Source organism: Bacillus mycoides (assembly GCF_018742245.1).
GTDB classification, from domain to species: Bacteria; Bacillota; Bacilli; order Bacillales; family Bacillaceae_G; genus Bacillus_A; species Bacillus_A cereus_U.
In genome coordinates, this window is record NZ_CP036132.1 from 3,128,627 (window position 1) to 3,186,297 (window position 57,671).

Here is a 57,671-nt window from a genome sequence, read left to right on the forward strand (position 1 = left end):
AATGTATAATCAATATATAGAACTTATTTACAATACAAAAACGGGGTGAAGTTATGGGTTGGTTTACTAAAAAAATTGGTAAGTTTAAGAACAATATTCAGACTGACTATGATACTTTAGGGGTTATTATACATTTCACACCTATCGCTATATATTTATACACCTGCGATGAGTATATAGAAACATTTGACGGTGCGCTCACTTTTGAGACTGAAAACGGAAATCAAGTAGAAATCGGGGGTACTTTCATTTCTCTTGAAGTTGATACGAATTTTCGCATGGACGATATAATATTTGATTACAAACTAAAGGAAAGCAATCTACCTATTGTTGAATTAAAAGCCTACGTATGATGTTTATTGATGGATCAGTCATGGCACAGCTTGGTACTCCTAATATGCAAATCAATTATTAATAAAAAAGAGCTAAAACAGATAAAACTGTTTTAGCTCTTTTTTACGTATTCAACTTAACAAATCTATAACTATGCGTAACTAACACTTTTAATATCGCATATCCTGGAATTGCTAAAATAACCCCCATAATTCCAAATAAATTTCCGGCAGTTAAAATAATAAAAATGATAGTAATTGGATGAATGTCTAACTTTTTCCCCATTACTTGTGGTGAAATAAATTTCCCCTCTGCTAATTGTACAACCATCATGACAATAATTACTTTTAAAATCATTGCTGGTGAGTCAATAAAAGCAATAATTAACGCTGGCGTTATCGCAATAACAGGACCTACATATGGAACGACGTTTACAATCATCGCCAAAATAGCAAGTAATACCGCGTATTTAATGCCGATTATAAGATAACCAATGAATAGCATAATACCGATAAATAAACTAACAATAATTTGTCCTCTAATGTACGAACTAATCGCATAATGCATATCATCTAATATTCTCTTCGCAGCTGGTTGTCTTTGCTCAGATATAAACTTTAAAAAATGATTTGGTAATTGCTCACCATCTTTTAAAAGATAGAACAATATAAACGGAACCATTACAAATGTTAAAACAACTTCAGTAAGTGTACTTAAAAATCCAGTTACATTTCCTGTTACTGATGATAATGATTTTGTAAAATTCATTGTAGAATCTTTTACGATATTAGCAACATCAATATTTAAACTTTCCTGCATTCTACCAATTACATTACTTTCTCCAAATTTACGTGCTGCCCTTTCGATTTCATGCCCGAAATATGGCAAGTTGTCTATTAAAGCATTTACTTGATCTTTAATAATCGGAATAACCGTCACCGCAAGAAAAACAAATAATCCAAGAACAAGTATATATATCGAGGCAATTGACACAATTCTCGACACACCTTTTCTTTCTAAAAGAGAAACGAATGGATGCAATATATAAAATAGTACTCCCGCTAATAATACTGGGAAAAAGATTGTTTTTAAAAATACGACGAACGGTGTAAAGACGAATGATATTTTTGTAAGTAATAATATATTTACAAACAGCAACGCAAATCCAAGTAGTACAGCTAAATAATTTTGTTCTTTAAAAAACTTTTTCAACTTATCTCTTTTTCTTATATTTACTTTCTCCAAGTGTACCACCTCTCTAATTAGGAAAAGCCCTAAAAAGGGCTTTATAAAATAATTAATAATAGCCTTTATTTCCTTGCAGCTTTTACTACAAATGATACAATAAGAATTAACACAATTGCCCCTAATAGTGCTGGCACGACATGAATCCCACCAAATGATGGCCCAAAAGATCCAAATAATCTACTACCTAACAAAGCTCCTAGTAAACCAGCAATTATATTTCCAAACATACCAGCCGGAAAATTTTTACCCGTTATAGAACTAGCAATTGCACCTATAATAGCACCAACTATTAATGTGATAATCCATCCCATTTTTAGTCCTCCATTTCTATTATAGAATAAATCTATTTATCCACTAACTTATTATGTAACCCTTGTAATTATTATATCCAGAAATGAAAAATCTTGTCAAACGCATGAAAATACAGAAAAAAGGAGCGTTATTATTTATGATTCAAAAATTAATAGCAAACTCTTATAATACTGCTTTGTCTATTTTAAACATTCAAATTCCTGCTTACGAAATTGAAGCAAAATACATAAATAGTACGGCCATCCCCCGTTTATACGATACTGTAACTGATATTCAAAACTGCGATGAGACATTCCATGGATATTTCCTGGAAAATTCACTCATTGGATTTATTTCTTTTAAAGTTGATGAAGATATAGTTGATATCCATCGTTTAGTGGTCTCACCCAATCATTTCCATAAAGGGATAGCAACTAAGTTACTACTTTTTATATTTGACATGTTCTCTTCTTCAAAAGCGTATATTGTACAAACAGGGAAGAACAATAAGCCTGCCCTTTCTTTATATAAAAAACATGGTTTTATTGAAAGTCAAGATATCGTACTTCCTGATGGAATGGTTTTGACCTCACTAAAAAGACAGAATACACAAAATAGTTTGACTTAACTATTTATTTATGTTATTTTTTACCTTATAAAACCTTTTGCTGAATCCAAATTTTGGAGCGGGGGAACCATTTATGTAGCTTTTTGCTACTTGGGGCGAATCTTTTTTAAGTAGGGACACTCTCACTTCCCGAGTCCGACAGCTAACCTCGTAAGCGTAATGGGAGAGGAAGGTGCTTTTTTGCCTATGTTACACAGTATGCCTCCTTAGTTATAAATATGGGAACGATACCAATTAAAACCTATATTTATAGAAAAGGAGAAATGTATAATGTTACGTTTATCTGATCACGCAATAAAAATGATGGAGCAAAGACTTCGACTAGAACAACACCGCACATATCAAGCAAATAAAGTTGTAGATAACTTACATCACAAATACTTCTTTCAACATATTTTCCAGCCAAAAAGATAAGTACTGACCTTTAACAAAATACAGCGTACACTTTTTCGGTGTACGCTGTATTTTTCATTTTCTCGCCTTAATAATAAAAGTAGTCGGCACCATTCTAGCTTTATATAAAGAATAGTACTTCGTAGACGGCTCTGCTACTTCTCCATCAAATAGACAAGATGGTTCAGGCTCTTCTATTCTCTCAATTGTAAATCCAGCTCTATTTAACTCATTTATATATGTACTCATTTTTCTCTTATATAATGTCGCTTGTACTTCTTCCCCTTTAAATGTTTCAAACGTAATAGGAGTTTCCTCATGATATGAAGAGCATAAAACAATTTCTTCTGTTCCATACTGCAAATTTGAATATACCGGATGCTCCCAGCTAAAAATAAAACTGCCTCCTGGTTTTACATACGAATATATAAGTTCCAATGTTTTTCTTAAATTAGAAGTCCATCCTAATGCATAGATGGAATATACAATATCAAAATGTTCTTCTGGAATATTTAGCTCCTCTTCCATCGCACCACATATTAACTTTGGATTCCAATCTTTTAGCGTTTCATTTGCTGTTTCAATTTGTGTCTCTGAAAGATCGAGCCCCCACAATTCTTTCGCACCACGCTCCGCCATATATTCCAAAGAATGTCCACTACCACATCCGATATCTAGAACCGTTTTATTCTCAATTAAATCAAACAAATGAATTTCATCTTCTGATGCCGTATACGGTCCATATTTAGGCAAACAATCTACTTGAAAAAAATGAGGTGCTACTACGTCCCAACACTTTTTATTCACTTGTAACATTTCTGTTTGTTCCATACTTTGCATTCCCCCTTCGTTCTCTTCCACCAGTACTTTTTATACGTGATGGCCTCATTTTCCTTTCAGATTGATGATATTCGCTAACAAAAAAAGAGTAGCTTCTCAGCTACTCCCTTTTCTTACGATGCATGCTCATCTTTCTTCTTCTTCATTAACGCTCTCTTCTTCATCGCTTTCGTCAAGTATCCACCTTTAAACGAACGGATTTCATAAGAAGACATAAACGCTTTCGGTGCAATTTCATTAATAATTTCTAAAAGTTCTTTTTCTCTTGAACGCTTCGCAACGATATCTAAGCGATAACGTATAGAATTTATTCCTTCACCTTCAAATACTGTAACGCCAAATCCAGAATGGCGTAATTCATTTACTAATTCATTACAACGGTCTAGTAAACTAACTTGATACGTAATATATCCAATTGCTAATTTATTCTCTATATAACCGCCTAATAATAGTCCCGCACTAAAGCCGATGACATAGGCAACAATGTTCATCCAATTTGATAAATCTTGAAATACAATACCTAAACTGACAATGTAAATTGCTCCTTCTAACAATCCTACACCTGCAGCGGATCTTGTTTGATTCTTTACAAGCAAAATCGTACGGATTGTTAAAGTTGGAACGTAAATAATTTGAAGCACAAAAATAAGTAACGCTTGTAACATTGGTATCCACCTCTTTCGCAAATTCTTTTGTCATGATAACATACATAAGCTTTAGAAATCGATGGGTTTTTTAATTTTTTTTAATTTTTTTTCATACTATTGAAATGCCTCAAAAATAAGCGTATTATATTTGGCGTAAATCCGATAAATACCAGTAAATCACTCGTATTATATCATTTATTTTTAAACGCAAAAAAGGAACCAGATTAGGTCCCTTTCCTCATAACTCTATGTTTTTCGAAGCATGTTCTCTTTGTTTCTCTTCTTCTTTTACTAGCTGCATATTTGCATAGGCTAAATTCGCAATCATTAAAAAGTGTCCACCTAATATTCCAGTACCAAATGCCCACATTTCCATTTCATGCTCAATTTCATACATAATGATAGCCCCTAATATTGCGGCTGCAAATCGGTTTAGAACTCCTAATCCAGGAGCCTTTTCTTTCATCACAATACTTCTTCCTATTTTCTCCACTCTGCGAGCTAATAACCAAAGACAGTATGCACTTACAGCTAAACCAATACCGAATCCTGTCACTTGTTTTCCAAACGGAGTAACCGCCCACATTAGTAGTAAACCACTAAAGATCGTATACAATTGTAATCGATATACACGTAAGGCTACTTGAATCAAAATATCCGCTCCTAATTTCACATTTTATTATGTGTCAGAAGAAAAGCAGCAACTTACACAGTTGCTGCTTTCTCTTGTTCTTGTTCATGATCCATTTTTTGAATTTCAACACGTTTAATTTGATAAGCATCTTTTTCTAACACTTTAAATTCATAGCCTTCTGCTTCAACGCATTGTCCTTCTTCGATTTCATGATTTTGCATCATAATCCATCCACCGATTGTATCCACATCGTCTTCTTCAATGTGTAATCCAAACAAATCTTTTACTTCTGTGATAAGCACTTTTCCATCAACAATTTTATGATACTCGTTCACATGTTGAATTGGTGGTGCTTCATCTTCATCATATTCATCACGAATTTCGCCGACGATTTCCTCCAATATATCTTCAAGCGTTACAATTCCAGCTGTTCCTCCGTACTCATCATATAAAACAGCCATTGGAATTCGCTTCTTCTGCATTTGCAGTAATAAATCATGAATTGGAGTCGTTTCCATAACTTCAATAATCGGACGCATATACGTGCGAATCGATGATAAATCTTCTTGATCGTTGTTCATATATCGAATAAAGAAATCTTTTACATTGACCATACCGATAATATCATCTTTATCTTCTCCAAAAATCGGATAACGTGTGTATCGTTCATTTTGGATTACTTTCATGTGTTCTTCTACTGAATCTTCAAGATAGAAACCAACGATTTCTGTACGCGGTACCATGATTTCTTTCGCAATGCGATTATCAAATTCAAAGATATTATTTACATACTTGTATTCAGCTTGATTAATTTCTCCACTTTCGTAGCTCTCTGAAAGAATAAGACGTAACTCTTCTTCTGTATGAGCTACTTCATGTTCAGAAGCTGGCTTCAAACCGAATAAACCAGTTACAACACGAGCAGAACCATTCAATACCCAAATAAATGGATACATAACTTTATAGAATATCATTAACGGACCTGCTAATAACAATGTCACTTTTTCAGCTTTTTGAATTGCCATCGTTTTCGGAGCTAATTCCCCGACTACAACGTGCAAGTACGTCATCGTCATAAATGCAAGACCAAATGTTAATACTGATGAGATAGAAGGATTTAAGTTCCATTTCTCAAATAACGGGTGTAATAATTTTTCTATCGTCGGTTCACCTAACCAACCAAGTCCCATCGCTGTAACTGTAATACCTAATTGACAAGCAGATAAATATTCATCTAAATTTGTTGTTACCTTTTTCGCTGCTAACGCACCGCGTTTCCCTTCCGCAACAAGCTGATCAATGCGACTTGAACGTATCTTAACAATCGCAAACTCTGCTGCTACGAAAAATCCAGTAAATGCGATTAAAATCGCAACCATGACTAAATTAAATATTTCCAATGAATCCCCTTAGTTAAAAAACTAAGGTGTCCACCTCCTGTATACTATAATGTTTTCTTATTTGTTCGTTAGAAAACATAGCCCGATACAAAAATTAAAGAGGTCGGATTTCACTTATTCTATAATAATAGAATAAGTGTCTGTATTAAAGCTGTCGTTTGACCTGATAAAGATTTCGATATTTTTTCACGTTGTGAATCAGTCAATTCATCTAAAAGAGGCTTTAACTCCGTTAGCTCTGCTTCTAATCTATGAATATGGTCTGTCACTTCATTCACTTGTTTCGAAACGTGTTCATTGATACCGAGCAGCTTTTTCTTCTCCTCGATTCTCTCTTTAATCTCACAAAGCGGCATATGCATTTCTTTGCACTTCTCAATAAATTGTAATGTCTCAAATGCTGTTTCGTCGTAATAGCGATAATTAGATTGAGATCGCTCCGCTTTTAAGATTCCTAGATTCGTATAATAATCAATCGTTCGTTTCGACACGTGAGCCATGAGAGCCAACTGTCCGATTCGATACACCTTCCCAACGATCTTCCCCCCTTGTTTATATTACTATTATCATACAATACATAAACTGTACAGTCAAACGTGACGGTTTGTTATACACACTTTCATAACGTTCTACAATAATCAGAAGATTAAGTTATAATATCATTATAAAAGAAGAAGGGAGGCCACGCTCATGTACTACAACACTTCATTCGAAAACGATCAACCTGTAGGCCGTCTATAATCTAAGACGGGCATTCATATAATAAAGTGAAACTTTAATCAGTGGGGGGTTTCTTCATCCCCCACTGATTATTAGTTGAACCAATCGGGCATTTACGGGCAGTTGATCCACCGCCTAACTTCTTTGCTTTCGCTGAATTTTGAGGTGGGAGTTTTACTGCCCGTTAATGCGGGACAAGTGCGCCATGCCTCGTCTTAGGGAATAAATCATAACCCTAAAAATAGACGGAGGTCATTCAAATGAAACAAACAATTTTAGGAGCTATATGTTTATCACTAGCAGCAAGTATTTGGGGCGGTATGTACGTCGTTAGTAAATACGTACTCGACTTTATCCCACCACTTACACTCGTTTGGCTACGCTTTATTATCGCTTTTGTTGTTTTATATGTGATTTTGAAAACAACTGAAAAAAAGCAAAAGAAAAAAGTAACCATACACAAAAAAGATTGGCTATTATTCGCTTGGATTGGCTTCATCGGATACTTCATTTCGATTACATGTCAATTCATCGGGACAAAATTATCCGACGCTCATACAGGCTCTTTAGTAACATCAGCTACACCTGCATTTATGGTTATATTTGCAGCGCTTATTTTAAAAGAAAAACTAACCACTCGTAGACTTTTATCTACTATCATAGCGACAATCGGTGTCATTATCGTTATCGGATGGGATATTGAAATCGGCTCCTATTTTATCGGTACAATCATTTTAGTTGGAGCCGCTATTACATGGGCTTTACTGTCCATTTATGTAAAAATCGCTTCAACTCGATTTTCATCTTTAATTATTACAACGTATGCAATATTCTTTTCACTCTTTTTCATTACACCTTTTATGGTGTGGGAATTCCAATCAACTCCTATTGAACATATGAACATGTACGTATTATTAGGAGTACTCTATTTAGGAATCGTCTCAACCGCAGGTGCATTTTTCCTTTGGAATAAAGGATTAGAATTAATGGATGCTAGCATCGGTTCATTATTTTTCTTCTTCCAACCTATCGTTGGTTCGCTACTGGGCTGGCTTTTATTAAATGAAACATTAAGCAGTAACTTTTTCATTGGTGGTATCCTTATTATATGCAGTGTTCTAATTACTACTTTTGAAAAGTAAAAATAGTATAAAAAAACAGGAAGAGACTTAGTCTCTTCCTGTTCGCATAATTGGGTCTTGATCATGGAATCCTATACAAATTGGTATACTACTTTGTACTCCACTACATTCACTTATAAAACTACACACTGTTCTCGCAATTAAATATAAAGTAATACCTACAGCCCTTTTATCTGAATCAAAGCCATTTTCACCATAAATATCAGCTAACTCTCCTAAAGACGGTCCTTCTATTTCATCCGTCCAATCACTGGCCCAATCCTCATCATCTTCTTCAAGAAACATGTAATCGTCACAAATATAGAACTGACTATCCCACTCATTATCAAGATCATACTCAAAATAAATCGCCTTCGCTTCTTCACTTTCAGCAATTTCTAACGCTTCTTTCAAACCAATTCTCATACTTTCCTTGTATAAATCTAATGGAATCAATTTAATGCGCTCCGCATGCTCACTTGATGCTAACGTGCTACAAATATCATAATACTTCGATTCTATTTGAGATACTGATAACGAAAATACGTCTCCCTGCATTCCCTCTAAATACTGAAAAATATCCAAACTATTTCACTCCATACTCTTTACGCAGTCCAATGACCTGGACGAGACAACAATTTCGGTAATTTCGTATGTTTGTCCCCTTTCGCCGCATTAATTTGAACTTGCGTAAGAAAAATACTATTTGTAAAATCTGTCCCGCGAATGTCTGCATCTCGCAAGTCTGCTCCGATGAGATCCGCTCCCCTTAAATTTGCATCTCGTAAATTAGCCGCAATAAGATAAGCCCCTCTTAAATTTGCTCCTTGTAAATCTTTCTTTTTCAGATTCGCTCCCATAAGGTCTGCTCCGCGATGACTGATTCGTTTTTTACGTGCAACATTCATTTCCTTCCATACTAATTCACTCGTCTCTAAAAGGAGAATGTTCACTTCTGCACGGTGTAATGGCACATTTACTTCCATTAACTCATCTGGACTTAAATTCGATAGGCGTTCTGTCTCTTCAATTGCTTTGTTAAGCTCGTTATAAATTGTACGCGTCGCCTTTAAAAGAACGGCTTCCTTCAAATACCACAGCATTTCATGAAGCTGATGTATTACCGGAAAAACATCATACATTTTTCGCGCATGCTCGGCATCTGTCCGCCAATCCATTCCTTTAAACGTAACTTGAGAAGTCTTTTGCCCAGCACCGAAACATTCAAACACTGTACAACCTTTATACCCTTTTCCTCTAAGATCTCTATGTATACTACATTTATAATCTGATTGTAAATTTGCACAAGGTTTACCACCATCTTTATTCACCGCAAAATCTATTGATGCCGCGAACGGTAATGCCACACAACATAATCCAAAACACTTTTCACAATCCGCTTTTAAACTATTGTGATTTACATCCTCTTCTACATGAAAATAATCGTTATGATTAGTCAAAATATATACCCCCTGTTGTCTTTTGACTATTTCATAATATTCCAACTGCACTAAATAATCAATTTTAAAATAAATAGACCTATTTCATTTCAAACAACAACACAATCCTTTTATTTCTTTTCATTTAAAAAGGACTTCCACTACAATATTAATTATAATTAAATTATGAACTTTCGAATAATAAGGAGGATTACAATGGCATTAGAAATGAAAACAAACTGTCAAATTTGCGACCATTCCCTTCAGCCCGATTCTGAAGCATACATATGCGTGTATGAATGTACATTTTGTGCACCATGTACAGAGGAAAGACAAAACGTTTGCCCGAATTGTGGCGGCGAGTTAGTACGTAGACCGAAAAAGAAATAATAAAAAGGCAAAAACGAACAGGAATATGTTCATTTTTGCCTTTTTATTTAACCTTTAAAATTACTTCTATTATTGATTTAAATGATTTTTAACTGCTCTTATAACCAATTCATGATCTACTTCTGGTGGTAATCCTGAGACTGTTATCATCCCAATAACCCCTACGTTTTTTATTTGGATAGGAAAGCATCCACCAAACGCAGCATATTCCGAGCCATCTAAACGGTATTTTTCATGATATGGAACTCCGCTTATTTCACTTTCTATCTGCATATAATACGAGCTATGATTATGCAGGGAAACGACCCGTTTTTTACGCTCAATCCATTTCGTATTTTCCTCAGTTGTCCCTGTCATCTTGAAATGAAATAATTGCACACCATTTTTTGCTATATCAACAGCAATCAATTTCCCCTCTCGCTTTGCTGTTTCAACGATAAATAAACCTAATTGCAAGGCATCTTCATTTGTAAAAGAGGAAAATTGAAGTGTTTCCTCCTCTATTAAAATTTGTTTACTTATTTCACTCAAATTTGAAGTACTCATATCTTTAACCTCCCTAATCGTTTTATATCACATTGGCATTTTTTGAAATTCTCTATAGTACCGTAAAGCTTGTTTTCTTCTTAATGGTGCTATTATGAATTATATTTAACTCATTAAAAATGTATGTACTTTAAAGTGCTATAGGTACTAAACATTTAGTACAGGAATCGTCTACTTCTGTGATTCAGCTAATTCATTATAAGAAGTACAAAAAAAGCAAAGCGCCCACGCTTTGCTTCTTACAGAATTCCTTTTAACTTTTCACAAATTAACTTCGCTAAATACTCATAACCTTGTGGTCCAAAGTGTAATCCATCTTTTTCTTCATCTTCTACGAATATTTTATAATTTTCTTCTTGAATCATCTCAGCATATAAATTAAGAAAATGGCCCCCTGTTTTTCTTGCTACTTCCTCTACCGCCGCTGCATACTGACCGAGTACTTCATTCGTTCTATTACGTTGTCTTTCTTCATCAACTGGTGCAGGACTAATAAGTAATACTTTTTCTGGTGAGATCGCACTTACAATTTTCTCTAAATTTTCTTTGTACGACTGTAATGGAACTGGATCAAATAACACCGAATCATTCGTACCAAGAAAAACTGTTACGAAATCTGGTTCATGCAATAATACATCCTCTTCAATCCTTTGTAGTGCATCGAACGTATTATCACCTGGAACACCTGCATTAACCACTTTCCAATTTGGAAACATCTCTTGCAAACGTGGTGTTAACCTCGGCGTTCCATCAAAAAATGTTTCATCAGCTGTAATACTATCCCCAAAGCATACTAACGTTTTCATAAAGCTAACTCTCCTTTTACGTATGAAACAGCTTTCCTTCTATCGCTTTCATATATCTTTCCGCAGACCGTTCAACTGCCTCATTTGCATTTTCTTTCACTACTCGGTGAAAGGCATTATATAAACGATTAAACTGTAACGACTTCACGCGATTCGCCATTTCCTCCACTTTCCTTGCTGGTAGTGGAATTAAGTTTGGATAGCTGTACATGAAGCTCACCCACTGTTGATCCGCTACAACTTGAATAATATCACCTGTTAATAAAATACCTTTCCCATCATTTCCTTCTTCCCAGTGTAATACAGAACCGCCACTAAAATGCCCTCCGAGACGATGAACAGTAATTCCATCCGCTAATCGTAAAGACTCGCCAGTCCAATAAATAATACGACTACTCGGACGCATCACCCACTCTTTATCATCTTCATGTATATAAATTGGCACATCAAATGTTTCTGCCCATTCTACTTGAGTTGAATAATAATGCGGATGAGATAGTGCAATTGCATCTAATCCGCCCCACTCTTTTATCTTCTCAATTGTCGTTTCATCTAAATAAGTAATACAATCCCATAGTAAACGATATGACTCTGTTTTTACTACAAATGCCGTCTGACCGATCGCAAATTCTGGTTTTGTCGTAATACTATAAAGCCCATTTTCTTCTTCTATAATTTCATTTTTATATGTATCACTCGTTTGCAAGTTTTCTAAAGTCGTCCAAGACTGCCCTTTCGGATTAACATATTGTCTCTCCTCATCACAAATAAGACAACTTACCGGTTCTTCCACACTCGCTGCATACTGCACGCCACACGTTGTACAAACGAAATTATTCATAGTTATTCCCCTATCCCTTTAATTTTTTGCTAAGCTGATATTTGTTGATCGTTTTCTGCTTTTTTATTTTCAATTGATAAGCTTATAAGAGTAATAAAGTAGACAACTGTAACCGCCATAGGAATTACGATAAATCCTTTTTCCGCAAAAAGAATCCCACATACTGACGTTACTAATACAGTTCCTACTGATAATAACCCATAACTTTTACTTTCATAAATCCATACGTACGGTACAAAATGAACACCTATTAACATCGCTACTACAAAAGGTAACCACTCTGGAAATTGAAAATATGCAAGTAATACAAACGGAATATTTAATACATTTATCCCACCAATTACTCCCGCTAAAGTCCCTAGCGGATTTCCTTTCGCAAACATATCAATTTTTAATACGGCAGCTAACATTAGGCCGAAAGGAAACACACAGCCCATACCAATTAAATACACCCACACAACTTGCTTTTCTGAAAGAAAAACACCAGTTATGCTCGCTATACTCCAAAATAAAAGACCAGCTAGTATAACAGGAAATCCCCTCTTCGTTTTTTGTGCTAAATCTCTTCTTGCTTCTGAAATATTCATTTCACTATCTCCCCCTCCCAATATTTGTGCCATCAAGTCGTCTCAATTTCGCCCATCCAATAACGCCAAGCTTCTAAGTAATCTTCTAAATCTTTCGGGTGGTGTCTCAAACATGTATCGATACGCAAATATAAACCTATTACTATTTCTTCATATAAATCTCGGTCCCTTTTACGAAATACACATTGTTTCATCACATACTGAATGGTTTCTTTCGTCAAATCTTCTGGTGTTGAACAGAACGCGTAAATTAAATCGTATATAGGATCTCCTAACACTGGTAAAGGATCAATTACACCGCACAGCTTATTCTCCCGGAATATAAAATTATGGAATCCAAAATCACCATGTACTAAAAATGGCTGATTTATTCCAGTCCCCCTATTTGGACTATTCGCTAGTTTAAGAACAATTCTATACTCTTCCTCACTTATGTAACGTCTTACATTTCCATAAGATTCCATCACATTTGCCGTTAAAAATTCATTCCAAGATTGAACCAGACTTTCTTTCCATCCCCAGCCATCTGCACCTGGAACAATTTTATACTTATTGATAACTTCTTTTACAAGTGTAATAAGCGTACTTCGTTTATGTCCTTGTTCGCACGAAGGACTACCTTCAAGGAAAGAATACACAACATATGTATGTAAAGGTTCTTTATACAAAAGCTTTGAAAATAACGCATTCCCCTCATAAAAAGAAAGAAAATTAGCTTCTTCACGTATTACTTTCGCTTCATTCGATTTCACAACATATCTTCCATCCAACAAATATACAGTACTTGTCGTTCCTCCGCTCAACACTTTCATGCTATTTGGATAATGTGAAATAATCTTCTCATTAACTAGTTGTTTAGCGATTACTGAAATGTTCATTCACTCACCCTTGCATCTGAAGATTCCTTCAATTCAAAAGACAACTTTACTATTATTTGACAATTGCAAGAGAATCCCTTCTAACATCTTAATATTGCAGAAATTAATTTTTATTTTATCAAAACGGCTTCCTTCAAGATTTCATCATATAATTCATTCCATTTATAATGATACGCTGCACTCTCTTCTACTCTAACAAACATCCTTTTATCGGATTCATACTCACCGTCAAACTTATGCACTTCATTAATCTCCATCCGGTAGAACGGCTGATACCCTACTTTTGGATACGGACTATTTTCATTCCAATTTGGATTATCACTATGGTCAACGATAATATATCCAAATAAAGTACATTCCCCTTTCACATAACCTTCTTCCCACGCTTCTCTTTTAAAACATTCTTCTGGTAGTTCCCCTTCTTCTATATGCCCACCAGGAAAGTCCCAACCACGCTGCTCATGGTCTATCAGTAAAACCTTATTATTATGAAAACAAAAACCGTGAACACTCGTGATTCTTTCGTATTCTGGCAATATACAATCTTTTTCCCACGTTAATTTCACCTTTGATTCCCCATAATTTGCATATATCGTTACCATTTCCCTCACTCCAAATGATCTTCATTTAATCTAGTAATTTCTATTGAATTATCTCTTTCTTTTAACTTACGAGCCAAACTTTCTACACCAAACACTTCTGTAAATGTGTGACTACCTACAATCAAATTGATGCCTTTAAATTTTGCATGTTGTACTGTATATAATGTTTTTTCTCCTGTTATGTACGTATCACAACCTTTTTCTAGTGCACGCTCAATAAGGTTTGTATTATTTCCTGCACCTGTTAAAATCGCAATCCGTTTTACTGGCTTATCATGATTTTTCCAACTCTTCACTTTCTCTTCCATTCTCTCTTCAAGTTTTCCAACTAAGTTTGAAAAGGGAATCGCTTCTTTATATTCTCCTATTCCTGGTAGCTCTTCTTCCTCATACGTGGAATATTCCAGTATTGTATCTATCCCAATTTCATTAAATAACGACGTACACGTGCCAAACTTTACAAAATCTAACGGCAAATGAATCCAAAAATGATTCATTTCATATTCTTTTAATTTCTCAATACAAGCCTCTTCCATACCGAATAAAAAGCTCCACGGCGCATGATGTGTAAGTATCATATCAACCCCATTTTGATATGCTTCTTCAATCGTCTCTAGCGTCAAATTTGTCGTGTAACCTATTTTGTGAAATTCCTCTTTACTAATGTGAGTGAAGCCATACTCGTCATCACCGTATTTATTAAGATGCTCTTCAAAAAGAGATGTAATATGTTCTTTAAACTGCGTTATATTCATTTTCATTTATCCTTTCTTCTACTTTTATATTTCAAAAATAAGGAAATACTATTTAACGACGTTACATACATATAGGAGGACAATATGAAACCTGAATTTTTAAAAGCTATACATGAAGCGATCGGAAATGTTGAACATATTCATATAGAAGAAAGTGGCGCAGATAGTTTACTCATTCATCACGATGATGCACAGCAATTAAAACAAGTTGCTGAAACTTTAGAACACAATAATTTCCGCTCTACTATTAGAACAGCTGGGGATGCTTCTTATATTGAAGTGTTGAACAGGTAATGAAAGTCCGGATATATTCCGGTCTTTCTTCTATATCTTCAATTATTACTGCATTTGATAATCTATTTAACATTTTTTGAAAGACCTAAATGCATTTTGAATAATTGAAAGATCGTACATTACCATTTCAATTCACCTACACCCGGCTCAATAAACTTCCCTGACACATCCTCATTCGAATGTATTATCCAATCATATATATTTTGAGCTCCTTCAGCAGGAGTCATATTCGCATCAGAAGCACCAATGTCCGTCTTTAATTTCCCTGGATGAATGGCGGTTACACGAATTCCTTTATCCGCAAACTCTTGCTGTAAACAGAGTGTTAACATATTTTGTGCTGCTTTCGCAATTCGATATGAATACGAAAACTCTCCTTGAGGAAACTCTTTGGCCGCCATTTTATGTAATGACCCTAACCGAGAGGATATATTAATAATTCTCGGATGGTTCGACTTAGTTAAAGCCGGATATGTACCTTTTATAGCTCGAATAACACCTAAACAATGAACGTTAAATAGGTCCGTTAACTCTTCTGAATTGGTACGTAAAACCTCCGTTTCCTTTCCAGTAATTCCAGCGTTATTTATAACTAAATCAATATACTCTGTATACTCCTCAACTTGCTTCTTAATACACTCAGTACTCTCATCATCTGACAAGTCTGCTAATATAGGAAAACATCTAGAAGAAAACATCTGTTTTAACTGTTTTATCGCTTCCACACTTCTAACTAGCGGATAAACGATATGCCCATTCTCATGAAATCCTTTTACTAACTGTAACCCTAATCCTCGATTTCCACCTGTAATAAGTACCCTCATATATCCGTCTCCTTATTTTTATAATAAATAAGAAAATCTGCCCACTTACCATTCCCCATAGAAAACGCCTCTCTCATACATTCAAATGAAAAACCAGCTCTTTCTGCCAAACGAACGGATGGCTCATTATCAACATGTATATGTAATTCGATTCTATGAAAATGAAGGCCATTAAAAAATAACGGCAGCGCAGCTATTACACTTTCTACTCCGTATCCATTTTTCCAATATTGATTATGAATAGAGTAGCCCATCATTGCCCATTGATAGTCCATACGTAAAATTTTTATAAGCTCTAGCTTTCCAATATTGGCGCCATCTTCTTTCTGAAAAATACCTAGAACGTACATTTCATCCCGTCGTGCCGCCTCATCAAATCCTCTTATCCATTCCGTGAACCATTCCTTTGTTGAAGACGACATGTCATGATAGCCATCATCGTATTTATATTGAGATGGTAACCTCTTATTGAATCCATCTAACCAACTTTCATAATCCTCTTTTTGAAATGGACGGATAATCAGTCTCTCTGTCTCTACTTGTAATAGTGGCAGCTTCATTTATATCTCTTCCTTTAATTATTAATTGAATATTCTTTATTATCTTACACAAAATACAAAATCTAGTAAATTATTATGTTTTTTATAAACAAAAATCCAGTTATGCTTTGTACATAACTGGATTTCACTTTTCCTTATATATTAGAATACTTCTTATTCATAACATATTGCACATACTCAGGTGCACTTTTATTAATCGCTTCATCACTTAGTTTATATTCCGCACCATATAAATAAAATGATGGTATAAATTCCATTCCTGTATATAGGCATGTAGCGTGAAACGGTTTCGTTAACTCATCCATTGTAATCCCGCTATTTTTATAGTCTTTTTCTAATCCCCCTATAGAAATAGCTACACCAAATTCTTTCCCCTTCACTTTATCCCCTTTTGATCCGTACGCAAATCCATATGTTAATACATCATCAAACCATTTTTTTAATAATGGTGGTGAACTATACCAGTAAAGCGGAAATTGGAAAATATATCGATCGTGTTCTACTAACAGCTTTTGTTCCTCTTCAATATTAAACTCCCAATTCGGTGCCACTTTATATAATTCATGTACCGTTATTTCATCCGAATATTTCTCAAGTTCTTCTATCCATCTTTTATTAATTCGTGATTTTTCAATATCAGGGTGTGCTACAATTACAAGTGTTCTCATCATTTTCCATCCCCTTTATAAATTAATCAATCCTTTACGTATTAGTATGTATGAGTTACATATAATTGAAAAGTACGTACTTTAAAGTGCTATAGGAACCTTAAAGTACCTTTGGAGGTGTTATATGAATCAAAATGATGACTGCCCAATCGCAACGACACTCGACGTGATCGGCGGAAAATGGAAAGTTCATATTTTATGTGTTTTGACGGATGGAAAAATGCGAACAAATGAAATCAAACGAGAAATTCCAAACATTACGCAAAAAGTTCTCACACAACAACTTCGGCAACTTGAGGCTGATGGGATTATCCATCGTACTGTATATCAAGAAGTACCACCAAAGGTTGAGTACACAATAAGCGAACATGGAAAATCTTTAATGCAAATTATGAATGAACTATTAGAATGGGGAAAAGACCATCAAATAAAAAAATTAAATGACTAAAAGAACCATCTCAACTTTGTTACATCTTCTATGTCAAGAGTTCTTCTGAAATTTTATAATAGGGGTATCGTCATATCACTATTAAGCTAGCAAAAAATACCCCTAAAATGAAAAAAAGCTTATTTCTCAAAGGAATTAACTGTAGTGAAAGAAAATTACATATTCTTATAAATATAGCCCTTATGTAAAATTCTAAAAATTCATGGGAACAGAATTGCTTTCTTATCCTCATCTTACTGTTGAATTCAAGCAAGTCAGCATTTAAACCAAGCTTAATAATATTGCTTTTGTACGATTATCCGTTACTTCATAATAAATTTCTAATCCTTTCCGAGTACCTGTAACGATTTTAGCAGCTCTTAGTTTGGATAAATGTTGACTAATTGTACTTTGAGGCATTTGTAATGTTTCATACATTGTTGTTACATTAGTAGGGCCTTTTGTGATCATTATTTCTATTAAAGATAAACGGGCAGGATGCGCCAATACCTTCAATGCTTCAGCAACCTCTTCATACATTTCTTTTTTTACTTTCATATTTCTTACTCCCCTTTTATATAAATATTAATGATATCCGTATATATAATTCGAAAGGATATACGATTTTATGTCCGTCAATTAAAAAATTTAAATATTAAAAATCCCTTCAGTTTGAAACTAGAGGGGTTTATTACCATAAAACGAATTCCCATCTTCAATATTCTATAGATTCTTCTTTTCATTCCCTTGATGTTGTGTGGTAGGAACGTTTTTGTCCTCATTTTCAGGCCCGTTATTTTCGTTTATATTTCCTTGCTGTGATCCTCTACCGTTATTCTCTTGCTCATGTCCATTATTTCCTTGAGACCCTCTACCATTGTTCTCTTGCTGGTGTCCATTATTTCCTTGAGATCCTCTACCGTTATTCTCTTGCTCATGTCCATTATTTCCTTGTTGAGATCCTCTACCGTTATTTTCTTGCTGGTGTCCATTATTTCCTTGCTGTGATCCTTTACCGTTGTTTTCTTGCTGATGTCCATTATTTCCTTGCTGTGATCCTCTACCGTTGTTTTCTTGCTGGTGTCCATTATTTTCTTTTTGAGGCCCTCTACCGTTGTTTTCTTGCTGGTGTCCATTATTTTCTTTTTGAGGCCCTCTACCGTTGTTTTTTTGCTGGTGTCCATTATTTCCTTGCTGTGGCCCTCTACCGTTGTTTTTTTGCTGGTGTCCATTATTTTCTTTTTGAGGCCCTCTACCGTTGTTTTCTTGCTGGTGTCCATTATTTTCTTTTATTTGCTTCGGTTGCTGTTCCTTGGATTGCTTTTGTTCTATATGCTCCTGCTTCTCGTATCTTTCTTCTTTTACAGGAGACGAATCCGATGATACATCAGGAGATGACTTTGGTTGCGAATGTATCTCCTCATCGCGCTCCTCTTGATTAGACGGCGGCGTAGGTGGAGTAAGCGATTTCTGCTTCTCCTTCTCTTGCTTTATATAAACACCTGTGCCAACTCCTGCTTTCTTGGCATTCTCCCGCATTTGCATCGTACTGCTTTGATATACGACTGTAACGTGTTTTGTCTCATACTCTTTCTTTAATTTTTGCATAGCCTTTTCCAACTGTGGTTCTAGCGACTTGTCCTTTGTAACAGCTGTTAGCATAACTTGCTTATCATTCGTTAAGTACTTATCCTCTTGACTCTGCTTTATAATAGTACGTATTACGTCTTGCAGGTCTTTATTTTCCCATCGTTTCATTTCTTTTAAAATACGCCTTCCATCATCATTACAAGCTCGCAAATCTATAACACGAAGATCCTTTGTTACGCTCACCTCTAAACTTGGATTTATATCCACTGAGACATAAGCAAATACTTTTTCTTCCGGTTGGTTGTAGAAAAACAGCAACACACATAGAAAACAAGTAACAAGTAATGATGCAGGCTTTAAGAAAGAAGGGATTGAATAACGCGGTGCTCTTTGCTCTTGTTTGTTAAACGAGATTTCCTCTCCAATCATGTAAGAGTGTACTTTTCTTTTAAACGTAATAAACTCTCCATTTGGAGTTAAAACAACTACGCTATGTTTTTTTATATCCATCACAATTCCTTTATTCATCATGCTTCTCCCCTCTTATATAATCAAGAATATATGTATAGTTGTTTGCAAAAATAATACACATCGCAATAATGTATTTTCTATGTCGCTCCAACGTTTTACGACTTACCCTAACACGTGGTTCAATATGTTTCAGCGGTAACTTTTTCTTTCTGAACAGCTCTTCCATCATTTTCTCGTCTTTTATAATAATCTTTACAATTTCTCTTAAGTGCTCACGCGTATCACGATGCTTAGGAGATTCCTTAGCAAGCTCTGAAAATGTGATTTTAAACTCAGCTAGCACACTTTGAAAATGAAGAATTTCCTCCTTACGGTTACTATTTTCCATCTCTTTCATATACTCCGTAAGCGATACTTGCATTTCTAATATTTCCTCTTGCTTATCTTCTTTTAAAAAGACAAGATTATGCTTAGACTCCTTACGTATATAGTCAATTACATCTCTTTTTATAAGAAGATCAGCAAACGCTAGAAAAGATTTCCCTTTTTTATATGAATATTGTTCAATTGCTTCGTTAAACGCAAACAACCCAATGCTATATTCATCATCCTGTTCTGTAATATAACGGCGGCAGACAGACGAGATTGATTTTCTAATAAACGGCTGATACTGTACGATAAAAGCTTCCTTATCTCCTCCGTTGTTTTGTATGTTAAATACGATATCTTCTATTTTCGTTTTTTTTAAGATCTTCATTACTAAACTCAACACTAGTAATCTCCCTGCCTCCTTCTGCTTCAAATAGCAAAATGGTCACTAAACAAGTGACCATTTAACCACATTTTCTTAGTACTTTTCTTTTGGGTTGTCTCTTTGCTATTACTCATATTTTTCGAGGCCGACTTTTTTAGATGACTATTTTTTCCACTTGCACTAAAGTGAAGTCTATATTTTGTACTGCTTTCTTGTTTTCTTTTGCAATACCACTTGTTCTTCTTGCTCTTTTTCTATTTTATCTGCAATCTTTGAATAACTCTTCTCTATATTTTTGGTAATTTTAGCTTTTTCTTTCATTTGCTTTCTTCTACTTATATATATTCGAAGGAATAAATAATTTTATGGGGGTCAAAAAAATATCTTTTATAAAATAGTTATTTTTTCAAAAATAAAAACCATCAATTTGAAAAAAGATTGTTCAAATTGATGGTTTTCTTTTAATATTTATTAATTTTTTATAACTAAGTTGAATCATGTCAGCCTTTAATTATTGTTATCCTTTTTTCTGTTGCTTCTACTACAAGATTTTATCGGCCACCAATCCACTAAAAACGTACAGTAGACCGGATTTACTTTTGACATAATTCCCGTTCTCGGAAGTAAGGATTTAAAAGTAACCTATCCATAGTGATATTAAAGTTACTACTAACAGGGCAAGAAGAAATATGATATTTCGAATCCACTTTTGTATATCATCAAAATACCGTTCTACAAATGCAACGTTGATATAAAACATGAGAAATACAACAAAGAAGGTAAAGTTACCAAATTTATCGTTCAATTTTTCATTGGTAAATGTGCTTACATGAAGGAATAGTAAAGCAAAAATTACTAAGAATAACTCAAATAGCCTTTTTTTGCTCACCCCACCACCCCCTTATAGTAATTTCCTTTTGTTTCATTTTATAAGAACATCGCGTGTAGCAGACTATGAATATTATACTTATGTAAAAAAAGGCTAACAATTCAAGATTGTTAGCCTTAATCGCATCTTTTAAAAAAATAACTCAATACAACAAATGACGGATTCTTCAACTTATACTATATTCTCCTTTTATTACAAAAAACGAACCCCGAATTGTTCCAGCAAGTTTAGACTTCTGCCTAGCAAACTTAAATTTCTCTTCTAACTCCTTTGGTATCTCCATTCCATCAGAAAGCTTAAATCCAACAGCCCGCTTCTTCGGGTTATCCAACGTATACATGACGTTGACTGCAAGACCATCCTCATAGAAGACATAGGCAAATTTAATATTTTCCACTTGAAAAAGCGATGTTTCTAAAGGTTTTGCCGCAAACTCAATATCACGTTCTTCTTTCAAAACGTAGTTCACGTAATCTAGAGTCTCCTCGTTTTCACTAGCTGGTACAACCGTAAATTCATGCTTGTATTTGTTCATAAAGTAACGTGCTTCATGAGCACGTAAACCAGCAAGCGCTTCTACTATGGGTGAAGACTCTAAACCAACTGTAGTTACATTTTTAAAATCAACGATATAGGACAATTTCATCTCTCCTTTTAACTATTTACTTCCTAACAACCGGAATCCACATTTCACCAAATACTAAGCCGTTTCTCTGCCCCATCTCAACCGTTGTATTTGGCCCACCAACATAGGCAAAATCCTTTGCTTCTGGTAAGACTTGACCAAAGGCAATGCCAGTAAGCTTATTACTTAGCTCCTCAGCCGTCTTGCCTTCCCCTTTAACTACTAAATATTCCCCCATAGGAAACTGGATAACTCTAGATTCTTCTTGTATTTGTGCCTCTGTCATAACACCAGCATAATACATCATCTTGTTATTCACCGCTTCGCTCACAGAAAAAATGTAATCATTTGTAGCTAAATCCTTTAAAGTGTCAAGCCTTCCATCTTGTTTAACGGCCTCCCAAAAGTCTTCTTTTTCTTTATTTATTCCAGCAAAGTCTGTGTATTCGCTCTTAAGTTCAGTTCCAATACCTAACACGATAAAGCTATCTTTTTCTTCCAAAGTATAATTTTTCATATTCAAAACCTTCCTCTTTTTAAATTAATCAAATGATTTATCTTTTCATCTGATGAGTTTATAATATCCTTAAATCATGTCAAAAAATGATACTGTTTAGGAGACCAACATGAAAAAAGTTGAACGGATTAATACCATCATGCGGTACATCAACAACCGCTCCCACTTTACAATTTCTGAAATTATACGAGAATTTAACATCTCACGATCGACAGCTATTAGAGACATTAGAGAGATTGAAGCCATGGGGATGCCGCTCGTCGCTGAAGTTGGAAGAGATGGTGGCTATTTTGTCATGCATAACTCTATCCTGCCCGTTGTTCGCTTTACTGATAATGAGGTCAAAGCTCTTTTTATTGCCTTTATGGCCACAAGAAATCAACAACTTCCCTATCTAAAGAGTCGTAAGTCTTTAGCCGAAAAACTACTAGGACTCATCTCAGAAATCCAGCAAGATGACCTTGTTCTTTTAAATCAAATCTTGCTTTTTGAAGGGACTAACCCTCATAATCCTGACCTACTTGAGCTTTCTGACCTCCCCCATCCTATGTTAGAAAAACTCATCCAAATCCTTCTTTTGGATAGCCATTTATTGATTACCATAAAAGAAGAAGCGGAAATCAAGTCTTATCCAATTTATCTACTACACCTTTATCAAGAAAAAAGCCATTGGATAATTGAAGTCTTTGACATAAAAGAAGAAAAAAAGAAGATGCTCCCTGTCGATCATCTCATCAATGTCGAACCCTATACGATGAAAAAGAGATTAAGTAAGAAAAAGATTTTAGAAAAACTCAGTAAGAAGGACGAAGCAATCAACCTTGTACTTGAACTTGGTCCAAAAGCGATTGCCCAGTTCAAAAAATACCATCCTTTAAAAATTTCTATTTCCTATACAAATCCTTATCAATCCACAGCCATTTTAAAGACTTTTATCAATGTTAACAATCTCGATGAATTAACAGAAATAACAAATTGGCTACTTTTCCTAGGTAAGGATATCAAAATTAGGGAAGTGCCTGAAGAATTGTTAGAAGGTTTAAAAGAGAGATTATGTTTATACTGCCCATAAGCAGTGACCAGTTACACTCAAAATAATATTGAGTTTGACTAGATGCCAGTTACCCCTATTTAAATACCTAGTAAAAACATTTTATTCGTTACCGCTACTTTAAACGCTCTTCTAAGAATAACGCCAACACAAAAAAAGACATGAACTAATCTTTTATCTAGGGTGAAATATTTATAATCAAACTACTAAAAAGGTATTACATTTTAATGATGTAGTGCCTTTTTTATTGCAGTTACATTTAAATATCTATGGTATTATATGTAATATAATAATCAAAATGTAGGTATAGGAGGTTATATATGAGATATGTTCAGGTATCTTCAAAAACATATAGGGATAATACAGGAAGGAGTATAGACTTTCCTACTCTTCTAGTTGAGTATAATGGAGAAACAATGCTTTTTGAACAATTACACAGATATCAAATAAAGAATCGTAGTAAAAGCAGAACTTGGCATAAGAAGTTAGTACAAGCTGTTGGACTATTGCTTGATTATATGGAAGCTAATCAGAAATATTATTCTTCTCCAAAAGAATTCTTTGATACATTTACGGAGTCTGTTTATTCAGGAACAATAAATGAAGAAGGTTTAGACCCTTCGGGGCTTTATTGGTTACCTAAAAGAGTTGAAACAGCAAATATGCTTTTATCTGCTTTAAATGGGTTATCAGATTGGTTATATGAAGAATATGGAGCTGTTCAATTAAACCCTTGGAGAAAAGCCACAAGATACGAAGAACGACTTAACTGGATGGCACAGATAAACAAAAGTCAGAACTCATTTCTAGGACATTTAAATGATGTTCATGAAATCTCTGAAACTGCAAAGTTAGCTCGCAATGCTGTTAGAAGAAGAAAACCATACTCATCAAAAGGAGATACAAAAGCCTTCCCCGAAAATAAAATACATGAGCTCCTATGGGAAGGGTTTAAGAATACAAGAAAGAACTATGAATTAGACCTTGTTGACCGTTATAACTGGCGTGATATTGCCATTACTATACTGATGCATGGCGGTGGACTTAGGCATAGTGAAGTATTTCATTTATGGGTACAGGACGTATTCCTTGACCATGAAGACCCAAATCTTGCTGTGGTACGAATCTATCATCCAAGCGAAGGAAGAGCCCCGCAGGATTTCAAGAACCCTACTACTGGTAAATATATAACAGACAGAGAAAGCTATCTGTTGTTAAAATATGGTTTACTTCCACGCAATATGTATTCCGCACAGGACAAACGATTTGCAGGGTGGAAAGAGCCAAGACTTGATAACGATGAAGATAAATACATGCATGTTTACTGGTTGTCAAAGGAATGGGGATACATCTTTATGTATGTATGGAAAATGTATATGGTAAAAAGGTTAAGAGGTGGAATTAAGGATACTCACCCATTTGCCTTTGTCTCACATTCGCCTAAAACACTAGGAGAAATGATGCCACTTAGGACTCAGAGGGAGTCTCACGAAAAAGCGGTTGAAAAGATTGGTTTGACAGTCGGAAAGAAAGATGGCACTACTCCACACGGACATAGACACGCATATGGTCAAAGACTTAAAAATGCCAATATACCTGACGGCATCAAACAAATTTCCATGCACCACAAATCCATAGAGTCTCAGAACGTATACACAGAGCCAACAGTTGCAGATGTTACAGCTTCACTAAATAATGCCACTGCATCTTTGGATAATGGTTGTGTACTTCCAATGCAGACTGAGATTGATGCATGGATGAATGAAGAAACTAAACAGCAGAACAGATACAGATATAGGAGAAAATAAATGGGAAGAAAAAGTTATGATAATTTTTTTAAGTATAAAATGATTGAAGAACTTTGCAAAGGCAAATCATCAAATGATATTGAGCTAGAATATGGTGTTAAACATACTACTGTTCTGAACTGGCTCCGAGATTTCATTAAAAACGGAGCTTTTGGTGATAATGCATTATCGCCAAAAGAAAATCTGAGGCTTGAACAGTTAAAGGAAAAAGCCAAGAAAAGAGAACTTGAGTTAAGGTTTCATGGAACGACTAAGAGTGAAAACCTCGAATGGCTTTTAGAATATGATTCTGATTTACAGCAATGGAATGAATATGCATCGGAATGGGTAAAAACGGTTGTAAGAAACAAATCCTTAACACTTAAATCTCTATCAAACTTCTTTAAAAAATATGTTATTCCCTATAACATCACTAGGTCTGCGCAGGAGTTCATTTCAATAGAATATGACACCCCAGATTTTTACGAAATTATTTATGCAGAAAGAGGCTCACAATCCCTTGCTTTAGTTGAAGCAAAAAAGAATGTTGAATTTGTTGACTGGATTATTGAGGAGAAGTTTTCGGTTGAAGATGATTTAGGAAACAAACTTATTCCAGCAGAATTTAAAAATCCTCTAACAAAATACTTACCAGACTATGTAAAATCATCGCAACGTAATGAATCAGATAAGAATGTTCTGCCTTATAGGTACATAAAAGACCTTCGTAATATACTCTGTCCTCCAAATGCAACCTGCTTTAGAGACTTGAAATTTGCACAAAGTGCAAGCGATTCAAGTAGAGCAGGTGGTGATTGGTTCATTGTTGATAAGTCTGTTATTGATAAAAATGACACAGACTGTGTTTACAGATTCAGAAAAACTTCCAAGTATGACCAGAGAAGAAAAGGACTTTCTGAAGAAGTATATGAGATGTGGTTTCCGGGGACTACTGTGTTGCTTTTGACAAAACTCCTTCTTCCTTTGAGAACTTATCAGGTGCGTATGCTTGACAGTGGAGAAATGGATACTTATAAGTATGTGCAGTCTATGCGAAATGTGGCTGGAGAATGGATTAAGAATGATTCACATTTAAGTCAGGGTACAAAAAGAAATCCTTTTGAAAGAGGAGTTCTTCGTAAATTCAAAGACAAAACAACGCAGCTTGAAATGACAGGTTTTTTTATCAACACGAATAAAACAGCAGACATCAACAAAGAGGAATCCGATAAAGGTTATGACATTCCTTGGCAGTACGAAGAAGCACAATACTGGCTTGCAAAACTTAGGGATTGGCAGATGAAGTACAATCCTATTTCTCAACCTGCAAAATGGGCAGACATGAAAAGAAACCACTTAGGACAGATAAAAGATGTAAGGATTTTAAAACAAATGGGGGAAATCACATTTCTTTTCAGAAATCCTACTTCAATAGGACAGGAACACTTGCCAATAGGAGTACATGGACCGGATTCTTTTTGGTATAAGACACTTAAACAGCTTGAGGTTCAACTTAAAGAAAATACAGCATCCGAAGAAGAAAGAACATTAAAATTTGTGCGTCCAGACCGTGGAGATATGACTTATTATCCCCTTCATTCACTCAGAGTATCACTTATAACTGCCTATGCTCTTGAAGGTGGAGTTCCAATGCCTATTCTTTCAAAGGCTATCGCAGGTCACGCAAGACTCATTATGACTCTTTATTATACAAAAGCAGGTATTTCATATGTTACAGATACAATGAATCAGGCTGAAAAGAGCATTCTTGAAAATGATAAAGAAGCTTTTGATAGATTTATTAGAGATGCAAAGTATGAACAGTTAGAAACAAGTGTAGCTGCCAATGATCCAATAGCTTATCAGGCAGTAATCAACGCTCAAAAATCAGGTGCAAGTATTATTATAAGTGATAAAGGAATTTGTCCTAAAGGCTGTTTTGGATGCGATTCAGGTGGCACATATGTTAATGATGATACGGATAAAATCACTTATGGTGTTGTTCCGGGTTTTCCAGAGCAGAACTGTGTCAGATGTAGATGGTTCGTAACTAGTCCTGCTTTTCTTCCTGGCTTAGTGCATCATTTTAATACCATAGGCTACAATATGGGCGAAACAGGAAAACGAGTGATTAAATATCAGCATGATATAGAACTTTTAGAAAATGAAAAATATGAATGTGAACTTAATGGAACCATATTTACAAAACATCATGAATTGCTTAAATATGAGCAATTATATACACAGGAGATACAGAAGAATGATAAGCTAGCAAACGATTATAATGCCACTCTTCGCCTTATTGATAAGTGCATGAAGTTAATCAAAGAAACATCTTCTGATGATGGATTTCAGCTTGTTACCGTAGGTTCTATATCGGATGTTGGAATTTCTATTGACAACGTTGAACATGAACTTGAACAGCTTCAAATCATCTGTAATGGGGCGGAACTGTTTCCTGAAACAGATGCAAGCAAGGTAGTTCTTCAAAGGTCTCAAATCATAGATCTAACATTAAAAAATAACAATAAAATGCCCGTTATGTTCTCATTAACAGAAGAAGAACAGCTCATAGCAGGAAATCAATTCATGAGGCTTTTGATTAATCGTGCAGGTAGTTTAAAAGATGCCATTCCTTATGCAATCGGGCGTAAGAAACTTGAAGAAATCGGGTTTGAGAATGAGTTTGTTAATCAACTTAAATCTGTGACTTTAAACGGTAATTTATTACCAATATAGATAGTTCTACTATTGATTAAGAATAATTTATGTATTGGAGGATATATGATGGAAATGCATCCAGATGAACTGTTCTTAAAGTTTTACGAGAACGCTTCTACAAGGAAAAAGAAAACATTAGAACTCATAAATAATGCCTGTAAAAAACAGTCCGAGTCTGACATAAAAGATTTTTCCATTGGCACCATAGCCAGACTGATAGCAGATGATGGCGGTCCAAGTGAACAAGCACTTAGAAACAAAAATGCCGAGGATTACAGAGTTTTGATAAGCCAGTGGGCTGAATACTATAAAACTACCACTAAAAAGCCTAAAAAAGAAAAGAGAACAACCGTAAACGATGATATCTTAGCAAGTATCTCCGAACCAACAACCAAAGCATTGGTTGGTATGCTTATGGCAGAGAATAAAAAGCTCAAAAGAGAAAACTCTCTGCTTAAAGAACAAACAACTTTTACGATTGATATGCGTCCTATAAACGATCTAAGCAAAAATAAGGATGTCGTTATAGTCGAGCCTTCTTATAATCTGACAGATACTGAAATAGATGCAATGAGAAATGCCATATCAAACGAATTTATGAACCATCAGGGATGGACTACCGATAATTATGGCAGAGTAAAAGAAAACGGCATTCAGGTATATAAGGCAGGATATGTAACTGCCATACAAAAAATTCTTAATGAAATATAAATGTAGCTTTAAAATAAAGTTTGAACAAAAACACCTCGTAAATCCTTACACTAAGATTAATAAGAAGCATCCATTTTGAAAAAAGATTAATCAAAATGGATGCTTCTTTAGCATTTTTTAGTTTGCTTATTATAAAAAAGTATGATCATATTCAACAGCGTTACTTCATAAACGCGCCCGATTGTTGAAGATCGTTTTTCTTATTGAACTAACGCATCTGTTCGTTAAGTTTAACTCTTCACAATTACTTGATATTATATAGGTGAATAGAAAGATAAATTAAAATTTAGTTTAGTAGTTGTAAAAGTAGGTTATTTATATTATTCTATTATAATTTTTCAAAAAGGAGAGTTTATGAAAAAGATTATTGTTTTTGTATTAACGATATTTATATTATTCTCAGGATTCGCAACACAAAGTTATGCGTTGTCTGATTCGAAATCTGCGGCAATACAAGCGTTGCTAGATGATGCCTCTCGTATATCAGGTGTGCCGGCAATGTCAATCTCAATACTTGCTGATGATGAAGTGTTCTACTTTTCTTCAGGGTATGCTGACCGTGAAAAGGGGTTGTCTGCAAGTGAAAATACACTCTATGAGTTAGCCTCGGTCAGTAAAGCTTTTACCGGTATGGGTATTATGCTGTTGGAAGAGCAAGGGCTGCTCTCAATGAATGACCCTGTCCAAAAATATTTACCTTGGTTTACGTTAAAGTATCAAGGGAAACCTGTTGATATGCAAAGCCTTACACTAAATAACTTTCTTCACCATACCAGTGGTCTAACAAATATTAGGCATACTCAAAATATTCCACAAGGCAATACACCGGATATGTTGCAAAAGACTGTGGAAATGCTCGTAGATACTGAATTGGCGTTCCCTCCCGGTGAACAGTATAACTATGGAACCGTTAATTATGACGTATTGGGTTTGGTTATTGAGATTGTGTCGCGACAAAGCTATGAAGACTTTATGAGGGAACAGGTATTTCAGCCGTTAGGTCTTCACCAGACGTATGTTTATAAAGAAGATGCTCAAGCCACTGGACAGTTGGCACAGGGCTACCGTTCTTCCTTTTTTATGACAACTCCATTTAAAGCTCCGGATTATGCTGGGAATAAGCCCGCAGGCTACATCATTTCTAATACAAAAGATATGGCGCGTTGGATGGGCATACAGATGGGTATTGTGCAGGACATACCCGAAATATTTCACACGGTTATCGAAAAATCACATAGGGGTGATATGTCTGTTTCGGCTGTCAACGATATGTATTATGCGGCAGGCTGGTCGGTAAACGCCGACCAAACGATTATAGAACACACTGGGGGCAATCCAAATTTCAGAACCGAAGTAGTCATACTGCTAAATGAACGAACAGCCGTCTGCTTGCTGAGCAACGGCGCAAATACCAATATAAACCTGGTACTAAAAGTTAAAGATATACTAGACGGCAATCTAACTCAGTCATATGAAATAAGCGGCACACAGCTTTTGGATATCATTTTGTCGTCTATCACTATTATTCTTTGCCTATTGGCCGTTCTCCTATTTCTCTTAGGATTACGCAGAAGGAAAACGAATGAGCGGCAGCCAATGACAAAAAAGAGAATAATCGTAACAGTTATTTTCCTGATCGCTACGATTGCCCTGGGTATACTGTGCTGTGCTTTCGATTGGTCAACGATACTTATTTGGCAAACATATAGTGTTCTTACAGCTTTGATTTCGTCAGCATTATTAACAGCAAGCATTACATGGTTTGTATACACTCACCGATAAAATACCTAGCTCCCAAGATAAACATAATGTTAAGTAATTAAATTTCAATTTATCGGTATGCTTAATTTGAAAAACATAAGACACTTCGGTGTCTTTTTTAATATCATCGACAATTTTCCCAGTCAAACCTAATTACTATTGCTTCCACTAACCTGCTCCGTTCATGGAATAAGGATTTTTAAACAACTAATATTATTTTTCAAATGACTTTATTGTAAATTAAACAACAATATTATTTTTGCACAAGCGTCGTTAGATAACATTTCTTAAAAGACTGTTATTCAACAATCTGGCCCGATTGTTGAATAAGAAAACTGCATTCCATACAGGTTTTTTATCAAACTTTTTTATAAATGATAGAACTTAATTATAAATTATCAATCTTTATTAAAAGACCACAATAAAAAATACATCCATTATCTCAATAAAGATTTAATGGATGTATTTTTATAACAAATAAAAGTTTGATTATAAAGTTTGATTATATATAATCAAACTCAAATCCTCTTAATATAAGGTCTGGTTTTATTTTATTATACTATTTACCCTATATTAAATCTTTGTTCATGTCTTTTTATATTAGATTTTAACCCTCACTAAATTACTTGTTTAATATTCTAATGTGGATTTATCTTATCCATAATCTCTTTCATTCTTTTTTCAAATCCCACTATTTTAGCACTTGAACTAACAATAGCGAATTAGAATAATGACTTAATACTTGCTAGGACAGTAAGTATACCTACAATAATGACAAATACATTGCTCATTTTCCCTCTGTATTTAGCCAGTACTGGTACTTTACGAATCGCATACATTGGTAATAGACATAAGATCGCGGCAACTAACGGACCGCTAAGGGCATCAATGATTCCAAGAATACTTGGATTTGCATAAGCAACATACCAACATGTTAATACGACAAAAGCAAGAATCATTGTCTTAACTGTTTTTTCTTCGATAGCTTTTCCGCGTGTTTTACCAAACTTGATAATTACGTCACGCATTACCTCATATGCCCCTATATAATGGCCAAGGAAAGACTTAGTTATAGCCACAAAAGCAATGATAGGAGCTGCAATAGTGATTACTGGTGAATTAAGCTCATTAGCAAGATACGATAGAATTGATAAGTTTTGTTCTTTAGCCATCATAAGATCTTTTGGAGTTAAACTCAGTGCACTACTCCAAACAAAGAACATAACTACTACGAATGTCATAATATAACAAACTTTTTGTATTTGAGCACATTTGGCATCAGTAGCTTCTATTCCATAGGTAGCTCTCTGTTTCATAACAAATGACGAAATAAGAGGAGAATGATTAAATGAGAATACTATGATTGGTAGTATCATCAATATCACTCCAAAATACCCTGTCCCTGTTGAAGCAGTAGAAACACTTGAAAAACTGAGCATTGACGTATTCCACTGTGGAATTAAAGATATTGAGATAAAAAGTAAAGACACGATAAAAGGATATACTAGCATGCTCATTATCTTTACAATGATATCTTGACCAAAATTTAGTATAGCTATAAGGCCGAGCACTAATACAAGAGATAAAATGGCCCTTGGAGGCTCCGGCATGTGCAATTGATGCACGATAAAACTACTTGCAGTATTTGTAAGTGCAACCGAATACATCAGCACGATCGTATAAATTGAAACGAAATATACTATGTTAAAAATGATACTTGCCTTATTTCCAAAATACTCTCTTATTGTACCTGTGATCCCCTCATCAGCAGAATTAGAAGCGTATATCATTTTAGCAAGTGCCCTATGTGAGTAATACATAACAGGAAATGCAAGTATCGTAATTAACAGTAATGATAATAAACCACCTGAACCTGCATTAATAGGTAAAAAGAGTACTCCTGCTCCAATTGCTGTTCCAAAAAGGCTCAATGCCCAGGTAGTATCTTGTTTATGCCACTTTTTAGGATCTAGATATTCCTCATTTTTCACTGCAGTATTTTCAGCTTGAAATTCTATTTTTTTTGCAGTATTCCCATTCATATAATAAATCCCCCTTGTATCCTATTCTTACGTCTCTTTTTAGGCTTAAGAATATAGACCATTCTTAAAAATGAATCGCTTACTTGATGCACCATATTGTAAACGATTCCACCTAAAGCTGTCTCTCTTAATGTGCGAGGCATTTATCCTCCAACCCTATACTTCGTCAGCATTGATGATATTGTTTACACCAGCTAATACGATGTCCGCTGCTACTAAACTATTTTGAAGAAATTCTCCTTCTGGTCACACACCTTTCTGCAATTAATCGTTTCAGTCTGTCCAATTTTAAAATGTTTGATATTTTCTCCGTAGGTAATCGGTTACCTCTCGACGCCCTCATTATAACGTTTATATTTGCGAGTCTAATATTTTTTTATTTTTAGAAAGACAGAATAAACAGAATTATGAATAGATAATAAATTACAATTGGTATGTAGCAATTGTGTCTATTTTTTGAAGCTGTATTAGTTAGCAAAAAGGAGAAAATAATACAGATATCCTTTTTGTTAAAACGTTGACTACATTGGGAACTCATTATAAAGATAGTTATATTCCCTTTTGCTGAAACATCTTATTTTAGACACGAAAACTGTTATAATAAATAATCATTGTAGATGTAAAGGAATAAATTAAGAAAACATAAAATCATCCAGTTGAATATTTATCGCAAATATCGAATTAATATTCATTTTTCAGAAAAAAAGAACTTCTCTAACTTAGTACCAGCGCACCTTCTATAACGTTTGACATGTTACACCTTTTAAAAGAATAACACCATAAGTTTCCATTTACTATATGTAATATTTATTAAGTGTAGTTTTTTCTAAATATGCATAATTTCATATTTAGAAAAAGAGAGTATACTTTCGTATTGTGTAATAAAGATATGGCCCACCTACGGAAATAGGTGGGCTTTTCATGTATAAAAATTGCATTTATTATATGACGATTAGAATTGCGATCAACATATTATCTCTTCCCCTTTAACTCTCTCAGTCTGCTTTTTCTCAACGCCTGAGCCTACTTACGTACCAACTGCATAACCAGTAAAAATACTAACAATTATAGCAATAACTAAGATTAATGTGATTTTAATCCACTTTTCCAAACATATATTTCATTTCAGAAGATTTAGTTACCATAGGGCACCGAACCGATGATGCACTTACCCTAACTGACGTTTAAATGCTTTACCGGCGAAGAAGTAAGCGATAACCATAATGCCAATGCACCAAGCAAGTGCAATCCAAATATCGTTGCCAACAGTCCCTTCATATAAGAGGGCACGAATCGCATTCACGATTGAAGTTACAGGCTGGTTCTCAGCGAACGCACGAACAATTTTTGGCATCGTTTCGGTAGGAACAAAGGCCGAACTAATAAAGGGTAGAAAAATTAGCGGGTATGAGTAGGCTGTAGCCCCTTCCATAGACTTCGCTGTCAACCCGGGAATGATAGCCAACCATGTTAGCGCCAGCGTAAACATCCCAAGTATTCCAGCTACCGCAAGCCAATCCAGAATATTAGCGCTGGAACGGAAGCCCATTAAGAGCGCAACAAGGATAACCACCACGATAGTAAGTACATTAGCAACAAGTGAGGTTAATACGTGAGCCCATAATACCGACGAGCGCTTGATAGGCATTGTAATGAAACGTGCCATCAGCCCACTCTTTACATCCGTAAACAACCGCACGGATGTGTAAGCGACACCGGATGCGATAGCCATCAGCAAGATTCCCGGCAATAAATAATTGACGTAGTTATCCGTTCCTGTCTTTATGGCGCCGCCAAATACGTAGACAAACAACAGCATCATCATAATCGGTGTAATCGCTACCGTAATAATCGTATCTGGACTCCGCATAATGTTGCGCATTAAGCGCCCTAGTAATACCCCTGTTTTGCTTTTCATTTACATCTCCTCCTTTTTGCCGATGATCGCAAGGAAAATTTCTTCCAATGTCGGCTGCTTCTCGATATACTCCACTTTTGCTGGCGGGAACATCTCTTTAAGTTCAGTAAGAGTACCAGTCGTAATAATTTTTCCGCCATGCAAGATAGCGATACGGTCCGCCAGTTGTTCGGCTTCCTCCAGGTACTGGGTTGTCAGCAAGATGGTTGTGCCACCGCCGGCAAGTTCCTTGACGGTATCCCACACTTCAATCCGCGCTTCGGGGTCAAGCCCTGTCGTCGGTTCATCGAGAAAAATGACTGCTGGCGTTCCGATCAAACTCATCGCGATGTCAAGCCGGCGCTTCATCCCACCTGAATACTGGTCTGCCCTCTGGTTAGCTGCATCGGTCAGGCTAAATCTTGCAAGCAAATTATCAGCGACTTGAGCAGGACTAGAAACTCCACGCAAATTGGCAATCATTATCAAGTTTTCTCTTCCCGTGAGCATACCGTCTAAAGCTGCAAACTGCCCTGTCAGACTGATACTTTGACGAACATGATCCGATTGACGCTGGACGTCAAAACCGCAAACACCTACTTCGCCGCCATCTTGCTTCATCAGCGTAGAGAGGATATTGACCGTCGTCGTCTTGCCCGCTCCATTTGAGCCCAGCAGCGCGAAAATCTCGCCACGCTGCACTTCAAAATCTACCCCTTTTAACACTTCCTTATCTTTAAAGGATTTTTTTAACCCTTTTACAGAAATCGCTGTGTTGCTCATGCTTTTTTCCTCCTTAAAAAATGTTTTGTAAAGCTAGACTGCCTACACTCCTCTATTTAGTATTACTGATATTCTGTATTACTTAGTACTGATTTAAAAATATAACTGAATAGCGATGGTGGCAATTCACATTTGTAACCAGCTAATCAGTCGGTATTACCTTTTGCATTTATTTTTTTCTCAATTGCTTCATGATACTTTCATTCAAATCTTCACGATACTTGGAGACATAAGTTTTAGCGTTTGCCACTAGTTCGTCAGCAAAGGATGCCACGTCCTCCCCAGTGATTTCCAGCACTTGTCTGCCTTCCGCCGCACCGGCTTCAAACAAATCGATTAATTCATACTGTATGTGTAGCATATCCATCCCGTTGCCCGCTGAGAAATTCCACATGTAGTTTTGGATTTTCTTAAACACAAATTGGTAGTCCTCTGGCAGAGCTCCAACCCGTGCCATCATCATTTTGTACTCTTTTTTATCACCAATTAATTTTTTGAACATTTCCAACATATTATTTTTCCTCCTTTTTTATAAAGCAGAACAAGAAACTCCCAAAATATCGGCCGAATATTTTATCTTATGAGGCTAGTTTGACTTCAAGACGTTAATTTTTGATGATACAAAATCCCATTTTCTCCAAAATAATTCAAGCTCCTGACGGCCATCCTCATTTAGTGAATAAAACTTACGAGGCGGCCCCATATCTGATGGTTTCTTTTCAATATTCACAAGTTTTTTCTTCTCTAATCGCACAAGGATGGTATAGACCGTTCCTTCCACGACTTCAGTAAACCCAAGCTCATTCAGGTGGCGGGTAATCTCATAGCCATAGGTCTCACGGCGGCTGATAATTTCCAGCACACAACCTTCCAGCGAACCTTTCAGCATTTCAGTTAAATTTTCCATGTTCTGATCCTCCTTTACCCCCTATTCTGTCTGACTTATATTCAGTATCACAGAGTACTAAGGCTAATTTTTACTGAATAGCTTTTGAAAAACCACACTATTCAGTATTACTTATTACAAGTACATTGTATGACTAAGTAGATAGAATGTCAACTCGATTTTTAAATTTTTTCTTAAATCCACTTTCGCCTATTGGATACTGAATATATTTTTAAAAACTACGCTATTCAGTATTACTTATTACCACTACATTGTATGACTATGTAGATAGAATGTCAACTCGATTTTTAAATTTTTTCTTAAATCCGCTATTATCTATTGGATACTGCCTATTTTCTTCTTAAGAAATCTCACCACATACCTATCCAGCTAAGAAAAGAAAATACCCCAAAACAAAAATTCCGCATTTTTGTTTTGGGCGTTATAATATTCCGAAGTTAATGAATGTGGCTAGCTCTCCTTATTAAGAAGACGGATCATTTTTTTGTTCTTCTACTAATGCACCTGTGCATCTAATACATGAGCTTGCGAATACATACAAATTCTTTATAAAGCCAACTCTACATATAGGACATCCTTTTTGTTACGATAACATCATATTCATATCTTCTGCTGCAGTTGTAATTAGTTTTAAACCAAATGTTTCTTGTAATACATCAAGCACACCAGGTGAAATAAATTCAGGTGCCTTTGGACCAATGCGAATATCTTGAATACCAAGACTAAATAACCCAAGTAAAATGGCAACTGCTTTTTGTTCAAACCATGATAGGACAATACTCACTGGCAATTCATTTACTTCACATTGAAAAGCATCTGCTAAAGCGGCCGCTATTTTCACTGTAGAAATTGAGTTATTACATTGCCCTAAGTCAATATAACGCGGAATCTCCGTACCAGGTACAACCCCATAATTCACATCATTAAAGCGGAATTTCCCACAAGAAGTTGTTAAAATAACCGTTTCTGGAGGAAGTGACGTTGCTAATTCACGATAGTATTCCCCGCCTTTTCCTGGTGCATCACAACCTGCGATGACAAAGAAACGCTTTATTTTCCCTTCCTTTACTGCCTCAATAATTTCTGGAGCTAATGATAATACTGTATTATGATGAAATCCTGTTACTAACTGTTCATCCGACTCCATATGTACTTCGGGAAGCTCTAGCGCTTTTTGAATCAATGGTGCAAAATCATCATTTTCAATTTTTTGTACGCCCTCTAAGCCTGCAATATCATATGAAAAGAATCGATCAGAGTATGATCCTTTAATTGGCATAACACAGTTCGTTGTAGCTAATATGGCACCAGTGAATTTTTCAAAAAGGCGTCGTTGATCGTACCATGCCTTACCAATGTTTCCTTTTAAATGTTTATATTTTTTCAGCTGTGGATATCCGTGTGCTGGTAACATTTCAGAATGCGTATAAATATTAATTTCTTTTCCTTCTGTTTGCTTTAATAGTTCCTCTAATGCAAATAAATTATGACCAGTAACTACAATTGCCTTACCTTCTACATGATTTTGTGTAATTTGAACAGGCTCTGGAACACCAAAGTGATTCGTATGTGCCTCATCCAACAACTCCATCACCCGTAAAGCTGATTTCCCAACTTTCATAGCCATATCAATATGTTCTTGTTCATTAAAGTTAGAATTTGTTAATGTCATATATAGCGCTTCTTGAGTTGTAGCATCTACAAATGCATCTGTATACCCTAGCTGAGCAGCATGAGTACGATAAGCAGCAATTCCTTTTAATCCAAACACAATCGTATCTTGTAAACTTGCAATGGTTTCATTCTTACCACAAACACCCATCACTTTACATCCGCCTGTTGGCGTTTGTTCACATTGATAACAAAACATATCATCCCACCCTCTCCCAATCATTCCTTACAAACTAAGCATAATGCCCATTGAGAAAAAGGGATGTGATATCAATCACAATAATATATGAAAATTTGTGACAGTTCATATTGTTGACATAATATTTTTATTGACACTCTAAAATTTATACATAGGCATGTACACTTCTGTTGATGCTTCCAAATCGCTAAATAATTGCTTTAAAGAAAGTCTAACAATATATAAATAAAAATGAATCTTTTACTAGCTCATTGTACAAAACTAAGATTTCTTACTATATTTGGCGATAAAGCGTTTTGAATCTCTTGCGTAAATAATTTTGATTTATAAAACACAAAATTCCACATATAAATACGCTATTCTTTCTTATAATCCAATAGAAAGAATAGCGTATTTTATCAGTTGAGAATGTTTTAAGGTTATTATGGGAACTCCCTTTATTTACAGTAGTTTTACACTACCTTAACATTGTTTACATTAATTTATGATATATTAATATAGAAACTACTTAAGAAATTTCATGTACATTTTTATCTTTATGATCTCTTATTTAATTGATAGAGAGATAATGTTATATCTTTATAACAGGGGTGAATTAGGATGACTGAAACTTTAAAGACACTTATAATGCTTGATGTTACTTACGTTGTTATAGCAATTATGACGGTACTGGTATTTGTATACTTAGAATTAAAATCTCAGTGACATATGCAGGCGTAATCGATAGCTTCAGCATTTCAATATAGTTAGAAAAAAGAGAGGAGAAAATTGTTTTCTCCTCTCTTTTTTATTCCAAAAATTTCTTACATCTACAATAAGCTTCATCATTATTTTATTCTTTGTTTCTTATTTCAACAAATCCAGTGTATGTAAAAGCAATCCTTTGTCCCCTACATCACCATGACCAGGTACTACTGAATTCATATTTCCATATCGGTTCAACACATTTTCAATCGATATGGACCATTCATTTACATACGCATCAGCAACATTCCCTAAATCTTTCGCTTCCGCAGATTTCACTAAACAGCCTCCGGCTAAAATTTTATATTGTGGTAACCATACAACAATGTTATCTTCTGTATGACCTTTCCCCGGATAGAACGTTTCTACTTTCATATTTTCAAACTTCATATTCGTAATTGTTTGCAAGTCTCCAAGCGGCTCATCATATCCATTTTTCTTTGCTAATTCCGCAGTTAGTGCTGTACTATGCGCTTTAATACCTCTTTCTTTCAACGTTTTAATTCCGCCAATTCGATCAGCGTGCGCATGTGTAATAATGACATCCGTTACGCGCTTCTTAAATTTCTTTTCTACCATCTCTATTAATTCCTTCGTTAACTTATCATCCCAAGAAGAATCGACAAGTACTAACCCTTTAGAAGTAGTAAGAACTAGACCACTCGAAGGAACTGCTTCTCCGTTAAAATAACCTAACTCCGTATGAACCCATACATTTTTGTTTAACTGAGAAAGTGAAATAGTTCCGGTCCCATTCTTTATTACTTTTTGCTCTAGCTTTTGTTCCGCTTTCACAGAAGAAATTGTGCTAACAAATTGAGTTGTTCCTAGTAAACTAACACATACCCCTAATTTTAATAATGTATTCTTTTTCATTTTCTCCACCCTTTCTTTCAAACTAAATAGTTATTACCTATATTAGACAATTCATCTCGAATGTTTGTTCCATCATTTCTTACCTATTTTTCATGAAATTAATAAAAGCGCACAAAATTTTGTACGCTTTTTAACTTAACTTTCCTTTTACCATTCACGTTTTTTATTAATCATCATTTTTTCTTCAAACGCCTTCTCTAAATCAATTTCTAACTTGTTTGCTAAATCACATACATTCCAAATTACATCAAACATTTCTAAACCAATCTCTCTTTTCGAATCCTGTATTTTATCACGCTTTAATATAACTTCCGCTAATTCACCTAATTCCGCCATCGCATACATCGTACGCTCTTCAATTGTTGTATCTTGAAATCCTTTTTCTTTACTGAAATTTGATACATATCTCTGGAATTCCACAATATTCATACTTAATCTCCCTTCATCACAAATACTCCGTTTTTCTATTACAATTAAAATCACAATTGTATTTTGTTAAATAATAACATTCATACTATAATTTATTTATAGCCCATAAACGGAGGTGTTTCAATGACTCTCTTCGCTTCACCATCCTTATTCGTAGTAGCAATCATTTCATTTGCACTAGCTTATTTCATCGGAGTAAAACAATACACTTGGCTCTTATCAGGATTCAATGAACGACGTGTACCTGACAAAATGAAGTTATCAAAAATAGTTGGTCTTTATAATCTAATTGCTGGTGTCATTGCTACAATCGGTAGTGTCTTCACTACTCCTAATGTCAAAATCGTTATTCCTATCATTGTAATTGGACACGTCATAATCGCTGCTTATGTAAATACACGCATGGTTCAGTGAAAAAAGATCATCCAAATGGATGATCTTCTTCATAATTTATCGACATATTGCTTTGCTTCTAGTATTGAAAAACCAAATGCTTCTCTTACTCTCTTAACTGCTGTAATCGTTTTTCCATCTTCCACAAGCTGACGTAATTCTTTATTAATCTCAGGTTCTCTTTCTACAATTCCCATCTCTTTCGTAATTAATTGTAATCTATCTTCCATCCTCTTTAAACGCGCATCATTTTTCTTTTCGATTTTATTTAATTTTTCAGCAATATACATAAATCCAAAAGCCACAATTGGTATGACAATCCAAAATTCCATGACTGCTCCTCCTTCACTAGCTTTCATATGTTTTATTTAAGTAACTTATGTAATTTTTACCACAGGACACATTTAATGTATAATAGTAATGTACAACACTATTGATAAAACCTTTTATTTAGGGGGAAACTTTATGAAAAGATTTTTGAATACGTTACTACAATTTGTAGTTCTTTCAATCGCACTACATTTATTATTTGATATAGTTGGTTGGCTCGTTTTCAATGCACCAATTGAAAACAAAGGAGCACTTATTTCCTACATATCAACTCTATGGCTAATGTATATGTATAGAGATAAATTACTTCAGTTTATAATGCGAATTTCTGCAAAATAAAAGAGGACACTTCATCAAAAATGATGAGGTTTTTTCTTTTATTCTCTTTCTCTATATTAAAAATTAACTTTTAATTCCATTCACATCACCTCTCATAGATTAACAATGTATAATAAAGTCAATATTCTATTTTTAAAAAGAAAGGAGTCACCATGAACTTAAAAAGTAACAATATATACGAGAAAATGAACCAATATTCCGTTGCTGGTTTAAGCCTTGCCGTCATACGTGATGGCAAACTAAACGAAGCGACTGCCTTTGGAACACTTGAATCTGGAACAAATAGAACTGTCACTACGGATTCCATCCTCAATTCTTGTTCTATTAGCAAATTCATCACCACAATGCTCGTACTAACATTATCAGATCAAGAAATCGTACATTTAGATGAAGACGTAACTGATAGACTCACATCCTGGAACATACCTACCAATCTATTTACTTCACAGAAAAAAATCACTTTACGAAACTTATTAAGTCACCAATCTGGAATAATTGATCCTCCTAATAGTTTTGGACATTATAAGCTAGCGCAAGGAATACCTAAAATTCCTGAACTTCTTGCTGGTAGAACATTATATTGCCCAGTACCTATAGAAGTAACTTATAAACCAGAAAGTGAATTTCAATACTCAGACGCAAACTTTTGTATTATCGAACAACTACTTGAAGATATTACGGGGAAACCATTTAGTCAGTTACTAGAAGAATTTATCTTCCAGCCACTACAAATGAAAAATAGTACACTCTTCTCTCCCGAAGACATAGATAAAACCGATGCTTTTGCTTGCGGGCATAATAAAGATGGAACTGTAACAAATGAGAAGTATCCATTTTATCCATTCGCAGCTGCTTCAGGAATTTGGACAACACCATCCGATTTATCAACTTTAGTAAACGAACTCATTCATTCCTTGCAAGGAAATGGAAAACTAAAACTTTCTCAAAAAACAGTACAGGACATGATTTCTCCTCAAGGCTGCTCAAAATGGACTGGATTAGGTGTTTTTCTAAATGATTCTAATGAAGACTTACAAATTTATTCACTTGGCTGGGGCGTTGGATTCCAATGTATGATGGTTTGTTATCCTTATAGAGGTAATGGGGCTGTTATTATGACAAATACAGACTTAGGTGTTCATCAAATGGAGGGCGTTATTGGTGAAGTTTTAAAAATGCTATCTTTATAATGAATTAGACATATATAAAGAAAGAAGCTGATCCCCAGCCTCTTTCTTTATATAACATTTTTCGCAACAATTTTTATATGTTCCGGCGCGATAATTTCCGTTATACTTTCTTGGAAATCTTCATGCAACAATTCTTCAATATGTTCTAACTGCACTTCGACATGTGTGCATTCTAAATTATGTATATTCAATAGTGCATAATGATCTTTTTTCTTAATTATTAAATATTGATTTTCTTCTGTTACGAGCATTGAACCTAATCGGGCTTCTAGTAGGCGTTGATCATCAAACTTCATAATTGCTTCTCCTTCCTTCACATAAATATAATTTACAAGTAATTATATTTATGGAAATAGCTCTAATGTAGACTATATCATAATTTACTAAAATATAAATATCATTTTTCTTCCCAATGAAAATTCCTGTTTTTTCATATATTTCGATACAAAAAAACTTTCTCAACACAAAAATAAGAATTTTCAGTTTTTTATCCCATGAAAATCTATTATAATAAAGTTAATAAATGTTTGACCTCTCCTAATTCATGTACATATGGATGATCAGTAGTTGCTGCTACTGATCTATTTTTTTGATTTCAGAAAGCAAATACGCCGCATCCTTTCCTACACCACAAATAAGTGCCGAACCCCTTTGAGATTGCCATGGCAAACCAATATAATATAATCCTCTTACTGGACTTATTCCCTTTATATGATTAGGAAATCCTTTCTCGTTCACTGCCTTTTCTATTTCAATCCATTTATACTCTTGCATAAAACCAGTTGACCATATAATGCTTTCTGCACTATATGTATCACCATTTTGAAACATAATGTTATTTCCTGATGCACTTACCACTTTTTTCTGTAGTTTTATTGCTCCATTACGAATGAGTTCCTTACCTTCAAAACCAAAAATAGGATCCTTTCTCTTCTGAAACCACCTTCCTCTCTTTGTATTTATTTCAGCATACAATAAACCTATTTTTTCTAACCAATTGAAAATACTTTTTCTAAAAAGGTGTAACGGTAAAAACGTTAAAGGATGACTTATAGACATCGTAACTTCATGAGTTTTTGCAAGTTCTACTGCTATTTGCATTCCTGAATTCCCGCCACCTACTACTAGTACTTTCCCTTTAGGAATTTGTGATGGTGTTTTATATTGTGATGAATGTATTTGAAAAATATGTGATGAAAGATGTTGTGAAAATGAGGGGATGAATGGTTGCTGAAAACCGCCTGATGCGATAATAACTTTTTTCGATTGTAAAATTTCTGTAGGAGTGTGTAATTCAAATATTTCTTTCTCTTTCCTTATTTTTAAAACTTCAGTTTGCAATTGTACGGGTAATTTAAAATACGTTGCGTATTCTTCTAAATAAGTCGCAATTTCATCTTTACTTGGAAATTCATTCCCTTCTCCTTTTAATATCATACCTGGTAAACTACTATATTCCCTTGGTGTGAAGAGCTGCAAAGAATCATATCGGTTTCTCCATGAATCACCAATTTGGTTTCCCGCCTCAAGTAATAAGAAACTATATCCTTCCTGCTTCAAGTAGTATCCCATTGTTAATCCAGCTTGACCAGCTCCAACGATAATTATATCTTTCACCCCAATCCCTCCTTCTCACAAACACATGAATACATGTTCATATGTTCATACGTTTCCATAATCATAACATTTTATTTTTATATAATTCAATATCTACCCAAAATAAAAAGAGCAGTTTACTATAAAGTAAACGCCCCTTAATATGTATCATCTCGTTACTCATTAATATTTCAATTATCCCTAAAGGATCTAACGGCCCATACACACTATCACCTAAATTTATTATCATTTCGACCTTACGACGTGAAATATCTTTTAATACCGCCTTTAAAGCGTGACTATTTCCATAAATATCTGAAATTATCGCTATTTTTCTTTTCATTGTAACCCCTATTTTGATAAATTATTTATGAAACCTCAATTTCTAAACCATTTCCTCATAAAATGTAATTCTATTTGAAAATGGATCAATCACTGTTAATTCAAGTGTATCCCAAGGTGTTTTTTTATATTAGGTTTAGAATATAAATATTCTTTACTCGATAATACATTATGGTAGTTTTTTAAATCTTTCATTTTCACACGAATCGCACCACCTGGTGAAGCATCCCCATGATGTTCTGATAAATGTATCACAACATCATGTAACGAAATTTGCATATATAACGGCATATTGTCCTCATACCGATGTTCCCAATCCAACTTAAACCCTAAAAAGTTAATGTAAAACAAATGAGCCTTTTCAACATCAAAAATTCTAAATATAGGTGTAATCATTTATATTCCTCTCCTATTTATAAACATCCGCAGCCAATTCCCTCAAAATATCCACATTCATCACTTCAAAGCATCCATTGTTTTTCTGTATTATCCCTTTATCACAAAAAACATTTAATGTTCGTAATAAATGCCGATAACTCGTTCCTAACAATTCGGCTGTTTCCGTTAAATTCCCACTAAACACAATTCTATTTCCGTGCTGAACCGCTCGTTCCCCTGCTGCTAACATATAACTCGCAAGTCGATTTTCAAGCGGATATAGTAAATTAATTGTACTATTCTTTGAAAGTCGATTTAATTTGTGGGCTAAAGAACCGCAAATGCATCTTAAAAATTTCGCATCATGAAACAACTGATTTCTAACTTTCCCCAAAGGCAAACCAACACAATAAGAATCTGCCATTACTTGTACGTTTGAAGTGATCCTTTGAGAGTGAATTAACTCTACATCCCCTAACAATTGCAAGCTATCATAAAAACATAATAATACGGACTTTCCATTACTTAATGTGTTAAACGCTTTCGCTTTTCCTTCAACAAAGAAATATAAATAATCTATCTCTTCATTTTCTCTACAAATGAACTCATTCTTTTTAAAAAATATAAGTTCCATATATGGCTTCATATCACTACTAAAAAATGAGTCAATATTATTTTGTTTCATATAATCTGCTAATTTATTTGAATTACATACTTTCTTCATAGTTCCCCCACCTTTACAACTCATCCCCATTTTAATCAAAATTTTCTTCTTCTACTATGACATATGTCATAGTAATACACAATTTCAACATGATACAGTCATTACAAACATGAAATACAAAGGGGATATTACATTGTATAACTTTCTTTCTGTCTTTATTGGTGTGCTTATTGCCATTATGCTTCCATTGAACGGAATTTTATCTGAGTTGATTGGCAATTATACAGCGAGTGTTGTCATTCATCTTGTAGGTTTAATAGCAGTTGTTTTCGTGCTAGTCCTTAACAAAAATAAAATTCACTTTGAAAAAGGTATTCCGCTTTATTTATATAGCGCTGGAGCGATTGGTGTATTCACTGTTCTTTTTAGCAATATAAGCTTCTCTGCTCTTGGTGCCTCTATTACTATCGCATTAGGCTTACTTGGTCAATCTATTGCTTCTATCGTAATTGATCATTTCGGTTTATTAGGTATGAAAGTTGCGAAGTTTGAAAAGAAAAAACTAGTTGGGTTATTATTCATCTCTTCTGGAATTATTATCATGACAATTTATTAATGGGGGCAAGAATATGTTATATATTTGTATCGCTATTTTAGTTGGAGTATCCATCGTTGTTGCTAGAATTATTAACGCGAATTTAGCAAAGAAAATTGGAAATTGGGAAGGTACGTTTTTTAATTATATTACTGGATTATTTTTCTCTATGTTATTTTTAATTTTCAGTTCAGATTCGTTGTATATTTCTAGTCATACACTGCAATCCATACCTATCGCTGTATACTTAGGCGGATTAGTAGGTGTTATCGTCATCTCATTATCAAACTATATTACTCCTAAAATTCCAGCATTTTATTTAACGTTACTCATCTTTATCGGACAATTATTTACGGGGACTATCATTGATTTCTTCTTGTCACACGAACTCTCAATGGGCAAAATTGTCGGTGGAATTTTCGTATTAATAGGGCTTACTTACAATTTACTCGTTGATCGCCCTATAAAAACTGTGAAGCATAGCCACGTACAACTATAATACTTTACGCTTACCTATCATATATTAATAGAAAAGCTCTTCATACAAAGTAACAGAGAGGAGAATATTCTATTAAGAAAATCATTTTACTGCTAGGTAGTGCGTTGATTATTTTTGGAATCGTATGGTTTTTAAACTCTGGAAAATCTATTCAAGATTTCTATACAGCAAGTAAACCAAAGAAGAAAGCTACTATTATTTCAACTCAAAGAGACCCAAATGCACCTCCTGTCTTTTTAGGAAAACAGGAAATAAAAGATATACATGTAGAGTCAATTAAAACAAAAAAATCTATCTTCCTTACAAAAACAGATGAATTAAAAACATTCATTAACAGTATGGACACAGCAAAAAAAGGCGATTTAACGCTAGATGAAGAAGGTTCTGATTCAGTAGATTGTAACATGTGGATTACTTTCCAAGATGGGACTTATAAACAATATTTAATTTGGATAGTAGATAACAACAGTAGTGAAGTTATGATTGCCCATCAAAACACTCCTGATGACGTAGACCTTACTTATTATCAATTAAATGAAGGTAATTCGAAAAAAGTATATAACTTATTTAAAAAGGTTATTTAATAGAAAAAGTCATGAGCTAATAGGCCCATGACTTTTTCTATTTATATATATTCAGGGAACACTTTACAGCTCTTTTCCTGCTCCATATCATGACCAAAGAAAACAATCGGGTTCTCTTTTATCACAACCTCTTTCAAACGTTTAATTGAAGCTAAAGCTAATTCCGGATCAAATCCTGCAAATGGCACTTCACCTTCAAAATTTTCTTTCGTGTACGATGCATCAATCGTTAATAACACAGGTCCAGAGTTTTCCGTATTAATAAATAGTGACTGATGCCCTGGAGAATGCCCCGGTGTATACAACAGTTGAACACCTGGTACAACTTCATAATCCCCTTCAATAATTTTATAGTTTAAATTCGGCAAAATACATTCTTTCAAATATTCTTCTCTATACTGCGCTGCCTCATATTCAGCACGCTGTACAATGATCGGTGTATTCGAAAAAGCACCATTTCCCCCTGCATGATCAAAATGCAAATGCGAACTAATAATATATAAAAGATCTTCTGGCTCATACCCTGCACGCTTTAAAATATTTACGATTCTATCTTCTTCAGTCATTTTTGGTAAAATCTGTCCCTCAACAAATGTACCGTTAAAAAGCCCTTCATTATTAACTGCACTTTCTGGCATACCTGTATCTACTAAAATAGGCCCCTCTTCTGTCTCCAACAAATAGCACCATACAGGTAAGTTCAATAAATTCCCCGGTGTGAGCGTACTATTAACAGAAGAATGGTCTAACATACAACGACCTGCTGGAACGAAATAAAGCTTTTTTACCGTCATTATGTATCCACCTTTTCATTTAGTTTTGGATAAGACAATACAGTAAAAATTCCTCCTGTTAGAAATAAACTCCTTCTCACTTTTCATTGTTTCAGTTATTATTTTTGAGTCATTCACAAATTCTCCTTACATCGTTAATTACTATTCGTTATCCTCCTAAGAATCGAGAGTAATAAAACAACTGTTTGTATTCTGAAATAAAGTTCGAAGTAAGAAAGCACTTTAAGCAATACAGAAACAAACGCTAGTATACGAATGGAATGGAAAGGATACACACTTAAACGAATGTTAAATATAAAATAACCGACTACCTACATGTTGAGAAAAGGAGTCGATTATTTTTTTATTTATTATTGCTCTTTATGTGCGGCGAGCTGAGATTATAAAAGGTAATATGCTATTGTTTTTTCACTGTAATATTTCCGTTATGTGTGTTTAATTTAATTACATTTTCTCCTTTTCCAATAACCGTATTTCCATTATATTTATCAAGAATATTCGCTCTGCCATTGTCAACAGAAACATTAAATTGAACATTAGTTGGTTCTTTTTCAGTTTCAATATTAATTTTTCCATTGTGAGTCGTAAAATTGAGATTTCGATCCAGTTCATTCGTTTTCAGAGTAAGACTTCCATTTTTAGTTTGCCCCTCTATTTCACCTTCAACATGGTCTAGCATTATTCGTCCGTTGTTCGATTTCACATGAATATTTTGTGCCAATATATCTTTGAAATCCATAATTCCATTGTTTGTTTCTGCGATAATTTTTGGTGAATTGATTTCTCTTAATTCCACACGTCCATTGCTTGTATTGATATTAAAATGTGTTGCGTTTAGTTTTTTAGCAGCAACGTAGCCATTATTATTGGAAACTTTTAATGAATCATATTGTTTTTCGGGTAGATACACATTTAATGTTAATGGCGCCAATACTTCAGAAATATTAAAGTTGAACCAGCTCTGTTGTTTTTCTTTGTAAGAAATGAGAAGCGTTGAATCTTTCTCATCCGCAGCTAATGTTCTTTTTACGTTAGGATTAACCTCGCCATCTAATTTTACTTTCATGTTACTATCTGTTGTAGGATTGATGTTAACACGAACGTTATTCGTATCGATAATGACGCTTGACACATTATTATTATTAATGACCTTTTCTTCTGAAATTGGTACTGCAGCAATTGAACGATAAGTGAATAAACTTCCGATAATACCAATAATAAAAATAATACCTGCAATGATTGAAAGACTCTTTTTATTTATCATGCTTCAAACCACCTTTTACTAGTGCCATATTGAACTTTAAATAACGAACAAATCCATTATTTGCCAGCTTTGTTAAAAATAACATAGTAATTACAATGAAATATCCAAGTCCACAAAGTGCTAAAGAAACGAAAAGATTAAATAGCAAGAATGTATTTGGATGTATAATAGTATCAACTAGAACCAGTAATGGTGAACCTAAAAATGAGATTCCTAGAACCCATCCTGAAAAAATCAATGCCGCTAATGTAATTGCAGGTCCAAGCACGATTAACAAATTGAAAAAACCTAATCCAATTACTGCCCAAATTGCCCGAAAAACATTTCCTGTTGTTGCACTTGCTGTTACTTTCTCAATATGATAATCTGCTAATAACTCTTTGGCGATTTGAGCTGGAGAACCTAATGAAGCTACAATTTCTTCTTCACTTTTCCCTTCCTCTAATCCGAAAGTAAAATGTTCTTCATAATCTTTTAAAATATCTGTACGCTCTTTTTCAGATAATCTTTTTAGAGATGCATTTAATTGTTGTAAAAATTTATTTTTCGTCATTACGTACACCTTCTTTTATTAATTGATTGACACCTTGTGAAAACTCATTCCATTCCTCCAAAAGTTGATACAAATACGTTCTACCTTTATCCGTCAGTGTATAATACTTCCTTGAAGGTCCTTCTGAAGACTCCTGTAAATACGTTGTAAAATATTCTTCTTTAGTTAATCTACGAAGTAAAGGATAAACAGACCCTTCTGATATTTCAATTTGATTGGAAATACTTCGAACTAATTCATACCCATAACGGTCTTGCTTATCAAGTAAGACAAGAACACAAAGTTCTAAAACTCCTTTTTTAAATTGTACATTCAATATTCATTCACCCTATTCTAATTGGCATCTACTACTATTTATTATTTAGTACTGTTTTATAATAAGTAACTACAAGTATAATATAACACTTGGTATTGTTCATTGCAAGGTACACTGGAAAAATAAGTATACCTTTCATCCGACGCTTATAAAATCAAAACGATGGCTCCTCTCCAGTTACAAAGTTCTAAATGAGGCTGAAACAGGCCTTTAACAAAATGGAAAGGACTCAACTTTTTTACATAACAACACTTCCCATCTATAATGAAAGAGAAAAAGACTCTTACTTTAATGGAGGGAATAAAAATGAAAGCAATTGGTTTACATGAATACTTACCTATTGAAGAAGAAAACAGTTTAATTGATATTGAAGTTGAAAGACCTGTTGCCACAGGAAGAGATATACTTGTTAAGATTAATGCGATTTCCGTTAACCCAGTTGATACAAAAGTTCGCTCTCCGAAAGATAAAAAAGAAGATATAGCGAAAATACTTGGCTGGGATGCTTGTGGTGTTGTTGTACAAACTGGCGAAGGTTGTACATTATTTAAAGAAGGCGATGAAGTGTTTTACGCTGGAAGCATTACGAGACAAGGTACATATAGTGAATACCATTTAGTTGATGAAAGAATCGTTGGTAAAAAACCAAAAACTTTAAGCGATGCTGAATCTGCAGCAATTCCTTTAGCAGCTATTACAGCGTGGGAAGGTTTATTCGAACGTTTAGGCATTGATTACGCTAAGAAAAGTGAAAATACATTTAAAAACATTTTAATTATCGGCGGAGCTGGTGGTGTAGGTTCAATCGCAATTCAGCTTGCGAAATGGGCTGGACTAAATGTCATCGCAACTGCTTCCCGCGGTGAAACGATAGACTGGGTGAAAAAGTTTGGTGCTGATCATACAATTAACCATCACAAACCGTTAAAAGATCAAATAGTAGAACTTGGGCTAAAAGATGTCGATTACATCTTCTGCTTAAACAATACAGATCAACATTGGCAAGCAATCGGTGACCTCATTAAACCACAAGGGAAAATTTGCTCTATCGTAGAAAATGAGCACCCTCTTGAGATGGGGATTTTAAAAAGTAAAAGCGCTACATTCGTTTGGGAGTTTATGTTCACAAAAGCGATGTATGAAACTGGTGATATGATTACGCAGCACGAACTATTAAATAAAGTAAGCGAGCTATTAGATGAAGGTATTCTTCAAACTACTTTAAATGATACGTTAACACCAATTAATGCAGAAAACCTTAAAAAAGCACATGCATTACTTGAAAGTGGACGTACAATTGGGAAGATTGTATTAGAAAAGTTTTAATAACAAAAGTCCGATTTCTAAATAAGAAATCGGACTTTTTTATTACCTTTATTTACTTGAAATCTCTTGATCATTTTGAACTTCTAACGGAGCTCTCTTCCCTATTCCGAAAGCATAGAAACTAATTGTTACGATAGCTAAGAAAACAATACCTACAATTAGTGAAATACGAGTATCATCGTTAAACCACATACCGATTAATACCATAATTAAAAAGGCAATTGTTAAATAGTTTGTAACAGGAGCAAACGGCATTTTGAATGGATGATCTTTCATCTCTGCTCCTTTTTCTTTTCTAAAACGCATTTGACTAATTAAAATAACAAACCATGGTACCATACCAGGAAGTACACTCGCACTATATACATATACGAATAAGTTTTTTGGCGCTATATAACTTAAAACAACACCAACCGCTAAACCGACAATTACACCAACTGTACCGAATAAAGGTACACCATTTTTAGAAATTTTCGCAAAGTATTTTGGTGCTTGTCCATTTACACCTAACGTATAAAGCATACGTCCTGCACTATAAATACCACTGTTACAACCAGACATTGCCGCTGTAATAACAACGAAGTTAATAAGTCCAGCAGCTGCCGTAATACCGACCTTCGCAAAAGTCGCTACGAACGGACTACCAATTGAACTTAATTGATCCCAAGGATAAACAGTTACAATAACGAAAATAGCACCAATATAGAAAATTAAAATACGCCAAATTGTACTTTGAATTGCTCTTGTAAGTGTCTTCTTCGGATCTTTCGCTTCACCAGCAGTAATCCCGATTAATTCCACACCTTGATATGCCCCAACTACAAGTGATAGCGCAAAGAAGAATCCTGAAAAACCACCTGTAAAGAAACCACCATTTTTCCACAGATTAGATATACCAATTGCTTCTCCTCCGTTCCCAATTCCGAAGAAAATGAGACCGAATCCGGCAATAATCATTAATAAAATCGTAACAATTTTAATCATTGCAAACCAAAATTCAAATTCACCAAATGACTTAACCGAAATTAAGTTAGCCGCACCAAGAATAACCATCGCGATAACACCTGGTATCCAAGCTGGTAAATCCGGGAACCAATATTTCATATACGCTCCAACTGCGATAATCTCTGACATCCCAACGATAACCCACTGGAACCAGTTACTCCATGCCGTCATATAACCAGCTAATGGATGAATATACTTGTGACCAAATGTCGCAAATGAACCTGTGCTTGGCTCCATATACAACATTTCTCCCATGGCACGCATAATGAAGAAGATAAAAACACCTGCGATTGCATATGCAAGCATTACTGACGGACCTGTCCATTTAATCGTGCTGGCTGACCCCATAAACAAACCAACACCAATTGTTCCGCCTAAAGCAATCATTTGAATATGACGTGCTTCTAAACCTCGTTTCAATTCTTTGTTTGCCACTTCATTTCCCCCTCTTAGATGATTCATAGCCGCATTTAAAGTAAGATGCTTTACCCTAATTCCTCTTCGGCTTGAAAATGATGAAACAAACGTCATTTTAGACTAACTTTAAAGCTATCCTAAAATCTTATTTTGCCTCTTATAAAATTTCCAAAACCCCTCATCTTCCTATTTTCTATAAAACTTAAAATTGCTTACTTCATATTAATTCATTTATCTGAAAAGTTCAATTATTTTTTCGATAAATCATTATACATAAATCTGATTAATTTTTAACTAAATTAACAATAAAATACATCTATTCAATATGATTCTAGTATGAATATTATTACAATATAAATAACTGAGGAGAAAATATCCACCTCGGTTATTTATCACATACACATTAATATGTATTGTTTATAATACACTTTTCCACCATTTAAATGAATTTCATTTCTATTTCTATCATCATCTAAAATCTTACTTTCACCTTTTCTATTCGTTCTGCGTACACACCCACTGAAGGATTTAATATATTAGTAAAATTACCTACCTTTGCATACCAGATGCATCCGTCCACACTTAATCACTCAATTCTCATTTCTGAAAAGTGATTCTTAGTAATAAAAAAGCAAAGAAGCCCAGCAATTCATCACTGGACTTCTTCTTTATTTTCCAACAAAACTTCCTTATCAAAACGAACAAATTTACTCTGTACTTCCATTCCAGCTGCTTCATATACGCGAGGTGCTCCTGTAATATTCTCAGAATCTACATTCAGATGCACTTTTGAAATCCCCTCTTCGTACAATTGACCAAATGCATACTGTAACAGAGCTAATCCTAACCCTTGTTTCCGCTTAGAACGCCTTACACCTAAATGAGTAATTTCAGCTTTATTATCAGTACCCTTTTTACTAAAAATAAAGCCCACTACTTCATCCTCAACCATTGCTAGTGACCATAACGTAGGATGAAACCCAGCTCTTTCAGTACGTTGCAAAAACTCTTCTAACGTAGAAGGTTTTGAGTTCCAGTGGTCTGCAAAGGCTTCATTAAAAGCTTGATGTAATCTCTCATCATCCACACCAGGTATGTAATGTCGCACTGTAACACCATTTGGCCATAGTAGTGTTGGTATATTTGAGTTCAATTCAATCTCCATCCTCCACCATATACGCGTTGGAATAAAACCACCTTCTCTTAACACTTTTTCCTCATAGAAATTATTTGCTTGTGTTACAATCGTGCCATTCAAGCAAGACGAATTACTAACAAGCTCCGTAGCACGCTCTTCAAGCTTTGACCATATTACATGTTCATACCTATAATTATTTTCATAAAATATAAAAGAGGTTGCCCAAAAGTAGCTATTCAGCTACTTTTGGGACAACCTCTTTTTATGCATTCATCTTAAATTATAATAATACTTATATTATTTTAGGTATTACCGTCCTAGGTTTCGCTACATATCCATCAGGCAAATAAATTCAAATAACCCGAAACGAGAAGATTGACATCTCCAACAGAAAGATTTAATATCTTTATAGTCTTATATATACCCACTCGTATAGACAGGGGACATATACCGCATCATTCTTTACTTAATACTTTCTAATTCCCATTGGTGATAATTACCTGGTGAAGTTGTATGCTCAGATTTTAAAACACGCTCACCAGCACCTACAAGCGGGGCAATACCATTATCTGCAACAGAACTAGTCCACTGATTTTCTCTTGATGTTATATAATTAGAATCAGATTTTATATAGAAGTTCTTCTGATTAGTAAGCTTGTCTAATTTAATAGCAGATTTATTGTGATCAGTATCTAACCAACTATAGTCATAACCATTTCCAATGTTTAAATACTGATAATTACTATGACTACTATTCGTAAACTTCATAAACACTTCTTCATCTTTTTTGAATGGTTCTTCCGGTCTAGATTTACCTTTTCTTTCAAGTATTACTGGTGTTGCTTGAACGTCTGGTCCATGTATTGCTTGTTGGATAGGACCGAGTCTCAATCCATCCCAATTATTCCCCTTAAGTGAAAAGTGTACATATCTCCCATTAATTGATTGGCTTAAAGTACCGGCGCTCCAAGATTCGTTTACACCGTTAGCGAAGTTAGTAGCTGACTTCAAATAATACTGTTTTCCTTCTACTATAGGTTCTCCAGAATTATCTACTACTATTTTATCGATAGCGTCTAGATAGCTTTTATTTGAAACAAGAGGCGTGAAAACTTCAGTTTTATTGTCTTTTACATCAATTAATTCAAATTTAGCGTGAGATTCTCCAAGAGATGCACGGTTTACTGCTATGTCTACAGGTTCATTTTCTTTAGATTCATATACATTTGAATTCTGATTTCGAACTAATGTTACCTTTTGGCTCTCACCTTTTTTATTACGAACCGTAACAAAGATTTCTTTATTTAAATTAAATATACCTGGTATAACCGAAGCATAAATCTTTTTCTTGCTATAATCGTAACTGCTATATGATAGAGTTGGTTGTAGTGCACGGTAATCAAAGAAACCAAGGCTCACACCTCGTTCTAAAAGAGAACGATTTGGACCATAGCGAACTAGATTTTCTTTTGGCTGACCATTTACAATATGCTTCGCTACCCAAGCCCCCTTGCCTATCCCGCTATTTTCAAAAAATTCGTCCAGTGAAAGATTATAATCAACGCTAGCAGGTTTTGTTTTGTTCGTTCTTGGTGTATACACTCTAAATTTTGGTATAGAACCCAAATTTGTTTCTACTAATGTAGTAGAAGCATTTACATTTGATGCAAAATGCGACCAATCACCTAAATTTTCAAACTTTCCATCTTTCATTGTATATACATTCATTGTACTGGTAGGCAAGACCTCAATAGAAAGGGGTGCCCCTTGTTCTACCGCTTTTAATTCATCTAGTGTTAGAGAAATTTTTACATCGGCTTGACCTTCTATACTATCCATTAGAATTTCAGTTTTATTGTTTCCGCCTTTTGCTGTAGTTAACAAGTTGGCTTTATAACGATCTTGTGTCGCCTTAACAGTATTAATAATTTTATTACCTAAGCGAATGTTAAAGTGAGGTGAAACATCCCCAGCAGACGCTGTACCCGTGTTTTTATATTCTAGATGGAAGCGCACATTTGCTGCTTTAGCTGAATCAACAGTTGTTGCTGTTGACCAATCAAAACTATTAGAGATGCTTTCTGTTTCCGTTTTTGTATTAGAGTAACCATATCCTACATTTAACGATCCTTTTCCTGAAGGTACAGGACCCACTGCCGATCCCTCAGCGCCGCCTTCAACCGCTAAACCAACATTAAAAGAATGTTGTACAGATAGACTTTTTTCCCAGCTCTTAGTACGTGATTCACCATTTGAATCTGTAATACTAGCAACCGGAGTAATATCGATACGTTTTACAGCAATTTGTAGATTTGGCACATTCGCGATCATGGGGTTAAAATCCGTATCAGAATCACTATCATAATGCTCCACTTCATAGCTATCTGTAAAAGGGTCTCCATCTGAGTTTGCACTCTTCGGATTTGTTATAAATCTCTTTTTTCCAAAGTCTTTCACTAGATCATATAACTGAGCTTCATTTTTTCCTGTCTTTTCATTAAATACAATTTTAAATCCTTTTTCTTCCACGTCATTAGGAATACCATCATCGTCCCAATCATTATTTTCCTGAGGTTCTTCCATAATCATGATTCCCTTTTTTCCAGAATCACCATAGATAATATTTTGTCCTTCCTTTAGATTGGTATCTTCTTGAAAGGTTTCCACTTTTCCGCCTTGTTCAGGCTTTGTTTCAGCTAAAGCAGGGGATGTTATCGTCAATGCCATAGTTAAACTACTTACTGCACCAAGTATTGGCTTTAATTTTTTCATCTTAGTTTTCCTCCATATTTCCTATACATGTTTGAACATCTACTAGTAAGATTGATTTCATAATATCTCACAAGTCTTTCATTTCCCTTTCGCAAATGTTACAAAAGTCTTTCACAAATCTTTTTTTACTTTATTGATATAACGGGTTCCGTTGCAGAATTTCTTAACACATAGAAAGATGAGAAAATTGCAGAAACAAATTTTATAAATTATTTCCTAACCAAACAAAAAGGCAGTTTTACTTTGCTATTTAATAAATTGTAAATCTGATAGGTGACAAAAATAAAAGGAACACAACTTTTTTAAAGTTGTGTTCCTTTTATTTATAAACTATTTAATTATAAAAGATAAAATCCCTATAATTACACATGCAATTCCGCTTAAGAATTGTCCCAGCCCCGCTGTTTCTCCTAAAATAAAGAAATTAAAAATATTTTTTCTTGTTTGTGTTTTCCCTATAAATGCTTCATCTGTTTTCATTCTATATATACCCCATAATACTAAGACTACGCCAAAAAGTATAAATAATAACTTTAAAATCATCGTGTAATTACCTCTGTTTAATATATTTTTTATGTATGTGATTCCTTTATTTTTATTCCATAAAGGCAGTTTAGAAAATAATGTTCCTTTTTCCATACCTCTTTATTTTTCTAGTACATCTGAACGAACTAGTTTTTAATCATCTGTTTTAATTACACCTGTTGAAATTGAACCTTTCTTCTGGCACCTGTCCATTTTTAATATTTAATGACAGGTTTTCTTTTTCAACAGAAGTGATTGAACTAGAAGAGTAAGATACTGTACTTACTTCTACTTTTAAAGAAAAAACTGGACTTACTAGAACAAGCACACGCTAAAGCTGCGGAGTTATTTTTT

64 protein-coding genes, 5 pseudogenes and 1 riboswitch are annotated in these 57,671 nt (G+C 34.6%); of the genes and pseudogenes, 19 read left to right on the top strand and 50 right to left on the bottom strand.

Annotated features, from left to right (window positions below):
- The first annotated feature begins 53 nt into the window (after positions 1–53).
- Positions 54–353 (top strand): hypothetical protein, encoded by a 300-nt coding sequence (locus EXW56_RS16025; RefSeq protein ID WP_002199839.1) that lies wholly within the window; start codon positions 54–56, stop codon positions 351–353.
- Positions 354–456: 103 nt separating this feature from the next.
- Here EXW56_RS16025 and EXW56_RS16030 read toward each other — a convergent pair whose 3' ends face one another.
- Positions 457–1,578, bottom strand: coding sequence for an AI-2E family transporter (locus EXW56_RS16030; RefSeq protein ID WP_002110910.1), 1,122 nt, complete (start codon positions 1,576–1,578; stop codon positions 457–459).
- A 65-nt stretch (positions 1,579–1,643) separates the two neighbouring features.
- Positions 1,644–1,892, bottom strand: coding sequence for a GlsB/YeaQ/YmgE family stress response membrane protein (locus EXW56_RS16035; protein WP_002110912.1), 249 nt, complete (start codon positions 1,890–1,892; stop codon positions 1,644–1,646).
- Between the two features lie 137 nt (positions 1,893–2,029).
- Between EXW56_RS16035 and EXW56_RS16040 the strand changes: the two genes are divergently transcribed.
- Both EXW56_RS16040 and EXW56_RS16045 read left to right on the top strand, forming a co-directional pair.
- On the top strand, positions 2,030–2,500 hold the full coding sequence (locus tag EXW56_RS16040; RefSeq protein ID WP_215557237.1) for a GNAT family N-acetyltransferase: 471 nt from the start codon (positions 2,030–2,032) through the stop codon (positions 2,498–2,500).
- Positions 2,501–2,528: 28 nt separating this feature from the next.
- A riboswitch (cyclic di-AMP (ydaO/yuaA leader) is annotated at positions 2,529–2,673 on the top strand.
- A gap of 97 nt (positions 2,674–2,770) precedes the next feature.
- Positions 2,771–2,914, top strand: coding sequence for a hypothetical protein (locus EXW56_RS16045; RefSeq protein ID WP_000945246.1), 144 nt, complete (start codon positions 2,771–2,773; stop codon positions 2,912–2,914).
- 54 nt (positions 2,915–2,968) lie between these two features.
- Here EXW56_RS16045 and EXW56_RS16050 read toward each other — a convergent pair whose 3' ends face one another.
- From EXW56_RS16050 to EXW56_RS16070, 5 genes are all read right to left on the bottom strand, one after another.
- A complete protein-coding gene (locus tag EXW56_RS16050) occupies positions 2,969–3,724 on the bottom strand; it encodes a class I SAM-dependent methyltransferase (protein WP_215557238.1) in 756 nt (251 codons plus the stop codon).
- Between the two features lie 122 nt (positions 3,725–3,846).
- Positions 3,847–4,398, bottom strand: a complete 552-nt coding sequence (locus tag EXW56_RS16055; protein WP_002110919.1) for a DUF2179 domain-containing protein — start codon at positions 4,396–4,398, stop codon at positions 3,847–3,849.
- A gap of 220 nt (positions 4,399–4,618) precedes the next feature.
- Complete coding sequence (locus EXW56_RS16060) at positions 4,619–5,032, bottom strand: ATP synthase subunit I (RefSeq protein ID WP_002199835.1); 414 nt, start codon at positions 5,030–5,032, stop codon at positions 4,619–4,621.
- Positions 5,033–5,085: 53 nt separating this feature from the next.
- On the bottom strand, positions 5,086–6,414 hold the full coding sequence (locus EXW56_RS16065) for a hemolysin family protein (RefSeq protein WP_002199834.1): 1,329 nt from the start codon (positions 6,412–6,414) through the stop codon (positions 5,086–5,088).
- Positions 6,415–6,533: 119 nt separating this feature from the next.
- Positions 6,534–6,941, bottom strand: a complete 408-nt coding sequence (locus EXW56_RS16070; RefSeq protein ID WP_033710905.1) for a MerR family transcriptional regulator — start codon at positions 6,939–6,941, stop codon at positions 6,534–6,536.
- Between the two features lie 453 nt (positions 6,942–7,394).
- Between EXW56_RS16070 and EXW56_RS16075 the strand changes: the two genes are divergently transcribed.
- The gene (locus EXW56_RS16075; RefSeq protein ID WP_002161071.1) at positions 7,395–8,276 is read left to right on the top strand and encodes a DMT family transporter; all 882 of its coding nucleotides are present in this window, start codon (positions 7,395–7,397) and stop codon (positions 8,274–8,276) included.
- Between the two features lie 27 nt (positions 8,277–8,303).
- Here the strand turns inward: EXW56_RS16075 and EXW56_RS16080 are convergent, their stop codons facing one another.
- Together EXW56_RS16080 and EXW56_RS16085 are read right to left on the bottom strand one after the other, a co-directional pair.
- A complete protein-coding gene (locus EXW56_RS16080) occupies positions 8,304–8,840 on the bottom strand; it encodes a hypothetical protein (protein WP_215596760.1) in 537 nt (178 codons plus the stop codon).
- A 20-nt stretch (positions 8,841–8,860) separates the two neighbouring features.
- Positions 8,861–9,715 carry a pentapeptide repeat-containing protein gene (locus EXW56_RS16085; RefSeq protein ID WP_215596761.1) on the bottom strand — a complete coding sequence of 285 codons (855 nt, stop codon included), beginning with the start codon at positions 9,713–9,715 and terminating at the stop codon, positions 8,861–8,863.
- Between the two features lie 195 nt (positions 9,716–9,910).
- On the opposite strand from EXW56_RS16085, the gene EXW56_RS16090 reads away from it, so the two are divergent.
- The gene (locus EXW56_RS16090) at positions 9,911–10,084 is read left to right on the top strand and encodes a DUF1272 domain-containing protein (RefSeq protein ID WP_001162783.1); all 174 of its coding nucleotides are present in this window, start codon (positions 9,911–9,913) and stop codon (positions 10,082–10,084) included.
- A gap of 69 nt (positions 10,085–10,153) precedes the next feature.
- Here the strand turns inward: EXW56_RS16090 and EXW56_RS16095 are convergent, their stop codons facing one another.
- The 7 genes from EXW56_RS16095 to EXW56_RS16125 form a co-directional block, all read right to left on the bottom strand.
- Positions 10,154–10,630 (bottom strand): heme-degrading domain-containing protein, encoded by a 477-nt coding sequence (locus tag EXW56_RS16095; protein WP_002199830.1) that lies wholly within the window; start codon positions 10,628–10,630, stop codon positions 10,154–10,156.
- 239 nt (positions 10,631–10,869) lie between these two features.
- Complete coding sequence (locus tag EXW56_RS16100; RefSeq protein ID WP_215596762.1) at positions 10,870–11,436, bottom strand: SGNH/GDSL hydrolase family protein; 567 nt, start codon at positions 11,434–11,436, stop codon at positions 10,870–10,872.
- A 16-nt stretch (positions 11,437–11,452) separates the two neighbouring features.
- Positions 11,453–12,277: an MBL fold metallo-hydrolase gene (locus EXW56_RS16105; protein WP_215596763.1), complete on the bottom strand. Its 825-nt coding sequence runs from the start codon at positions 12,275–12,277 to the stop codon at positions 11,453–11,455.
- A gap of 29 nt (positions 12,278–12,306) precedes the next feature.
- Positions 12,307–12,864 carry a DUF7010 family protein gene (locus tag EXW56_RS16110; RefSeq protein WP_215553658.1) on the bottom strand — a complete coding sequence of 186 codons (558 nt, stop codon included), beginning with the start codon at positions 12,862–12,864 and terminating at the stop codon, positions 12,307–12,309.
- 32 nt (positions 12,865–12,896) lie between these two features.
- Positions 12,897–13,742: a phosphotransferase gene (locus tag EXW56_RS16115; protein WP_215596764.1), complete on the bottom strand. Its 846-nt coding sequence runs from the start codon at positions 13,740–13,742 to the stop codon at positions 12,897–12,899.
- Between the two features lie 110 nt (positions 13,743–13,852).
- Positions 13,853–14,344 (bottom strand): NUDIX hydrolase, encoded by a 492-nt coding sequence (locus EXW56_RS16120; RefSeq protein WP_215596765.1) that lies wholly within the window; start codon positions 14,342–14,344, stop codon positions 13,853–13,855.
- A 5-nt stretch (positions 14,345–14,349) separates the two neighbouring features.
- Complete coding sequence (locus tag EXW56_RS16125; RefSeq protein WP_215597582.1) at positions 14,350–15,099, bottom strand: Nif3-like dinuclear metal center hexameric protein; 750 nt, start codon at positions 15,097–15,099, stop codon at positions 14,350–14,352.
- 84 nt (positions 15,100–15,183) lie between these two features.
- Here EXW56_RS16125 and EXW56_RS16130 point away from each other — a divergent pair, with 84 nt between their 5' ends.
- On the top strand, positions 15,184–15,393 hold the full coding sequence (locus EXW56_RS16130; RefSeq protein ID WP_002066340.1) for a hypothetical protein: 210 nt from the start codon (positions 15,184–15,186) through the stop codon (positions 15,391–15,393).
- Between the two features lie 119 nt (positions 15,394–15,512).
- On the opposite strand, the gene EXW56_RS16135 is transcribed toward EXW56_RS16130, so the two are convergent.
- The 3 genes from EXW56_RS16135 to EXW56_RS16145 form a co-directional block, all read right to left on the bottom strand.
- Positions 15,513–16,217, bottom strand: a complete 705-nt coding sequence (locus EXW56_RS16135) for an SDR family NAD(P)-dependent oxidoreductase (RefSeq protein WP_215557245.1) — start codon at positions 16,215–16,217, stop codon at positions 15,513–15,515.
- Positions 16,214–16,777 (bottom strand): GNAT family N-acetyltransferase, encoded by a 564-nt coding sequence (locus tag EXW56_RS16140; protein ID WP_002199821.1) that lies wholly within the window; start codon positions 16,775–16,777, stop codon positions 16,214–16,216. Before EXW56_RS16140 ends, EXW56_RS16135 begins: the two co-directional genes overlap by 4 nt.
- 134 nt (positions 16,778–16,911) lie before the next feature.
- Complete coding sequence (locus EXW56_RS16145) at positions 16,912–17,445, bottom strand: NAD(P)H-dependent oxidoreductase (RefSeq protein WP_215558622.1); 534 nt, start codon at positions 17,443–17,445, stop codon at positions 16,912–16,914.
- 124 nt (positions 17,446–17,569) lie between these two features.
- Here EXW56_RS16145 and EXW56_RS16150 point away from each other — a divergent pair, with 124 nt between their 5' ends.
- Positions 17,570–17,893 carry a winged helix-turn-helix transcriptional regulator gene (locus EXW56_RS16150; RefSeq protein ID WP_002199819.1) on the top strand — a complete coding sequence of 108 codons (324 nt, stop codon included), beginning with the start codon at positions 17,570–17,572 and terminating at the stop codon, positions 17,891–17,893.
- Positions 17,894–18,154: 261 nt separating this feature from the next.
- Here EXW56_RS16150 and EXW56_RS16155 read toward each other — a convergent pair whose 3' ends face one another.
- From EXW56_RS16155 to EXW56_RS16180, 7 genes are all read right to left on the bottom strand, one after another.
- Positions 18,155–18,430 carry an ArsR/SmtB family transcription factor gene (locus tag EXW56_RS16155; RefSeq protein ID WP_002199818.1) on the bottom strand — a complete coding sequence of 92 codons (276 nt, stop codon included), beginning with the start codon at positions 18,428–18,430 and terminating at the stop codon, positions 18,155–18,157.
- A 165-nt stretch (positions 18,431–18,595) separates the two neighbouring features.
- Entirely contained in the window at positions 18,596–19,990 is a 1,395-nt protein-coding gene (locus tag EXW56_RS16160) for an anti-sigma-I factor RsgI family protein (protein WP_286097518.1), read from the bottom strand.
- A complete protein-coding gene (sigI, locus tag EXW56_RS16165; protein ID WP_002199815.1) occupies positions 19,983–20,705 on the bottom strand; it encodes an RNA polymerase sigma factor SigI in 723 nt (240 codons plus the stop codon). Before sigI ends, EXW56_RS16160 begins: the two co-directional genes overlap by 8 nt.
- A gap of 174 nt (positions 20,706–20,879) precedes the next feature.
- Positions 20,880–21,008 (bottom strand): hypothetical protein, encoded by a 129-nt coding sequence (locus EXW56_RS27855; RefSeq protein WP_256416133.1) that lies wholly within the window; start codon positions 21,006–21,008, stop codon positions 20,880–20,882.
- 310 nt (positions 21,009–21,318) lie between these two features.
- The gene (locus EXW56_RS16170; protein WP_215596766.1) at positions 21,319–21,576 is read right to left on the bottom strand and encodes a DUF3963 domain-containing protein; all 258 of its coding nucleotides are present in this window, start codon (positions 21,574–21,576) and stop codon (positions 21,319–21,321) included.
- A 166-nt stretch (positions 21,577–21,742) separates the two neighbouring features.
- Positions 21,743–22,222 carry a hypothetical protein gene (locus EXW56_RS16175; protein WP_033716701.1) on the bottom strand — a complete coding sequence of 160 codons (480 nt, stop codon included), beginning with the start codon at positions 22,220–22,222 and terminating at the stop codon, positions 21,743–21,745.
- Between the two features lie 16 nt (positions 22,223–22,238).
- A complete protein-coding gene (locus EXW56_RS16180) occupies positions 22,239–22,718 on the bottom strand; it encodes a GyrI-like domain-containing protein (RefSeq protein ID WP_033714001.1) in 480 nt (159 codons plus the stop codon).
- Positions 22,719–22,827: 109 nt separating this feature from the next.
- Here EXW56_RS16180 and EXW56_RS16185 point away from each other — a divergent pair, with 109 nt between their 5' ends.
- The 5 genes from EXW56_RS16185 (at position 22,828) to EXW56_RS16205 (ending at position 30,770) form a co-directional block, all read left to right on the top strand.
- A complete protein-coding gene (locus tag EXW56_RS16185) occupies positions 22,828–23,790 on the top strand; it encodes a helix-turn-helix transcriptional regulator (protein ID WP_215596767.1) in 963 nt (320 codons plus the stop codon).
- A 299-nt stretch (positions 23,791–24,089) separates the two neighbouring features.
- Positions 24,090–25,577, top strand: a complete 1,488-nt coding sequence (gene gmtY / locus EXW56_RS16190; RefSeq protein ID WP_215569004.1) for a gamma-mobile-trio recombinase GmtY — start codon at positions 24,090–24,092, stop codon at positions 25,575–25,577.
- Positions 25,578–28,295, top strand: a complete 2,718-nt coding sequence (gene gmtZ / locus EXW56_RS16195; protein ID WP_215596768.1) for a gamma-mobile-trio integrase GmtZ — start codon at positions 25,578–25,580, stop codon at positions 28,293–28,295. It begins immediately after the preceding gene.
- 48 nt (positions 28,296–28,343) lie between these two features.
- Positions 28,344–28,988, top strand: a complete 645-nt coding sequence (gmtX, locus tag EXW56_RS16200) for a gamma-mobile-trio protein GmtX (protein ID WP_215596769.1) — start codon at positions 28,344–28,346, stop codon at positions 28,986–28,988.
- Between the two features lie 354 nt (positions 28,989–29,342).
- Positions 29,343–30,770, top strand: a complete 1,428-nt coding sequence (locus EXW56_RS16205) for a serine hydrolase domain-containing protein (protein WP_215569007.1) — start codon at positions 29,343–29,345, stop codon at positions 30,768–30,770.
- Positions 30,771–31,471: 701 nt separating this feature from the next.
- Here EXW56_RS16205 and EXW56_RS16210 read toward each other — a convergent pair.
- From EXW56_RS16210 to EXW56_RS16245, 10 genes and pseudogenes are all read right to left on the bottom strand, one after another.
- Entirely contained in the window at positions 31,472–32,791 is a 1,320-nt protein-coding gene (locus EXW56_RS16210) for an aromatic amino acid transport family protein (protein WP_002199812.1), read from the bottom strand.
- A gap of 146 nt (positions 32,792–32,937) precedes the next feature.
- Positions 32,938–33,095: pseudogene (locus EXW56_RS27710) on the bottom strand (L-serine ammonia-lyase, iron-sulfur-dependent, subunit alpha); the annotation flags it as partial.
- A gap of 611 nt (positions 33,096–33,706) precedes the next feature.
- A pseudogene (locus EXW56_RS28120) lies at positions 33,707–33,902 on the bottom strand (PRK06770 family protein); the annotation flags it as partial.
- A 57-nt stretch (positions 33,903–33,959) separates the two neighbouring features.
- Positions 33,960–34,709, bottom strand: a complete 750-nt coding sequence (locus EXW56_RS16215; protein WP_070170455.1) for an ABC transporter permease — start codon at positions 34,707–34,709, stop codon at positions 33,960–33,962.
- Positions 34,710–35,471, bottom strand: a complete 762-nt coding sequence (locus EXW56_RS16220) for an ABC transporter ATP-binding protein (RefSeq protein WP_002161044.1) — start codon at positions 35,469–35,471, stop codon at positions 34,710–34,712.
- A gap of 169 nt (positions 35,472–35,640) precedes the next feature.
- Complete coding sequence (locus EXW56_RS16225; protein ID WP_002014108.1) at positions 35,641–35,982, bottom strand: DUF1048 domain-containing protein; 342 nt, start codon at positions 35,980–35,982, stop codon at positions 35,641–35,643.
- A 75-nt stretch (positions 35,983–36,057) separates the two neighbouring features.
- Entirely contained in the window at positions 36,058–36,378 is a 321-nt protein-coding gene (locus EXW56_RS16230) for a PadR family transcriptional regulator (RefSeq protein WP_002128372.1), read from the bottom strand.
- A gap of 583 nt (positions 36,379–36,961) precedes the next feature.
- The gene (gene hcp / locus EXW56_RS16235; protein WP_199661485.1) at positions 36,962–38,248 is read right to left on the bottom strand and encodes a hydroxylamine reductase; all 1,287 of its coding nucleotides are present in this window, start codon (positions 38,246–38,248) and stop codon (positions 36,962–36,964) included.
- A gap of 846 nt (positions 38,249–39,094) precedes the next feature.
- Positions 39,095–39,868: a BcII family subclass B1 metallo-beta-lactamase gene (gene bla2 / locus EXW56_RS16240; RefSeq protein ID WP_215596770.1), complete on the bottom strand. Its 774-nt coding sequence runs from the start codon at positions 39,866–39,868 to the stop codon at positions 39,095–39,097.
- A gap of 147 nt (positions 39,869–40,015) precedes the next feature.
- Positions 40,016–40,297, bottom strand: coding sequence for a MazG nucleotide pyrophosphohydrolase domain-containing protein (locus tag EXW56_RS16245; protein ID WP_002199805.1), 282 nt, complete (start codon positions 40,295–40,297; stop codon positions 40,016–40,018).
- Between the two features lie 123 nt (positions 40,298–40,420).
- Between EXW56_RS16245 and EXW56_RS16250 the strand changes: the two genes are divergently transcribed.
- The gene (locus EXW56_RS16250; protein WP_215596771.1) at positions 40,421–40,711 is read left to right on the top strand and encodes a DUF3784 domain-containing protein; all 291 of its coding nucleotides are present in this window, start codon (positions 40,421–40,423) and stop codon (positions 40,709–40,711) included.
- Between the two features lie 29 nt (positions 40,712–40,740).
- Here EXW56_RS16250 and EXW56_RS16255 read toward each other — a convergent pair whose 3' ends face one another.
- On the bottom strand, positions 40,741–41,022 hold the full coding sequence (locus tag EXW56_RS16255; RefSeq protein WP_002110980.1) for a hypothetical protein: 282 nt from the start codon (positions 41,020–41,022) through the stop codon (positions 40,741–40,743).
- Positions 41,023–41,155: 133 nt separating this feature from the next.
- Here EXW56_RS16255 and EXW56_RS16260 point away from each other — a divergent pair, with 133 nt between their 5' ends.
- Both EXW56_RS16260 and EXW56_RS16265 read left to right on the top strand, forming a co-directional pair.
- Positions 41,156–41,359 (top strand): hypothetical protein, encoded by a 204-nt coding sequence (locus EXW56_RS16260; protein ID WP_016105547.1) that lies wholly within the window; start codon positions 41,156–41,158, stop codon positions 41,357–41,359.
- A gap of 152 nt (positions 41,360–41,511) precedes the next feature.
- Positions 41,512–42,549, top strand: a complete 1,038-nt coding sequence (locus EXW56_RS16265; protein WP_215596772.1) for a serine hydrolase domain-containing protein — start codon at positions 41,512–41,514, stop codon at positions 42,547–42,549.
- A gap of 47 nt (positions 42,550–42,596) precedes the next feature.
- Here the strand turns inward: EXW56_RS16265 and EXW56_RS16270 are convergent, their stop codons facing one another.
- From EXW56_RS16270 to yeiL, 5 genes and pseudogenes are all read right to left on the bottom strand, one after another.
- Positions 42,597–42,845, bottom strand: coding sequence for a hypothetical protein (locus EXW56_RS16270; protein WP_215596773.1), 249 nt, complete (start codon positions 42,843–42,845; stop codon positions 42,597–42,599).
- A gap of 277 nt (positions 42,846–43,122) precedes the next feature.
- Entirely contained in the window at positions 43,123–44,166 is a 1,044-nt protein-coding gene (locus EXW56_RS16275) for a flavin-containing monooxygenase (RefSeq protein WP_215557257.1), read from the bottom strand.
- 133 nt (positions 44,167–44,299) lie between these two features.
- Positions 44,300–44,488: pseudogene (locus EXW56_RS16280) on the bottom strand (metallophosphoesterase family protein); the annotation flags it as partial.
- A 42-nt stretch (positions 44,489–44,530) separates the two neighbouring features.
- Positions 44,531–44,883 (bottom strand): annotated as a pseudogene (locus EXW56_RS16285) (glyoxalase superfamily protein).
- A gap of 13 nt (positions 44,884–44,896) precedes the next feature.
- Positions 44,897–45,589, bottom strand: coding sequence for a transcriptional regulator YeiL (gene yeiL / locus EXW56_RS16290; protein ID WP_002199795.1), 693 nt, complete (start codon positions 45,587–45,589; stop codon positions 44,897–44,899).
- Between the two features lie 109 nt (positions 45,590–45,698).
- Between yeiL and EXW56_RS16295 the strand changes: the two genes are divergently transcribed.
- From EXW56_RS16295 to EXW56_RS16305, 3 genes are all read left to right on the top strand, one after another.
- Positions 45,699–46,145, top strand: coding sequence for a DMT family transporter (locus EXW56_RS16295; protein WP_002121099.1), 447 nt, complete (start codon positions 45,699–45,701; stop codon positions 46,143–46,145).
- A gap of 13 nt (positions 46,146–46,158) precedes the next feature.
- Positions 46,159–46,623 carry a DMT family transporter gene (locus EXW56_RS16300; protein WP_002121102.1) on the top strand — a complete coding sequence of 155 codons (465 nt, stop codon included), beginning with the start codon at positions 46,159–46,161 and terminating at the stop codon, positions 46,621–46,623.
- Between the two features lie 104 nt (positions 46,624–46,727).
- Positions 46,728–47,207, top strand: a complete 480-nt coding sequence (locus tag EXW56_RS16305; RefSeq protein ID WP_088078992.1) for a YhfM domain-containing protein — start codon at positions 46,728–46,730, stop codon at positions 47,205–47,207.
- Positions 47,208–47,248: 41 nt separating this feature from the next.
- On the opposite strand, the gene aiiA is transcribed toward EXW56_RS16305, so the two are convergent.
- From aiiA to EXW56_RS16325, 4 genes are all read right to left on the bottom strand, one after another.
- On the bottom strand, positions 47,249–48,001 hold the full coding sequence (aiiA, locus tag EXW56_RS16310) for a quorum-quenching N-acyl homoserine lactonase AiiA (protein WP_098987994.1): 753 nt from the start codon (positions 47,999–48,001) through the stop codon (positions 47,249–47,251).
- Positions 48,002–48,398: 397 nt separating this feature from the next.
- Positions 48,399–49,265: a DUF4097 family beta strand repeat-containing protein gene (locus tag EXW56_RS16315; RefSeq protein WP_002199793.1), complete on the bottom strand. Its 867-nt coding sequence runs from the start codon at positions 49,263–49,265 to the stop codon at positions 48,399–48,401.
- Positions 49,255–49,818 carry an HAAS signaling domain-containing protein gene (locus tag EXW56_RS16320; protein WP_215596774.1) on the bottom strand — a complete coding sequence of 188 codons (564 nt, stop codon included), beginning with the start codon at positions 49,816–49,818 and terminating at the stop codon, positions 49,255–49,257. The genes EXW56_RS16315 and EXW56_RS16320 overlap by 11 nt, the downstream gene beginning before the upstream one ends.
- Positions 49,805–50,134: a PadR family transcriptional regulator gene (locus EXW56_RS16325; protein WP_002199791.1), complete on the bottom strand. Its 330-nt coding sequence runs from the start codon at positions 50,132–50,134 to the stop codon at positions 49,805–49,807. Before EXW56_RS16325 ends, EXW56_RS16320 begins: the two co-directional genes overlap by 14 nt.
- A 306-nt stretch (positions 50,135–50,440) precedes the next feature.
- Between EXW56_RS16325 and EXW56_RS16330 the strand changes: the two genes are divergently transcribed.
- Complete coding sequence (locus EXW56_RS16330; protein WP_215557260.1) at positions 50,441–51,460, top strand: zinc-binding alcohol dehydrogenase family protein; 1,020 nt, start codon at positions 50,441–50,443, stop codon at positions 51,458–51,460.
- 48 nt (positions 51,461–51,508) lie between these two features.
- On the opposite strand, the gene EXW56_RS16335 is transcribed toward EXW56_RS16330, so the two are convergent.
- The 4 genes and pseudogenes from EXW56_RS16335 to EXW56_RS16350 form a co-directional block, all read right to left on the bottom strand.
- Positions 51,509–52,900, bottom strand: a complete 1,392-nt coding sequence (locus EXW56_RS16335) for an amino acid permease (protein WP_215557261.1) — start codon at positions 52,898–52,900, stop codon at positions 51,509–51,511.
- 634 nt (positions 52,901–53,534) lie between these two features.
- Positions 53,535–54,203 (bottom strand): annotated as a pseudogene (locus tag EXW56_RS16340) (N-acetyltransferase family protein); the annotation flags it as partial.
- Positions 54,204–54,482: 279 nt separating this feature from the next.
- On the bottom strand, positions 54,483–56,792 hold the full coding sequence (locus tag EXW56_RS16345) for a binary toxin-like calcium binding domain-containing protein (protein WP_215596775.1): 2,310 nt from the start codon (positions 56,790–56,792) through the stop codon (positions 54,483–54,485).
- A 330-nt stretch (positions 56,793–57,122) separates the two neighbouring features.
- Positions 57,123–57,335 carry a hypothetical protein gene (locus EXW56_RS16350; protein ID WP_002110998.1) on the bottom strand — a complete coding sequence of 71 codons (213 nt, stop codon included), beginning with the start codon at positions 57,333–57,335 and terminating at the stop codon, positions 57,123–57,125.
- Positions 57,336–57,671 lie beyond the last annotated feature (336 nt).

Coding starts and splice junctions, on each gene's coding strand:
- EXW56_RS16185 (WP_215596767.1), top strand. CDS start 22,828: ATGAAAAAAGTTGAACGGATTAATACCATCATGCGGTACATCAACAAC.
- EXW56_RS16155 (WP_002199818.1), bottom strand. CDS start 18,430: ATGAAAGTAAAAAAAGAAATGTATGAAGAGGTTGCTGAAGCATTGAAG.
- EXW56_RS16250 (WP_215596771.1), top strand. CDS start 40,421: ATGACTCTCTTCGCTTCACCATCCTTATTCGTAGTAGCAATCATTTCA.
- EXW56_RS16345 (WP_215596775.1), bottom strand. CDS start 56,792: ATGAAAAAATTAAAGCCAATACTTGGTGCAGTAAGTAGTTTAACTATG.
- EXW56_RS16095 (WP_002199830.1), bottom strand. CDS start 10,630: ATGAGTACTTCAAATTTGAGTGAAATAAGTAAACAAATTTTAATAGAG.
- EXW56_RS16140 (WP_002199821.1), bottom strand. CDS start 16,777: ATGAAGCTGCCACTATTACAAGTAGAGACAGAGAGACTGATTATCCGT.
- EXW56_RS16350 (WP_002110998.1), bottom strand. CDS start 57,335: ATGATTTTAAAGTTATTATTTATACTTTTTGGCGTAGTCTTAGTATTA.
- EXW56_RS16150 (WP_002199819.1), top strand. CDS start 17,570: ATGAATCAAAATGATGACTGCCCAATCGCAACGACACTCGACGTGATC.
- EXW56_RS16320 (WP_215596774.1), bottom strand. CDS start 49,818: ATGACGAAAAATAAATTTTTACAACAATTAAATGCATCTCTAAAAAGA.
- EXW56_RS16180 (WP_033714001.1), bottom strand. CDS start 22,718: ATGAAAAATTATACTTTGGAAGAAAAAGATAGCTTTATCGTGTTAGGT.
- EXW56_RS16160 (WP_286097518.1), bottom strand. CDS start 19,990: ATGAATAAAGGAATTGTGATGGATATAAAAAAACATAGCGTAGTTGTT.
- EXW56_RS16330 (WP_215557260.1), top strand. CDS start 50,441: ATGAAAGCAATTGGTTTACATGAATACTTACCTATTGAAGAAGAAAAC.
- EXW56_RS16120 (WP_215596765.1), bottom strand. CDS start 14,344: ATGGTAACGATATATGCAAATTATGGGGAATCAAAGGTGAAATTAACG.
- EXW56_RS16025 (WP_002199839.1), top strand. CDS start 54: ATGGGTTGGTTTACTAAAAAAATTGGTAAGTTTAAGAACAATATTCAG.
- gmtY (WP_215569004.1), top strand. CDS start 24,090: ATGAGATATGTTCAGGTATCTTCAAAAACATATAGGGATAATACAGGA.
- EXW56_RS16130 (WP_002066340.1), top strand. CDS start 15,184: ATGAAACCTGAATTTTTAAAAGCTATACATGAAGCGATCGGAAATGTT.
- EXW56_RS16245 (WP_002199805.1), bottom strand. CDS start 40,297: ATGAATATTGTGGAATTCCAGAGATATGTATCAAATTTCAGTAAAGAA.
- EXW56_RS16270 (WP_215596773.1), bottom strand. CDS start 42,845: ATGAAGTTTGATGATCAACGCCTACTAGAAGCCCGATTAGGTTCAATG.
- EXW56_RS16300 (WP_002121102.1), top strand. CDS start 46,159: ATGTTATATATTTGTATCGCTATTTTAGTTGGAGTATCCATCGTTGTT.
- EXW56_RS16055 (WP_002110919.1), bottom strand. CDS start 4,398: ATGTTACAAGCGTTACTTATTTTTGTGCTTCAAATTATTTACGTTCCA.
- EXW56_RS16100 (WP_215596762.1), bottom strand. CDS start 11,436: ATGAAAACGTTAGTATGCTTTGGGGATAGTATTACAGCTGATGAAACA.
- EXW56_RS16265 (WP_215596772.1), top strand. CDS start 41,512: ATGAACTTAAAAAGTAACAATATATACGAGAAAATGAACCAATATTCC.
- EXW56_RS16135 (WP_215557245.1), bottom strand. CDS start 16,217: ATGAGGGTACTTATTACAGGTGGAAATCGAGGATTAGGGTTACAGTTA.
- EXW56_RS16230 (WP_002128372.1), bottom strand. CDS start 36,378: ATGGAAAATTTAACTGAAATGCTGAAAGGTTCGCTGGAAGGTTGTGTG.
- EXW56_RS16040 (WP_215557237.1), top strand. CDS start 2,030: ATGATTCAAAAATTAATAGCAAACTCTTATAATACTGCTTTGTCTATT.
- EXW56_RS16105 (WP_215596763.1), bottom strand. CDS start 12,277: ATGAATAATTTCGTTTGTACAACGTGTGGCGTGCAGTATGCAGCGAGT.
- bla2 (WP_215596770.1), bottom strand. CDS start 39,868: ATGAAAAAGAATACATTATTAAAATTAGGGGTATGTGTTAGTTTACTA.
- EXW56_RS27855 (WP_256416133.1), bottom strand. CDS start 21,008: ATGAAAGAAAAAGCTAAAATTACCAAAAATATAGAGAAGAGTTATTCA.
- gmtX (WP_215596769.1), top strand. CDS start 28,344: ATGGAAATGCATCCAGATGAACTGTTCTTAAAGTTTTACGAGAACGCT.
- EXW56_RS16110 (WP_215553658.1), bottom strand. CDS start 12,864: ATGAATATTTCAGAAGCAAGAAGAGATTTAGCACAAAAAACGAAGAGG.
- EXW56_RS16035 (WP_002110912.1), bottom strand. CDS start 1,892: ATGGGATGGATTATCACATTAATAGTTGGTGCTATTATAGGTGCAATT.
- EXW56_RS16090 (WP_001162783.1), top strand. CDS start 9,911: ATGGCATTAGAAATGAAAACAAACTGTCAAATTTGCGACCATTCCCTT.
- EXW56_RS16075 (WP_002161071.1), top strand. CDS start 7,395: ATGAAACAAACAATTTTAGGAGCTATATGTTTATCACTAGCAGCAAGT.
- EXW56_RS16260 (WP_016105547.1), top strand. CDS start 41,156: ATGAAAAGATTTTTGAATACGTTACTACAATTTGTAGTTCTTTCAATC.
- EXW56_RS16220 (WP_002161044.1), bottom strand. CDS start 35,471: ATGAGCAACACAGCGATTTCTGTAAAAGGGTTAAAAAAATCCTTTAAA.
- EXW56_RS16225 (WP_002014108.1), bottom strand. CDS start 35,982: ATGTTGGAAATGTTCAAAAAATTAATTGGTGATAAAAAAGAGTACAAA.
- EXW56_RS16045 (WP_000945246.1), top strand. CDS start 2,771: ATGTTACGTTTATCTGATCACGCAATAAAAATGATGGAGCAAAGACTT.
- gmtZ (WP_215596768.1), top strand. CDS start 25,578: ATGGGAAGAAAAAGTTATGATAATTTTTTTAAGTATAAAATGATTGAA.
- EXW56_RS16175 (WP_033716701.1), bottom strand. CDS start 22,222: ATGAAATTGTCCTATATCGTTGATTTTAAAAATGTAACTACAGTTGGT.
- EXW56_RS16115 (WP_215596764.1), bottom strand. CDS start 13,742: ATGAACATTTCAGTAATCGCTAAACAACTAGTTAATGAGAAGATTATT.
- EXW56_RS16210 (WP_002199812.1), bottom strand. CDS start 32,791: ATGAATGGGAATACTGCAAAAAAAATAGAATTTCAAGCTGAAAATACT.
- EXW56_RS16255 (WP_002110980.1), bottom strand. CDS start 41,022: ATGGAATTTTGGATTGTCATACCAATTGTGGCTTTTGGATTTATGTAT.
- EXW56_RS16205 (WP_215569007.1), top strand. CDS start 29,343: ATGAAAAAGATTATTGTTTTTGTATTAACGATATTTATATTATTCTCA.
- EXW56_RS16050 (WP_215557238.1), bottom strand. CDS start 3,724: ATGGAACAAACAGAAATGTTACAAGTGAATAAAAAGTGTTGGGACGTA.
- aiiA (WP_098987994.1), bottom strand. CDS start 48,001: ATGACGGTAAAAAAGCTTTATTTCGTTCCAGCAGGTCGTTGTATGTTA.
- EXW56_RS16145 (WP_215558622.1), bottom strand. CDS start 17,445: ATGAGAACACTTGTAATTGTAGCACACCCTGATATTGAAAAATCACGA.
- EXW56_RS16295 (WP_002121099.1), top strand. CDS start 45,699: ATGAAATACAAAGGGGATATTACATTGTATAACTTTCTTTCTGTCTTT.
- yeiL (WP_002199795.1), bottom strand. CDS start 45,589: ATGAAGAAAGTATGTAATTCAAATAAATTAGCAGATTATATGAAACAA.
- EXW56_RS16125 (WP_215597582.1), bottom strand. CDS start 15,099: ATGAATATAACGCAGTTTAAAGAACATATTACATCTCTTTTTGAAGAG.
- EXW56_RS16215 (WP_070170455.1), bottom strand. CDS start 34,709: ATGAAAAGCAAAACAGGGGTATTACTAGGGCGCTTAATGCGCAACATT.
- EXW56_RS16315 (WP_002199793.1), bottom strand. CDS start 49,265: ATGATAAATAAAAAGAGTCTTTCAATCATTGCAGGTATTATTTTTATT.
- hcp (WP_199661485.1), bottom strand. CDS start 38,248: ATGTTTTGTTATCAATGTGAACAAACGCCAACAGGCGGATGTAAAGTG.